Here is a 54990-nt window from a genome sequence, read left to right as displayed (position 1 = left end):
CCAACCGACTCGTCGGCATCCTCCACGGATGCCTCAAAACCGGCACCCTCTACGACGAGACGACCGCCTGGTCGCATCACATCAACTCGGCTGCTGCTTGACATTCAAGCTCCTGGGATGTCTTTCGTGGCTTGGGGTGCGCCGTTTTCGCGCGAAACCGGCGTTTCGCACGCGTGGCGGGCGCCGTTTTCGCGCGAAAACGCCACCTCCACCCGGAAGTGTCAGGTGTCAGGGGCGGGCGGCCAGGACGTGCCAGCAGTCCATGCAGGTGTCCTCGCGGACCCAGTCCACTTCGGAGCGATCGTGCAGCTCTCCCGCGTCCGTCTCCGCTCCGCAGAACGCCACCACCGGCTTCCCGGCAGGGGTTTTCGTTGCTGTGATGGGGAATGCGTGACGGCCTCCCGTGACCGGGCGCCAGACGTAGGTCAAGTAGTCGCTCACCGGGATCTCCCCTCGAAGACGATATGGCAAATTTTGCCAACACATCGGTAAAAAGATCAATTGCACGAAAGAGGGAGATCAAACGGGTGGTAGCAGGTCCGTAAGCTGTGTCCATGGCTGACACCCCAAGGGCACGAGCTCTGGCGAAGGAGCTTCGGGCGGCTCGCAAGACGGCGGGCTTGACCTTGCATCAGCTTGGCGAAGCCCTGGGCTGGTCCGAAGCGAAGATCAGCCGTATTGAAACCGCGAGGCGCGGAGTCAAAGTTCCCGCCGTCGAAGCGATACTCGATGTGCTCAAGGTCCACGGCGAAGACCGCGAACGCCTGCTGAAGTTGGCGCGGGACATCCGCGAACCAGCCTGGTGGGAGCTCGGCAGAGACCTGCCGCAACAACTGACCGCGCTCATCGACGCGGAGCAGCGCGCCAAGCGGATCACCAACGTGTCGCTGAATACGATTCCCGGGCTGTTGCAGACCCGCGCCTATACCAGGCAGATCATGGAAGCCGGTGGCGTTCCCGAAGAAGCCCTCGAAGAGAACGTGGGTATCCGGCAGATGAGGCAAGGCATTCTGAGCAAGCGCCAACCTGTGGAGTTGCGCTCGTTCGTCGACGAGACTGCATTGCTGAGGCCGGTGGGTGGCCCGCAGGTGATGGCGGAACAACTTCGCCAGGTGCTGTCGGCCGGCGATGCGCCGAACGTGACCGTCCGGGTGCTGTCGCTCGATGGCGGTGCGCACGCGGGGTTGAGCGGCACGTTCGTACTGATGGAATTCCCCAGTTCCAAGCCGATCGTCTTCCTCGAGGGGCGCAGCTCAGGTGCGTTCATCGATGGCGAAGAGGACGTGCAGCTGTTCCATGAAGCGATCGAAAGTCTTGAGGCGCAGGCTTCTGATCCGGCTGCTTCTAAAGAGATACTGATGAGGTATCAGAAGCAGTACGAGAGCGAGGCGACATGACGGCTGAGTTAGTTGGCTGGCGGAAGTCTTCCTACAGCGGTGCCCAAGCGGACTGCGTCGAGGTGGGCTGGTCGAAGTCCAGCTACAGCGGCCCGCAAGGCAACTGCGTTGAGGTGGGTTGGCGGAAGTCCAGCTACAGCGGCCAGGCTGGTAGCTGCGTCGAGGTGGGGTCGGCTCCCGGCGTGGTCGGGGTTCGGGATACGAAGGACCGGGATGGGGGGACCTTGGTGTTCTCCCGGGGGCAGTGGGCCGCTTTTGTTGGCGGGCTTCGGGGGCGTCGCCGGTAGCTCGGGTTATGGCTGGGTGGGGCCGAAGCGGTAGCCGACTCCCCAGACCGTGATCAGGATCGTCGGGTTCGCCGGGTCCGTTTCGATCTTCTCGCGCAAGCGGCGGACGTAGACGCTCACCATCGACGAGTCGCCCACCTGCCACTGCCAGACGCGCTGCATCAGCTCGTCCTTGCGGAACGTCGTGCCAGGGTTCGCGAAGAAGAACTCCAGCAGGTCGCGCTCCCGCCCGGTGAAGCGCAGCGGCTTGCCCGCCTTGGCGACCTGGCGGGTCGTCGGGTCGAACGTCACGTCCTCGATCCGCTGGAGGTGGGACGGCGGTTCCGGCGGCGCCTGCTGCGCGGGCGCCGAGCGGCGCAGCAGCGCCTGGGCGCGCAGCACGAGTTCGCGGGGGCTGAAGGGCTTGGTGACGTAGTCGTCCGCGCCGAGTTCGAGGCCGTGGATCCGGTCGTCCTGCTCGCCGAGCGCGGTGACCAGGATGATCGGCACCGAGCTCTGCTCGCGGAGCTTGCGGCACACGTGCGTGCCGTCCAGGCGCGGCAGCATCCGGTCCAGGATCACCAGGTCCGGGTTGAAGGCGGCGAAGCCGTCGAGCGCCATGACGCCGTCGCTGGCCACCGCGACCAGCATCCCGGCGTGGTTGAGGTAGCTGGCGATGACCTCGGCCATCATCGGATCGTCCTCGACCACGAGCACCCGATGCCGGCGCACCGCGCCCTGGCCCGCGCCGGAAGGTCCGCTGTCCACCGCCGCCTCCGCTCAATCCCGACCGAGCCGAAGACTATCCGGTCCGCGGCCCGGCCAGCGCCGCTGCCCGAACGGGCAACCGAATCGCCCCCCGATCTTCGCCATGCCGAGACGTTGGTTCGAGTGGGCCGGAGATTTCCGGTTTTACCCAGGCGCGCGCGGGTCCGGGTGATCTTGCTGGGCGGCGGGTTGCGGATCACTCATGACGGGTCTTGCGGGCACGGCAGGACGACGGTGCGTTGGGTGTGGCTGAAGATGATGGACGTCCGCACGTTGACGATCTCCCGCCGCTCGGTGAGGCGGTCGAGCACGAAGGAGTTGAGGTGGTCGTTGTCCGTGACGGCGATGTGCAGCAGGAAGTCGTCGTCACCGGACATGACGAACACCGACAACACCTCCGGCAAGGTCTCCACGAACTTGGTGAACGACTCGATCACCGAGCGGTTCGGGGGTCGCAGCCGCACCGCGACCATCGCCTGCACCGGGCGACCGATCCGGCGCAGGTCGACCTCCGCGCGCCGGCCGCGCAGGACTCCCTGCCGGGTCAGCCGGCGGACCCGTTCCAGGCAGGTGGACTGCGCGGTGTTCAGCCGCGTGGCCAGTTCCTTGTTCGTCAGGCCCGCATCCTCCTGCAGGAGCGTGAGCAAGGCCGTATCAAGTTCGTCCATGGTCACCGTTCAAAGCCATAGTTCGAGCAAAATTCGGTATATCGTCCCGATCTCTGAATCTAACACATACATGGGACATTTAAGCCGTAGATGCTGCTACCGTCGCCGCCATGACTCTCCGTGACGCCAATGTCGTGGAAGCCGGCGACGTCACTGCCTCCGCGGGCGCGCGCCGGGTTCCGTCGCGCGCCCTCGGCCTGTCCGTGGCGGCGGTGCTCGCGGCGGCGCTGATCTGGAGCAGCTCGTTCGCGGTCACCAAGGTGGCCCTCGCCGAGGTCCCGCCGATGACCATCGGCGCGCTCCGGTTCGTCCTCGCGGCCTTGGTGCTCGGTGTACTGGTGCACGCCAAGCAGGACAAGCGCCTGCCCACCGTGCGCCAGCGGATCACGATCGGGATCGCCGGGCTGTTGGGCATTTCGCTCTACTTCGCCCTGGAGAACGTCGGTGTCGACTTGGCCTCCGCGTCCGACGCCACGCTGATCGTGGCGTCCTACCCGATCATCACGCTGGTGCTGGAACTGCTGCTCGGTCGGGCCGGCTTCTCCGTCGTGCGACTGGTCGGCATGCTGGTCGCCATCGGCGGCGTGTGGCTGGTGGTGCGCGACAGCGCGACCGACCATGGGGCCGATCATCTGCTCGGCGACGTCATCCTGATCCTGGGCGGTGTGGTGTGGGCCGCGTACAACCTGGTCGCCCAGCGGGACAAGTCGGGGGCCTCGCCGATCGTCGTCACCTACTACCAGACGGTGGCGGGCGCGGGCGGCTTCGTCGTGTTGTCGCTGTTCGAGATCGACCGGTGGTCGGTGCCCTCGCCCGGAGGCGCCGTGCGCATCGCGTTCCTGGCGATCGTGTGCTCGGTGGTGGCGTTCCTGCTGTACAACTACGGCCTGCGCGGGCTGGTGCCCAGCGTGGCGGTCAACCTGCTCAACATCGTCCCGGTCGCAGGCCTGGGGTGGGCGGTGCTGCTGGCCGACGAGACCCTGTCCGGCACCCAGGTCGTCGGCGCCGCGGTGGTCATCCTCGGCGTCGTGCTGGGGCTGTACCGCGACTCGCGCGACGGCGCGGAGGCCGGAACGGAACGGGAAGAAGCTCCGGTGGAAGGGCGATAGATGGCTGAGAAAGCCGATTACAAGTGCGCGATCGTGGTCAGCGACCAGCTGCCGACCGGGCTGGGGGGGCCAACGCCGCCGCGGTGCTGTCGCTGACCCTGGGCCACCGCGTGGACGGCCTGGTCGGCCCGGACGTCAAGGACGCCACCGGGGTGATCCACCCCGGCATCGCCTACGTGCCCGTGCCGATCCTGAAGGGCACGCAGGGCCAGGTCGACGCCATCGTGCAGGCCGCCGCGGCGCACGACGACGTGTTCTTCGTCAGCTTCAGCTCGCTAGCCCAGGGGTGCAAGACCTACGAGGAGTACATCGACAAGATGTCTGCCACCCCGACCGCCGACCTCAACAGCGTGGGCGTCGGGCTGCACGGCCCGCGCAAGCCCGTCAACAAGATGGTCGGAGCGCTTCCGCTGTTCCGCTGACCCCGGCGCCCGCAGTGAGCAGGGCGGAGCCATTCTGAAACGACCCCTGAAATCGGGAGCGTCACGAATCACCGCCCTTGCGCCGGGTTCTTCAAGTACGGCGTCTGCAGCTGGACCGTCTTGCGTCGGGTGATGTACTGCGCCCGGCCCACCGGGAGCTTCATCGCCCGGACGTCGTGGAAGACCGCGCCTTCCGACGGCGGGCAGGACAGCAGCACCGCGGGCGTGTTGACCTCCTGCAGCCGCCGCAGCAGCGGGTCGAACGAGGCGCGGGAGACGCCGTTGGCGCTGCGGGCGACGATCACGTGCAGGCCGATCTCGTGGCCGTGGGCCAGGCAGTCCAGCAGCGGCGCGAACGCGTTGTCGGTCGTGTCGGTGCTGACCAGGTCGTAGTCGTCGACGATGAAGAACAGCTCCGGGCCCTGCCACCAGTCGCGCTTGCTCAGCCTGGCCGGGCTGATCTCCGGTCCGGGCAGGCGCTCCCGCATCGCCCGCGAGGAACCCGCCACCGCGTCCCGCACGATCTCCTTCGAAACCGCGTACCCCAGCCGGTATTCCTCCGGGACGGTGTCGAACAGCTCGCGGCGGAAGTCCACGAGGGTGATCCGCGCCTGGTCCGGGCCGTACTGGCGCATGATCGAGCGCGCGACGTACTGCAGCAGGTTCGTCTTCCCGGTCGAGTCGTCCCCCGCGATGATCAGGTGCGGGTACTGGGCGAAGTCGTGCCACATCGGCTCGACGTCCTCGCCGGACAGGCCGAGCGGCAGCTGCAGCTGTCCCCGCGGCGCCGGCAGCTCTTCGGCGTCTAGGACCGCCGGGAGCATCTTCACCGGCGGGGCGGCCGGGCCGTTCCAGGACGAGGCGATCGTGGTGATCAGCTCCTGCATGCCCTCGCTGGTGTCGCCGCCGCCGTTGAGGCGCGGCAGGCCGGCCAGGAAGTGCGCCTTGTCCTCGGCGAGACCGCGGCCCGGGATCTTCGGCACCGTGCCCGCCGCTCGCATGTTGATCACCGATTCGATCGGGTCGCCGAGACGGAGCTCGAACCGGGTGCCGAGCTGGTCGCGCAGCGACGGGGAGACCTCGCCGGAGCGGCTCGCGGTGATCACCAGGTGGATGCCGTAGTTCAGGCCGCGCGTGGCCAGCAGCGCGAACTGGGGCACCAGGTCCATGAAGTCCTGGCGGATGGTGGACCAGCCGTCGACGACGAGGAACACGTCGCCGTAGGGCTCGTCGGCGAACTCGCCCGCCGCGCGCCGCCGCCGGTAGGTCGCCATCGAGTCCACGCCGAGCTGGGCGAACCGCTGCTCGCGCTCCTCCAGCAGCGCGTTGACCTGCTTGATGGTGCGCACCATCCGCTCGGCGTCCATGCGGCCGGTCACGCCGCCGACGTGCGGCAGGCCGGTCAGGGACGACAGCATGCCGCCGCCGAAGTCCAGCCCGTAGAACTGCACCTCGCGCGGGGTGTGGGTGAGGGCGAGGGCGGTGATGAGGGTGGCCAGCATGGTGCTCTTGCCGCTCTGCGGGCCACCCATGATGAGCACGTGCCCACCAGAGCCGGACAGATTCGCCACCAGCGGTTCGTGCCGCTGCTCGAAGGGCCGGTCGATGATGCCGATCTGCACTTCGAGGGTGCGCTGCGCGGCGTCGGTGGTGTTCAGGCCGCGGGCCGGGTCGATGGTCAGCGGCGGCAGCATCTGCTCCAGGGTCGGCGGCACCTCCAGCGGCGGCAGCCAGACCCGGTGCGCCGGCGGACCGGAGTCCTGCAGGCGCTCCACTGCGACCTGCAGCAGCGAGTCGCCGGCCTCGTCCTGCCCCACCTCGGGTTCGACGATCTGTGGCACGTCGCGCCGGGGGATGTAGGAGGTGCTGTAGGGGACGATCTGGCGCGCGACCACGGCCTGCTGGACCTCGCGGCGGGCCTGCCGGTAGATGCCCGACACGTACGCGGCCTTGAACCGGGTCAGAGTGTCCACATCGGTCTTGAGGTAGCCGGCGCCCGGTTGCGACGGGAGCTGGTGCGCGTCCGGAACACCAAGCACGCCACGGCTTTCCATGGCCGAGAAGGTCCGCAGACCGATCCGGTACGACAGGTGCGATTCGAGCTGGTGCATGCGGCCCTCGTCGAGGCGCTGCGAGGCCAGCAGCAGGTGCACCGAGAGGCTTCGGCCGAGGCGGCCGATCATCACGAACAGGTCCATGAACTCGCGGTGCGCGGCGAGCAACTCGCTGAACTCGTCGACCACCACGAACAGCGTCGGCAGCGGATCCAGGTCGGCGCCTTCGGCGCGGGCCTTCTCGTACTCGGTGACGGAGGTGTAGTTGCCCGCCTTGCGCAGCAGCTCCTGGCGGCGGACCAGCTCGCCGTGCAGGGCGTCCTTCATGCGGTCCACCAGCGACGCCTCGTCGGCGAGGTTGGTGATGACCGCCGAGGTGTGCGGCAACTCGTCCAGGCCGAGGAACGTCGCGCCACCCTTGAAGTCGACGAGCACGAAGTTCAGGTTCTCCGAGGAGTGCGTCAGCGCCAGCGCCAGCACCAGCGTCCGCAGCAGCTCAGACTTGCCGGAACCGGTGGCGCCGATGAGCATGCCGTGCGGGCCCTGCCCGCCCTGCGCCGATTCCTTGATGTCCAGCTCGATCGGGGAGCCGTCGCCGGTGACGCCGATGGGCACCCGCAGCCGGGCGCTGCCGGCGACCCGCCGGGCGTGCAGCTTCGCCACGTCGAAGCTGTGCAGGTCGCCGATGTTCAGCAGCGTGGTGAGCTCGAAGTCGCTGGCCAGCGGCTCGCTGCTGTTGCCGGCGAGCGCCAGCCGGAAGGGGGCGAGCAGGCGGGCAAGGGAGTCGGCGCGGACCGGGCTGAGCGAGTCCGGCTTGCCGATCGGGGAGGTGCTCTCCTTGCCCGCCCGCCCGATTTGCACCAGCTCGGCGTTGTCGGGGTCAACGCGCATCAGCAGGGTGCGGGGATCGGTCTTCCAGTCCAGGGCGGTGCCGAGGTCGATGACGGTGACGTTGCGGTAGCCGTTGGTGGCCAGCCGGCTGCCGGGCGACGCCTGCGCGCCGTCCAGGATCACGACGATGTAGGGCTCATCGCTGCTGGGCGCGGCGTCGCGGTCGAAGAACGGGCGGGCGGCGAGTTCCTCGCCGACCAGGCCCTCCAGCTCGCCGCTGGTCTCCGCGACCAGGCGGACCGGGCCCGCGCCGTCGGTGTCGGTCGGGTGCAGGCAGTGCGGCAGCCACTTCGTCCACTGCCAGTGCTGCAGCTCCCGGCCGAGGATCACGATCCGCAGGTCCTGCGGCGAATGCAGGACCGCCAGCTGCGCGATCATCGACCGGACCATGGCGCGAGCGGCGTCGACGTCGCCGCGCAGCAGGATCCGCGCGTAGGCGCGCAGGTAGACCGGGATCGGCTGGTCGGCGACGGTGGAGTAGGCGCGGATGAAGCGGCGCAGCGCGTGCGCGGAAAGCGGTTCGAGGTCCTCGACCGGCTTGGTGTTGAGCTGCCCGATCTTGGTGCCCAGCTGCTGCTCGCCGATCGCGATGCGGACCTCGCCGAAGTCCGGGTGCTCCGGGCGCACCTCCCAGAGCCGGGACGTGCGCACCAGCGACCACACCGCGTTCGGTTCGGGGTGCCGCCACTGCTGGGAGTCGCGCTGCTGCACCACGGTCTTGCGCACCTGGCGGCGGATCTGCCCGAGGTAGCGCAGGTAGTCCCGGCGGGCACCGCTCATCTGGCGCTTGCGCTCCGACGAGGCGCGCAGGAAGTTCGCCGCGAGCATGCCCAGCGCGGCGAGCACCATCATGCCCATCGCGAAGTACATGATGCTTCCGCCGGCGCCGCTCATCCCGGGGCGGAGGAAGATCATCACCATCGCCAGCGAACTCAGCGCCATCGGCAGATAGGTGATCATCCCGGACATGCCGCTTTGGACCTCGGGCAATTCCGGGGGTTCCTGCAGCGTCAGTTCACCGGACGGCATCGGCGGCCCGGCCTGCCGTTGTGGACGGCGGAACAGCGTGACACTCACGCGATTTCCCTTCCCGCTGGGGAAAACTTGTGACCGCTGCAGAATTCCACCGGGCAAGGGGAAAAGCAGGTCATGTAAATCGGCGACAGCACCATTACCGAATTACGCCTTAGTGTTCCGGGCAGGCCGACGGCGCACACGTCGAATGGAACCTGCCCCTCGCGTCGTCGGCCGGCCTTGATCGCGAACTGTCCCCCGAGTGGTCGAGGTGTGCTCGACGGCGTCGGGCGCCGGAACCCCTCTCCGGTGCCCGATGCCGCCGGTTCCGGGGGAATTTCGCGGGAATTGAGGAGTGTGAACCGGCGTGAGCACCAGCACAGTTGCGGGCCTGTGCCGACTGTCCATCCGGGCCCCCGACCGGAATTTCGACCTCGCGGTGCCGACCGACGTGCCGCTGATCGACCTGCTGCCGACCATCGTCAGCTATGCGGGATCCCAGGTCGAGGAAGCGGGCCTGGAGCACGGCGGTTGGGTGCTGCAGGGCGTCGGCGGTGAGCCGCTGGACGAGGAATCGACCCCGGAAGCGCTCGGCCTGCTCGACGGCCAGGTGCTGTACCTGCGTTCGCGGCAGGAGACCATGCCCGCGGTGCACTTCGACGACCTCGTCGACGGCATCGCGACCGGCATGCAGGAGCGCTCCGGCAATTGGAAGGCCACCACCACCAAGCGACTGCTGCACGGGTTGTCCCTGGTCGTGGCAGGAATCATCTGGGTCGGGCTGCTGCTGCCCGGCGACGCGCTGATCCGTTCGGTGGCGGCGGGTGTCGTCGCACTGCTGTTGCTGGCGGCGTCCGGTTCGGCGTCGCGCGCGGTCGGGGACGCCTTCGCGGGCACGGCTTACGGCATCGCGGCGGTCCCGTTCCTGGGGCTGGCGGGCTTCCTCGCCCCCGGGCCGGAAGCTTCCGGGATGGCCCTGCTGCTCGCGGCCTCGGCGACGGCCGCCGGTGGCGCGGTGCTGGCCCTAGCCGCCTCCGGAACGCACGCGCACGCCTTCCTCGGCGTGCTGGTGGCGTGCATCTTCGGCGTGGTGACGGCATTGCTGATGATGCTCACCGGTTCGGTGGCGGAGGCCGTTTCGGCGACCGCCGTCATCGCCGTCCTCTTCGGCGCCTTCATCCCCGGCCTGTCGTTCCGGGTCGCGGGGCTGCGGATGCCGCCGCTGCCGACGAACTCCGAGCAGCTGCAGGAGGGCATCGAGCCGCACCCGAGCCGCGAGGTGCTGGAGCGCACCGCGGTCGCCGACAAGTACATGACCGCCCTCTACCTGGCGGTCTCGCTGGTGTGCACGGCGTCGATCTTCGGGCTGCTCACCGAGCCGAACTGGGCGACCTGCACGATGGCCGGGGTGCTGAGCCTGGTGCTGCTGCTGCACGGCCGCGACGTCGGCGGGCTCTGGCACCGGCTCTCGGTGGTCGTTCCCGGCGCCTTCGGCGCCACGGCGCTGGTGCTGGCGCTGGCCGCGGCGCAGCCGGTCCTGGGCCGGTTGCTGCTGTTCGTGGGCATCGCGCTGATCGGTGTGGCGCTGATGGTCGCGGGCTGGATCGTGCCCGGCCGGCGGATGGTCCCGTACTGGGGACGGATCGCCGACATCCTGCACGTGCTGCTGGCGGTGAGCCTGCTCCCGCTGATGCTCACGGTGCTAGGAGTCTTCGGCCTGATCCGAGCCTTCAACGGCTAATTGCTGTTTTCCAGGCTCGTTTTGGGTGGCGGTGCAAGTGGCGGAACCTGAGAGGCCTTCTCGCTCCGGGATCCCCGACTTAATGTATGTCCAATACACGGCGTCGGGGCTGTCCTCGCGAGAAGACCTCTCAGAACCCGCGGCGGTGCAAGTTGCGAGGGTGGGCTAAGCGGCTTCGCCGCTTGCGGCCGGTCTGGAGAACCTTGCGCCTGTTTCGCGGCGGCGGTTTCGAATTGTTCGGACCGGGCGGCTTTCGCCACTCGAAGGACGAGCCTCTCCCGGGTTCGGGCACTTGTGGTTCGCGGCGTTTCGTTGGTCTCGCCGGACGTTGGGTTGACGGGTTTTTCGTAGTAGAGGGCGTGGGATCGTGCAGTCTCGGCGGGATCAGGTTCAGGCGCACATGTTCGTCATGGGGCGGCTCAGCGCGGGAATGCTGCGGGCCGACCCGGACATATCGGATACGCCGCAGCGGCGGACGACTCGGGGCGTGGTCATCGGCCTGATCGTGGCGCTGCTGATCGGCATCGGGACCTTCCTGTTCGGCCTGATCAAGCCGGGCGGCGCCACCTCGTGGAAGGTGCCCGGCGCGGTCGTCGTGGAGAAGGAGACCGGCGCGCGCTGGTTGTTCCTCGACGGCGCGCTGCACCCCGTGCTGAACCAGGCGTCGGCGCGGCTCATCGCGGGCCCTGAGCTCGTGGTGCACACAGTCTCGGAGAACTCCCTGCTCGGGACCCCGCGCGGGGTGCCGATCGGCATTCCCGGCGCCCCGGACGGCCTGCCGACGGCCGACGCGCTGCTCAGCGATCCGTGGCTGTCCTGCGCCGCGCCCGTCAAGGGCGGCGCGCGGGACTTCACGATGCTGGTCGCCGAGGCCGACGGCACGCCGCTGACCGCCACCGATGGCGCGCTGGTCGCCGGGCCGGACGGCGCCGTGTTCCTGGTGTGGGGCGGGCAGAAGCTGCGGATGAGCACCGAATCCGCCGGGCCCGCGGCGCTCGGGTACGGCACGACCGACCCGATCAAGGTGCCCGCCGGGTTCCTCAACGCGCTGCCGACGGCTCCCGACCTGGTCGCGCCGGAGATCCCGGGGCGCGGCACGCCGGGCCCGCAGCTGGCCGGTGCGCCGAGTGTCGTCGGGCAGGTGTTCGTGGACGCCGCGAACAAGCCGTACCTGCTGGGCCAGGCCGGTCTGGTGCCGCTCACCGACACCGTGTTCAAGCTGATCTCTGGTGACCCGAAGACGCAGGCCGTCGCCTACGGCGGCAAGCCGGTGGAGCCGAAGCGGATCGGCGCGAGCGACCTCACCGCGCATTCGGCGGCGCCGGCCGCGAAGGGCGAGTTGACGGGCGGCGGTGCGTTCCCGGAGAAGCCGCCGGTGCTGGTCGAGGACGACGACGACCAGGCGCTGTGCGCGTCGACCACGCCGGGTCCCTCGGTGACGAGCGTTTCCTTGCTGCCGAAGGAAATCGTGGACGCCGCCAAGCCGGTGCCGCCGCAGCCGGGCGTCGCGCTGTCGTGCCCGCGACCGGACCGGGTGTCGCTCTCGCCGGGGCACGGCGTGCTGGTCGTCCCGCAGACGGCCGGGCGGGCGTCCACGATGTTCCTGGTGGCCGACACCGGCGTGAAGTACCCGATCCCGTCGCCGGAAGCGGCGGCCCAGCTCGGGTACGAGGTGCCGCCGGTGACCATGCCGACGCTGCTGGTGGACCAGCTGCCCACCGGACCAGCGCTGGACCCCGCGATGGCCGGCCGCCCCGTGAGCGAGCTTCCGCCGGTGACCACCCCGCAATGCTGAGTTTCCCCGTCACTGTCCCCTTTCTGGGATGTGTCGCCCGGATGTGGCGGGTTCTAGGTTCTGCGATGGGCGCAGAAATATTTCGAGGAGGACCAGGTGGGCAGTCCGGAACAGCAGCACGGGGTGGGTGAACTCCACGCGGATTCCGCGGCGATCAAGCGCGGAATCGACAGGCTGATGACCCAGATCAACACCATGAACACGACCGAGCAGCAGGTCAACGAGCTCAACAACGTCCTGCGCTCGGCCTACGTGTCCGGCGCCGGTCAGCAGCTCCAGGCCGGGATCAACACCTGGCTGGACAAGTACCGCCAGGTGAAGACGAAGTTCGACTGGGTCATCGACGGCCTGATGCAGTCGGACACCACGTTCCTCGATGTCGACGCCAACAACAGCGATACCGCGACCCAATTCAGCCAGAGCCTGTACAACGAGCTGTCCGCGAAGTCGGCCGGCTGACCCTATTCCGAAGCGAGGAGTGTTTTTTCGATGGGTGCACCGCTCGAGGGTCTGCTGAAGACCCGGACGGACCTGGTCGACGACGTCGCGGATCAAATGCTGGCGCTCGCCGTCAAGATGACCAAGGCGATGGAGGAGCTGGAAGCCGGGCTCCAGGACCTGAGCAACAACGCCGGTGGTGTCTACGCGGACAACTGGCGGAACGCTCAGAAGCAGATCAACGACCTGGAACGGCAGATGGACGAGTCGATCAAGATCTGCGGCCAGCTGACCGGCGACATGAGCGAGAACAACAGGATCGCGGACCTCCGGTCGGCGAGCAACTTCCAGCAGTGATCCGTTCGCGTCGTGGTGGATGGTGAGGCCGAAGCGCGATGCCCAAGCAAGATGAGATCAACTACTCCGAGGCGAAGGTCAAGGAGATCCAGGGAAAGATCGACCAGCTGCGGGAAGATCTGCTCAACAACCCGGATCTGAAAGACCTGGGGATGTACTCCGACCGCCTGTTGCTGCCCGGCTCCTCGCCGGAGGCGCAGAACCTGCGGGGCAGGGTCGGCGCCTTCCTGCAGGCGGTCGACAAGGAGAAGCAGAAGCTGCTGAACCAGACCCTGGTGGACTTCAAGCTCGACCTCGACGACATGGACAAGAAGTTCAAGGAGAACGAGGGCGAGAACCAGAACCTGGCCGATTACTTCTCGAACATCCTCAACCAGAACAAGCAGCCCGAAAGCAAGCAGACGCCGGAAACGGGCAAATACTAGTCGAACCACTCGTGGTCGGTGACCGCGAGGTCGTTGCGGGAAGGTAGATGTCATGGCCGGTGATTGGGAAGAAGCGGTGAACAGCGTTCTGCCGTCGGACAACCCGATCCGCGACCGCAACGACCTCGCCGGGCCGGGTTCGCCGCCGTGGATCTCCGGCTCCGGTCTCCAGATCGGCGGCTCCGTGCAGTCGGGCTGGGACATCGTGCGCACGGGGCAGATGACGTACCCGTCCGGCCGAACTTATCCCGTTTACCTGTGGGTGAAGCTCAACTACGGCGTTCTCGGCACTGAGACGACCGGGAACTACACGCTCGGGGAGTTGTTCAACCTCGGCGCGAAGTGGCTGGACCCACTCGTGTTCGGGCGGGGGAATTCGTTCACGAGCATCCCCAGCTTCGACGATCTGCTGACGAAGCTGGAGAACGCGCACAAGTTCCTCCAGGACAAGCGCAACGAGGTGACCGCCTGGGCGAACGAGATCAAGAACGGCGACGACTTGAAGGGCGCTGCCGCGACGAACGCCCAGGGAACGCTGGAGAACCTGGGCACCGGCCTCGAGCGCTTCGGCGCCAAGTTGGCCGACCCGCTCATCATCGGCCAGCTGAAGCAGGCCAAGACCCACCTCCACAACGAGGCCCTGCAGTTGCAGGCCAAGTTCATCGACTGGCGCAACGGCAGCGGCACCGGCAACTCCGATGCTTGGGGCGGCGGCTGGACCGGCAAGAACGATAAGAATGCTCAAGCCGCGAACAACCTTTCGGAACCCGTGCAGGCGGTCGTGGCGGCGCTGAACAAGTACACCTTCACCGTGAAGTACGAAGAAGGGAAGCTGGACGTCGACTACGCCATCGGCAACCCGCGGGAGGGCGGGCAGTCGGGCTCCGGGGGTTTCCTGGACGGGTTGGACAACGAGGCGAAGCAGGAGTGGCTGAACTACTTCGCCGCCAAGCTCGACCCCGGTACCAAGAACGACTTCCAGCAGGTTCAGACCCAGTACAAGACGACGCAGGACACGTTCCCGGAGAGCATCCAGTTCGACTCGATCAAGACCAACGGCCCCGGGGGCAACCTGCCCACCGGAAGCGGGCCCAAGGGCATCGACCTGGACGGTGACGGCAAGCCGGACGTCGACCAGAACGGCAACCTCATCCCGGAGGGCAAGGACCTCGACGGTGACGGCAAACCGGACGACCCGAACACCGACGACCCGAACTCGGAGGACGGCCCCGGTGACACGGATCTCAACGCCGACGAGCTCGGCGAGGGCGAGTTCAACGGCAACGGGAACGGGACCGAGAACAAGGGCGCGGACACGTCGGGCTTCAGCACGGGGGACAACGAGGGTACCGGCGGGATCGGGAAGGACGGCCTGGGCAGCCTGAACGAGAAGTTCGGGACCGGCAACGACGGCCCCGGGGGCCCGAACGACAAGCCGGGGAACAACCAGCCGAACACCCCGCCGCCTCCCCTGTTCTCCAACTTCAACCCGTCCAAGTGGACCCCGGACGGGCTGAGCCGGTTCAACATGGGCGGCGGGAACGGCAACAGCGTCCTCGGCCCCGACGGCAAGACGCTGACCAATCCGGACGGCAGCCGGCTGACGATCCCGGAAGGCTCCAAGATCAACTCGGACGGAACCGTCACGAAACCCGACGGGTCGCTGCTGCGCGACCGCAACGGCAACCTCGTCAAGGTTCCGCCCGGTTCGTCCCTCGGGCCGGGCACGTCGAACGGGTTCGGCGGCTACCTGCCGAACACCCGGAACTTCACCTTCCCCGACTACAACAGCCCGCTGAGCAACAAGCTCGTCACCGGCCCGGCCGGGGATCTGAACAAGCGGTTCGGCGGCTTCGGCGCGTCCGAGATCAATGATCCGACGAGGCGTTCGACTGTGAACTCGTCCGCATTGGACGATGCGTTGCGCAAGCCGGTCAACCCCGCGACCGAGACCGGGCCACGCGGCATGGGCGGCAAGGGCGGGACTGGAAATCAGCCGCCGATGATGCCGCCGCCCATGGCCGGCGGTGCCGCCGGGGACCAGAACAAGGAGCGGCAGCGCACCACCTGGCTGACCGAGGACGCGGACACCTGGGACACCGACGGTGGGTTCACGACGGCCATCGGCCGCTGAACCCGTAGCCGACACAGGAGGAATTTGTGAACATCAACCTGCAGGCCCAGCTCGACCAGGCGATGCACGAGCTCACCGCGCAGCAGCAGCGGATCCAGGAGCTGGAGGAGGAGCTGCGCAACCGGACGGTCACGGTGCGTTCCAAGGACCGCATGGTGAGCGCGACGGTGGACTCGTCGGGCGGGCTCACCAAGTTGGAGTTCCACGACGAACGCTACCGGTCGATGGCCAAGGCCGAGCTGGCCGACGCCATAGTCAAGGTCACCACCGACGCTCGGACCGAGATGAACACGCAGGTCAACAAGATCGTGGAGCCGAGCGTGGGCGACGTCGAGGAGATGCGCGAGGCGCTGCGGGACGGGTCGAACTGGAGCGACTTCCTAGCTCCGCTGCTGAAGATGCAGCAGGAGGCGTCGTCCTGGACGGGAATGGGGCGCCGCGATGGCTGAGACCAAGACCATCCTGGTCACGGACGAGCTGAAGACGCGGTTCCGGCGGCTGGGCCTGGCCGAGGAGGAGATCCGCGAGGCGCTGCTCATCCTGCGGAATCTGAAGGAGGAGGTCTGGGACGCCGCCGGCGACGACGACGAGACCTCGCCGAAGATCAAGGAGATGTTCGACAAGTCGGACCCGGCCATCCGGGGAGTCGTCGAACGGCTGGCCAAGCTCTTCCAGAAGACCGGCGACGGTGGCGTCCAGACCAGCAACACGTTCAACGACACGGACGACTTCAACAGCGGTCTGGCGAACAAGTTCAACGGCGAGACCGGCTCGTCCGGCGGCGGCAGGCACTGACCGGCCTGTGCCCGGAGCCGCAACAGGGGCCGAAGTGCACGGAAGGAGCTGATCCTGCTGGGCTGATCTTGGAGAGGAGGTGGTGACCCGTGTCGTTGTACATCCCGCCGGAACACGCGACGGCTTTCGCGGCGCTCACCGGCTCCCAATGGCCCGAGGCCGACGAGGACAAGCTCTGGGCGCTGTCGCAGAAGTACCACGACCTGGCCGACTCGCTGACCGCCCTGCAGGACCACTTCCACCACCTCGTCCGGGAGATCAACCAGGACTTCGAGGGTGAGACCGCGGCGGCGTTCGTCGACTACGCCCGCCAGTACATCGTCAAGAACGACGAGGGTTTCGTGCCGCTGGAGTCGGTCCAGCAGGCCGCGCAGGGCATGAGCGAGTTTCTGCGCGAGACCGGCACCAACGTCCAGTACATGAAGCTGCAGGCCATCGGGCAGCTGATCCTGATGTTGGCCGAGATCGCGCTGGCCTACGCGATCGCCTGGGCGACCGGCGGCCTGTCGCTGCTGAAGATCGGGCTGTTCAAGAGCATCACGCAGTGGATCCTGAAACTGCTGCTCCAGCTGCTGATCCAGACGATCGTCTCGCTGGCGTTCGAGACGATCTTCGGCACCATCCTCGACCTGGCGATCCAGCAGAACCAGCTCGACCGCGGCACGCGGGACAACTACGACCCCGAGCTGACCGAGAACGCGCTGAAGGGCGCCGCCATCTCGGGTTCGCTGGGCGGCATCGCAGGGATGTTCGCGCATGGCCTCGGCAAGGGCATCACCACGGTCCTGATGAAGACATTCGGCAGCAAGGTCTTCACGAAGTTCGGTGGCAGCGCGCTCGCCGCGCAGTTGAAGGGCCTCGGTGACAACCTCTTCGACAAGGTCGCGAAGATCTTCCCGTCTTCCGTTGTGGGCAAGCAGTTCGGCGACGACATCGCCAAGGTCTCCAAGGGCTTCACGACGTACCTCAACTCCGGCTTCGGCAGCGCCAAGATGAGCAACTTCGCCGGCATCAAGGGGCTGGGAGCGGGACTGACCGCCGGGCCGGGCTTCAAGTTCGCCCAGCAGTTCTCCGACGTCTTCGCCAAGCACCTCGGCAAGGAGATGGGCGAGGCCGAGGCCCGCGCCCTCGGCAAGGACGTCGCCGACTCCATCACCCGGAACGCCGGGAAGACGACGCCCGAGGCCATGCAGAAGGCCATCGGCGGAGCGTTCGGCAAGCACGTGCTGGGCGCGGAGGGCGAGCAGATCGCCCAGTCGATGACCCAGGGTTACACGAAGGCCATCGGGGAAGCGGCGTCCGAGTTCGGCCAGCACCACAACGCCTACAAGTTCGCCACGACCGTGGGTGGTGCCCCGGTGTGGGGCTTCCACGGGTGGTTGAGCGAGGGGCTCGGCAAGTACGACGCGGAAGGCTACTTCGAGGCGGACTGGACCAGCTTCACCGGCAGCATGGTGTCGGGCACCGCCGAGGAGCTGAACGAGAACTTCATCGGTGAGCCGCTGGGCGAGAAGTTCTCGCACTGGTTCTGGCAGGAGAAGTTCCCGGAATGGTTCGGGACGGCCGACACGCAGCAGGTGTCGATGCCGGAAAACACGCCGCTGATGGACGACGCGGGATCGATCTACGGTCATTCCAGCGATGCGGCTTCCGCCTACTCCTGGAGCGACGCGGATTCCGTCGATTCCTGGATGGAATCGGACTTCTCCAACAAGGGCGACCAGGGCGGGTTCGGCGCCTGGCCGAGTTCGACCGACAGTTCCACCACTGTGGACACTTCGAACCTCGATTCGTCCAATGCGGATTCGCTGGACTTCGACGGCGATCTGATCGACTTCGACTCTGGTCACGACTCCACCAAGCCCGCCAACCTCGACCTGGGCGGCGACCAGCAGGCCGCTGCCATGCAGCAGAGCACCGCGCCGCCCACGCCGGTGCAGACGAGTTCCGGCCCGTCGTCGGTCACCGCCCCGTCGACGCAGACGACCTCGACCTCCCCGAACCCCGGTGCGCAGGGCGGTTCTTCGAACACCGGCTCCCAGAACACGAGCACGCGTCCGACCCAGTCGAGCCCGAGCGCCCCCACCCCGCAGCAGACCGAGTCGGCCCCGAACACCACGGCCTCCACCGAGTCCTCGACGAACCAGTCCGGCCACACCGCCAACCCGAACCTCGGTCAGGACGCGGAAACGCCGACCGTGCAGCAGGTGGAGTCGCCGAGTACCAATCCGTTCTTGCAGACGCAGACGTCGAGCACAAACCCGTTCATGCAGCAGTCGGAGTCGCCGAGCACTCACCCGTTCCGGCACGCGGTCTCTTCGAGCAGCAATCCCTTCTTGCCGACGGAGACGTCGAGCCGAAACCCCTTCTTGCAGCGGTCCGAGGCGCCCAGCACCAACCCGTTCTTGCAACCGCCCGAGCCGTCGATCACCAACCCCTTCTTGCGGGAGAAGGGGCCGATCGAGACGAATCCGTTCGTCCAGCAGCCCGAGTCGCCGAGCACCAACCCGTTCTTGCAGCAGGGGGGCGACGATGGTGCCGGGGGTCAACACTCGGCGCAGTCCAGCACGCCCACGCCGACCGACACCGAGAAGGACGACGGCGGAGCGCCCCCGCTGGAATCCCAGCACTCCGATTCCGGTCTACTTTCTCGCGTCCAGAGCAACGTCGCCAACATCATGGGCGACTCGCCGACGACGAGGTCCGGTTTCCGGGTGCGGCACCTGTTCCAGATCGGCCTGCTGGCCGAGCAGCTCGGTGTCAACCACGCGCTGAGCGACCCCAGGACGCCCGACGGGCACGTCCTCACGTCGGAGGTCGAGGGCGTCGGCCACAGCTACGCCACCGAGGCGTTGGCGCACCTGCTGATCTCCGAGCTTCGATCGAGCACAGTGGACGATCGAGCGGCGTCGAACCCGTTCGGAAGCCGGCAATTTGACGCCACCCCCGAGGCGTCGACGATCGGGCACGAGAACTGGGAAGCGTCGGTCGAACTCACCAAGCAGGTCGTCGAGTCGCTGGTCAGCGGCCTCCGCGACCGGGGCGGCGACCTGAACCTGGCCGGGGTGCGCGAACTGGTCGCCAAGCACCGGCAGCCCGACGCCATCTGGACGGCCGCGCTGGGCTACCTCCACTCGCGGCCCGAGCTGAGCGGGCTGGTGCGGCAGGTCACCGACGTCACCACGACGACCCCGCCGGGCAAGGAGTTCCGGAAGCCGGACGCCCGGCCGAACCCCGAGCACCCGGTCGGCCTGCCCGAGCAGGCGCTGCGCTACCTGAACATCGACCAGAACGCGGCGCCGACGTGGTCGCACGGCGAGATCTCCAGGCCGGCGAGGATGCTCGCGCCGACCCCGCTGCCATCCTGGGGGCAGGCCGCTACCGACCTGGAATCGGCCGCGCCGCCCCGCCGAGTCGCGGAGGACGACGAGTCGACGCCCGAGATCGACCCGACCGCCGAATCGCCGCTCGACCGCTTGATGGGCATCAAGCCGGGCGATGACCTGTACAAGGCCATCAGGAAGATCGAGGAGCAGCCCGGCCTGCCGACCATCCGCGAGGAAGAGGCGCACGAGCTGGAGGCCCTCCAGCACGAATCGGAATCCGATGTCCCGGACTCCGCATCCACGACCACCGACGAGGAGCCGCCGAAGACCGACGAGCTGCCGAAGCACCCCCAGGGCAATGTGCCCCTCAAGCTGTACCTGGACGGGAAGTTCCCGGACACCTACCGGCTGCAGCAGATCAACGGAGTGGTCCCCGGTCCCCGGGAACAGCGCTCGGACGCGGACCCCAGGCCGGTGTCCCGCGAGCAGGCCGCGGAAGATTTCGCCGACCACGTCATCGGTTTGATCCCGCAGCTGCAAGGCGATTCCATGGCGGCGCCGCGGGGCAGGCTGAAGGAAGACCTGGCAGCCCTCACCCTCCACGCCGGCGAATTCGGGGCACTGAAGCTGCTCGCGCAGGGCATGACCTTCGTGCTCCCCACGGGCCGGACGACCCCCGACGGCAAGCCCGGCCACCGCCTGCTGGACCTGAACCTCGACGTGCGGCCCGAGTCCATCCTGGAGACCGCTGGTAAGGGCAAGACCGAGCAGAAGAACGTCTTCGAGCAGTCGGAGCGGACGGAGTCGAGCAGGGAGACCGGCGTCAAGACGCAGGTCTCGGTCAGCATCGGTGCGGTCCCCGCCATGGTCTCGGGCTTCCTGAGCGTGGCGCCCCAGGTCACGTGGATCAACGAGACCTTCAAGAGGATCGGTGAACGGCTGAACCAGTCGTTCGTGAAGACCGTGAAGCTGCCCTCGGCGAACAAGGCGTTCGAGGCCGGGTTCGATCTGACCTGGGCGTTCGACGGCCGCAGCCCGGCTCCGGGCGACAAGGCGGACTTCGGGAAGGTCGACTTCCTCGCCCCTGCCAACGATCTCCGCGACGGCGAGGCAGCGGCGAAGATCAAGGCGGAGATCGAGGCGGCGCGGGGCGACGTCGACCCCGACGGTTCGGCGACCGAGCGGCCGGAGGGCCGGAAACCGGCCTACCTCACCCAGAAGGCGGCGAACCTCATCGCGGCGGTGGGGGACTCCCACCTCGGCCGCGGCTTCCAGCACAAGCTGATGGCCGCGCTGCCGGAGTTCGTCAAGCAGAACAGCGCGCTGCTCAAGCTGATCAACACCACCGCCAATTCGTCGCTGATGAAGGACGCGTCGGTCGAGGCGCTCCTGTACGGCCTGGAGGTCAAGCATGCGAGCGTCAGGGCAGATCAGCTGCCGCCGCGGTTCGCGATCAAGCCCGACCTCCGGCCCGACTCCGTGGCGTGGCACGCGCGGAGCGAGTTGGTCGATTTCACCATCACCGGCAAGACCAGGGCCCAGATCGGGGTCGACCGCCGGCTGTCGCTCGAGCGCATGGCCGAGTACGTCTTCGGCGACGCCGCCGAGGCCGGGCTCAGGTTCCGGTGGCTGCGCGATCTCGCCTCGCTCTTCGGTGGCAGCAGGGGCCCGGCGCAGCTGGGCCTCGACGGGCAGATCACCTTCGGCAAGTCCGGCAAGTTCACCTCCACCGACAAGAAACCGGCGTCGAGCAAGCAGAAGTCTTCGCACGCGGCCGATCTCGTCGAGATCCGGCTCGAACTGAAGAACCACACCAGCCTCGCGACGCACGAGCACGGCGACAAGTCCGACGCGAAGAAGCTCCTCGGAGCCGAGCTGAAGTCCGTCGGCGAGGAGCGGGGCGCGTCCTACGTCTACGTCACCGAGGAGAACTTCCCGGCCCTGGTGGCCGAGCTCGACAAGATCCTCGGCCGCGGCACCGAACCGGTCCCGGAGCAGGCGCCGCCGAAGCCGTCGCGGGAACGCGCGGACCAGCTGCGCACCGTCCTGGACAACGGCGGGCTGGTCTCCGACCTCACCCACATCAAGGGCGTGGAGGACATCCACGACAAGGTCCGGCAGACGATCCTCACCGCGCTGGAGCGGGACTCCAGGAAGCTGACGGCGGTCGAGGTGCAGGCGATCGACCTGCAGCTCAGCGAGCTCTCCCCGAGCCGGCTCGTGGAGGAGTTCGGCGACTACGCCCACGGCACCGACCGTTCGCAGTCGCGCCCCCACCAGGTGACGATCGACGCCGGCGACCGGAAGTTCGTGGTCGACGTCGGCGCCCTGCTCGGCGACGTGGTCTCCGAGCAGAAGGTCGACGAGGCGGTCATCACCGGCACCCGCTCGGCCGGGGCCAGCCAGCGCGTCCGCATGAAGCACGGCTTCGGCTGGGCCGCCGCCCTGAACCTGCTCGGCCGGGTGCGGATGGGCCAGGACGGATTCGCGAAGAACATCTACCTGGGCGCCGCGATCGGCGGGAAGTACCGGCAGGAGACCAGCGCGCACAGCGGCAACCTGCGGGCCGCCGGTCACGAGGACAAGGTCAACCAGACCGGCAAGGCCCTCCGCATCGAGCGGGCGGTCAAGTTCACCGCCGACATCCGCGAGGAGAAGCACCGGGACTGGGGCGAGCGCTGGTCCAGGTACCACGCGAAGCGACCGAGCAGCCTGGCCGAGCTGTTCCGGCCGGTGAAGCCCGGCGACCTCGGCAAGGTGACCGCCGACGGCGCCGCCGGCTACCTGGTGCCCGAGAACCTGGTCGAGCTTTCCGGGAAGCTCGACCCCGGTGCGCGCGAGCCGCTGCTGCAGGAAGCACTGCGCGACCTGCAGAGCCGTGAAGGTCTGCTCGACGAGCAGAACCCCGAGCACCGGCTGGGCAAGCAGATCCCGCCGGGTGCCGGGCTCGTCTACTACATGCGCGACACCCTGGCGATCTTCAACGGCGAGTACGTCAAGCTGCACGAGGAGTCCAACGACAAGAAGACGTCGAACCCGTTCGACGTCCTTTCGAAGGACGTGACCCAGCTCTCGCGCAAGGAGTACGAAACCCTGGTCCAGGGGATGTTCCTGGGACCGCAGCGGATCAGCGACGGGCCGCAGGGCACGCCGATCAAGCGCGAGGGCATCCTCAGCTCGGACCTGCAGGCCCACATCGTCGAGCACGTCGGGACCATCCCGAAGGGATCCTGGAAGCCGGCGACCACCGGCCAGATCGCCGTGCACCACGGCAAGAGCAGCGGCATCTCCTTCGGCGGCACCTTGATGGCCCAGCTCGGCATCGCCGAGCTCAGCTTCGAGCACGGCTACCAGGCCGAGGGCACCGAGCGCGACACCTCGGCCGCCGTCAACAAGCTGACCGCGGCGGCGCTGACGGGCGACGTCCACCTCTACGTGGTGGACGTGCTGATGAACAACCGCCTCGACGACTCGCTGCACATGTTCGGCAAGCCCAACACCGAGCTGGCCGACCTGCGCCGGGGCGTGCGGCAAGGACTGCTGCCCCGCTGGGCGATCATCGCGGTTCCGGAGGATTTCCGGCAGGCGCACGGGCTGCCGCTGCCCGAGGACTTCGAGACGACGCCGCTCACCTTCAAGGACCCGGCCCCCGAGCCGGCTTTCGACGACCTCGGTGAGGGGCTGGGCAAGGACGTCAAGGCCATCAGGTTCACCCCCAAGGGCGGCGTGGACCTGCACCCTGATCGGGCGGCGGTCGATCTCTCCGACCTGGACGGGATCGAACTGTCCGGTCAGGAGAAGGCCGGTCTCTCCGAAGCGGAGCAGGATGCCGCCCTCGCGAAGAAGAAGGCCGACGCCCGCTACGAGAAGCAGGCGGACGCCCTCCTGCAGCGCGAGGCCGAAGCGCTGACCGACCCCTCGGGCGGCGAAAAGGTCCACGCCGGTGCCCGGGGCATCGATCCGCTGCTGCAGCGCAAGGGCGATGACCTGGCCGACTGGGCCTACCGGGTGGTCGCGAAGGCGAATCCGGACCTCGTGCTGGGCTGGGACCCGGAGTCGGGCACTCCGCCGCCGGCGACGAGCGCGGTCCAGAAGCTCGATGCGCTGCGCGACCTGGGGACGGTCCGGCAGATCCTCGACGGCGGCTGGTCCGTGACCATCCCGGACGGCAGGACCCACTACGTCCTGAAGCTCAACGCCAAGCCGGTCGGCGATCCCGTCCAGGTGGTCCACGCAACACCGCCGGTGGGCGGGTCTTCGGAGATCTCCGGCAACACCACCACCGGCGAAGAGCAGATGAACCGGTCGTTGAAGACGACCGCGACCGCGTTCGTCGGCCCGCCGGCCCCGTTCGGCACGCAGGGGACCATGCGTCCGGGCGCGACGTTCGGCGTGGACAAGACCGAGGGCACCGAGGTCTCCGTCGCGAAGCAGATCACCGAGCAGCGGCGCTCGCGCCCCGGCGAGGCGGCGCAGTTCCTCCAGGACGTCGAGCTGACCGCCGAGATCTACGAGGTCAAGCTCCCGATGACCTTGGCGGCCGTGGCCGTCAAGGCGACGCCCACTTCGCAGGAGGTCGACTTCGCCGCGGAGCCGAAGTCGTCGCTGGCGAAGGCCAAGGCCCGGGCCGGGGCCATCGCGGAGCAGATCAAGACCATCCTGGACGATGCCGCCGGGTCCGCCGCGCAGAAGGTCAAGGCCGACGTCGTCGTCGAGAAGATCGCGGTCGTCCTGGCCAAGGCGGGCGGCAGCGCGAAGTCCCTGGTGGATCACGCGAGGTCCATCGTGGACACCTTCTCGTCGCCGGCGAAGCAGGCCGACGCGCTCGACGAGGCGGTCAAGGCCGTGCTGGACAAGCTCGTCGTGCCGGTGGAGCAGAGCGAGCCCGCTGCTCCGAAGGCGGGCCGGCCCGCCCCGGAGAAGATCAAGCTCGCCCTCGGCGACGCCCCGCCCACCTTCCGCGGGCAGGCCCTCCTCGAACTGCCGGACGCCCTGGTGGGCAGCCACTCCGCGGGGAAGAACCCGACGAAGCAGGGCCTGCTGGTGGACGTCGTCGACGAGGGCCAGCTGCTGCGGGAACTGCCCCCGGACGTGCTCCGTGCGGCGTCGTTCGAGCTGGCCAAGATCCTGCCCGGCGACGTGGTCGACAAGCTCGTGGACGTCATCGTCGAGACGTCCGTCCACGCCGACGGGCAGGACGTCAACTCCGGGCTGCAGGATTCCGGCACCGCGCTGCGGGATTGGCTCGCCAAGGGCACGCCCGACCACCGGAACCTGGAGGCCTTGCTGTCGCCGGCGATGGTGGCGCGCCCCAAGGAGAGGCCGGGCGGCTCCACGGCCGAGTCCTTCCTGACCGACGACGGCTACCGCTTCGAGTTCACCGTGCCCGGCCCGCTCAACCAGGAAATCTCGGTGCGGACGAAGGTTCGGCTGTTCGCCCCGGAATTCCTGCTGGCCTGGGACGTGCCGGCCTGGCAGCAGAAGCACGTCGAGGAGACCACCGAAGACGTCACGAACAGCTCGGACACCGGGTACCAGACGGCCGCGGCGGCGCCGGTCGCGTCGCAGCCCATCATGGCCACGGTCGGCGGCGGTACGACCTCGCGGAACACCGAGCGGGGCGGCACGCAGCACCTCACCAAGGTCGAGGGCAACGAGCGCAGCAAGGATCTCGCGGACACGCGCCGCAACCGCTACACCTCGCACGTCGAGTTCGACTTCGAGGTCACGATCAAGCAGAACCTCAACGACACCAAGGCGTACCGCGCCGGGGTGCAGTACTACAACGCGGCCCAGTTCGACCTCCACCCGAAGAAGGCCGAGGCGATCGACCCGCAGGCCGGGAGCCGCAAGACCAAGGCCGAGCTGGCGGCGGAGGAGGCTGCGCTCCAGGCCGAGCTGGACCTGCTGGGCTCGATCGACATCTCGTCCACGCCGGAGAAGACGGCCGAGGAGTCCCCGCAGTCGGAAGCCGCGGCGCGCAGCCGGCAGGCGATCGAGCAGTTCGAGAACCTGCTGCGGGAACAGCACGGGCAGACGCACACGCAGGTCGTCGCGGACCTCGCCGAGCTCCTGAACCCGGCCTCCCGGCCGTTGAGCGAATCGCAGCAGCAGCGCTTCACGGACCTCACCGACCAGCTCCGGCAGTCTGCGGCCGAGAACGAATCCCGAGGCTTGAGCCCCGAGTTGGCGGACCTCGCCGACCGCGTCCGGAACCACCTGACCAGCGAGCCGCCGGAAACGCCTGAGCCGCCGCAGCAGCAGTCGGAGCCAGGCTCTGCCGATGTCATCCAGCAGTTCACAGAACTACTGCTGAGCCTGGACTTCGGTGATCGTTCGGTCGAGGTTCAGCACGTCATCAATGCCCTCTCCGCGCCGGGGACCCGGGAGAGCGCGGCGGAACGGCAACGCCGTGCGCAGCGTTTCGAGCGACTCGTCCACCAGCTCTACCTGCCGAGGAATGCGCCCGTGCCGAGGCAGACCGGCGACACACAGGTGCCGCCCGAGCTGAGCCGCTACCAGGAAAAGTTGCGCGGCTACACGCCGATCAAGGTGCCGGGGGACGGCAACTGCCTCTTCGAGGCGATCAGGGTCAGCAGCGACGGCCGCATCAGCATGTCGGTTCCGGAAATGCGCGGGCTCGTCGCCGAGCGCCTTCGCGAGACCTGGTCCCAGGAAATCGCGGACTACACCGAGCTCTCCCTCGATGAGGCGGTCAGCTCGGTCCTCACGGCCGGGTACTACGGCCCCGGGCTCGGCGATCTCATCCCGCAGTTGGTGTCCGAAACCCAGAACCTGAACATCTGGGTGCTCGACCCCGCGCGGAACGCGATTCATTCGGCTCAAGGCGTCACCACTCCCGACTCGGGGTCCATCGTCCTGGTGCGCACCGGGAACGAGGGCTCTGCGCACTACTACGGGACGCTGACCGAGCCGGACACCCGCGCACAGCTGCGCTCGGACGAGGACGACCAACTGCTCGGGCTCCTCGACGAGGTCAAGAACCAGCTGGTGAACGGGCCGACCTCGGAGCCTCCACAGCAGGGCACGTCGCAGCCGAGTTCTTCGCGGCCGGGCGAGGGGACTCGAGGGGAGGAACTCGACGAGTTCGCGAGCCTTCTTCGGGCGGAGCACCAGGAGTCGCACCCGGATGTCGTCGAGAACATCCTCGCGCTGCTGGATTCGGCCGGGCGTCCGGCCAGTGCGGAAGAACTGGGGCGCTTCGGCGAGCTCGTCGAGCAGCTCAACCGGCCACCGCAGACCGGGGCCGCGCGTGGCCCGCAGGACCTGAGCCCGGAGCTGACGCAGCTCGTCGAACAGGTCGGTGATCACCTGCGGGACGAGTCCGCGCAGGAGGACCAGGCGTCCGGGGACGACCTGAGCGAGACGAAGCCGAACGAGCCGAGTCCGGGGGAGTCCAGTTCGGACGATTCCGGCACAAACCAGATCGGCTCGGGCGTTGCGAACACCAACGAGACGGGTTCGGGAGTCGTCGACCTGAACGATGGCGGGGCCTATCCGATCGGGCTGGTGACCGACGACGGGGCCACCCATCCGATGGAGCAGCTGCTCAAGGTCGGCGACCTCGTCGTCGGCAGCCAGCAGCCCCACTCGGCGGACGGCGACGGGCTCTCGGCGCGGGATCTGCTCATCAAGACGGTCCTCGACTCGGTCACCGGGCACGACCTCGGCGTGCACGAGGCGAACAACGAGCTCGGCCAGGCGTTGAGCCGATCCGACCGCACCAACCTGGAGGTGCACCTGCGCCAGCAGGCCGGCGCCTTCGGCGAGAACGGCCTGCTCCGGATGCTCCGCGCCGGCCTCCCGGTGCGGCTCGGCGTGAACCGCCACATCATGCTGCAGCTGACGCGGACCGGCCCGGTGACCCGGCCGAAGGGCGCGGGCGGCGACGCGGCCGGCGGCCCGAAGCAGGGTTCCCAGTTCGAAAGCGGGCCGGGCAGCGGCAGCACCGCAACGGTGTCGCACAAGTCGAAGATCAACCTGCTCGCCGGCTGGATCGGGACGGTCGCGGACAAGTCAGGCCTGGTCTACGTGCTTCCGTTCCTGGAACAGGGCCGGGACTCGTCCATCAAGACCGGCCGGGCCACCTCGTCGAGCACGCTGTACAAGACCGAGTTCGTGCGCACGGTCGCCGACCAGTTCGAGGTCGGCTTCGAAATGCACGCCAGCATCACGGAGAACGGCGTGAAGCTGGCCGAGATGACCCGGCAGCTGCCGGAGAAGTTCACCCTCGGCTACCCGAAGGAGGCACTGGGCACCAAGGTCGCGGGCGGCGAATACCACCGCCTGGCCCCGGGACGCCGACCGGTGCGGATGCCGGCCTCGACGCAGAACGACATCGAGCACGTCATCACCTGGGTCGGGACCGCGAAGACCCAGGAAGCGGTGCTGCAGGAGCTGTCGAAGTACGACGGTCTCGACCTGATGACCGAGAACTTCATGCGGACCCTTTCGCCGGACGGCCGGTCCGACGGCTACGTCCGGGGCGTGACCAAGAAGACCACGGTGACCTGGGACCAGGCGGTTCCGCGGGACAAGTCCGCACCGGTGTCGGAGAAGCTGCCGGACGCGGTCGACAAGGGGGCCCGGTGGATCCGCAACCACACCGCCACGGCCGCCCACAACTACGCGGCGACGTTCACCTCCGACCCGAGGATGACGGGTTTCGGGCCGTTGATGGAGGTCGACGTGACCGGCGGGACCACCCGCCGCCGCGGTGAGATCAGGATCAGCGCGAGCAACTCCACATCCGCCTCCGCGATCGGTCTCGACGTGCGCTACCTGCACACCGTGGCCAACTTCGACGGCTTGGACGTCCAGACCGGTGGCCAGGCGTCCCTGAAGATCGGGGCCGGCCACGGCACGTCGTTGTTCGGCAAGTTCAAGAACTTCCTGAAGCAGAAGGACCACGCCCCGGCGAGGCACGTCCTCTACCGGGTGGATTTCGCGGAGCACTTCGACCTGTCGATCAGCCGGGACGGCAAGGCGCTGGGCGAGAAGGTGGCCGGGGCCGGAGAAACCGCGGCCTTCGTGCTGATTCCGAAGGAGAAGGTCGCGGCGTTCGAGGGGAAGATGCTGGCCGCGCTGGCCGCCCTGCCGCACGAGACGTCGCTGCCTGCTTCCGGTGCCGGGCTGACCGAGCGGCAGAAGGCGGGGCTTCTCGAGCAAGACCAGGCCGAACTGGCCAACGAGGTCCAGGACTACGCCGCGGTCGCCAAGAACAGCACGCTGAGCGACCTCACCCGCTTCGACGGCGCCGAGGGCATCGGCGAGGAAGTCCGGGCCATCGCCGGCAGCCTGATCCTGCAGGACTACCGCGACGGGAAGCTGACCCCGCAGCGGCGCGACGAGCTGCTGGACCAGCTGGACGACGCCGTCACGGACTTCGACCCGGTGAAGCTGGTCGACAACCTGAACAAGATCGGCACCACCTCGGTCGCCACCGAGGTCCGCTTCCGGGGCCGCACCTACGAGGTGTACCTCTCCGATCAGTCGGTCGACTCGGCGGTCGAGACCTTCCTGGAACAGCTCGGCAGGGAGCCCGACCTCGCGTTCGACGAAAACGCGGCGTACGTCGCGGATCCGGCGTCCGACGACGCGGTGGAGGATCTCCGCGAGAGGCTCGACAAGCGGCCGCGCGTCAAGCTCACCGACGAGGAAGCCGCGGACATCCGGCAACAGCTGGCGAAGAACTTCCAGATCCGCGCGGAGAACGGCCGCAACGCCTTCGACGCCGTCGACGTCCTGGTCGAGGTCGGCGGGGAGAAGCTCCGCGCGAACAGCCGGTATTCCGCGGCGGAGGCGTTGAGCGAGCTCGACTACCGCGTTTCCAAGCAGGCCATCGAGCTCTCCGATGCCGACCGCGCCAGGATCCGCCAGGAGCTGGCGGCGGCCCGGGACGGCGCGGCGAAGCCGGAGAACAAGTTCGCGATTCGCCGCTACCGGATCGACACTGAGGTGGAGGCCGGCGGCCGCAAGTTGCCGGTGCGCAGCGACAAGCCGGTGGACGAGGCGCTCCAGGACTTCGAGAAGAAGCTGGCCAAGGGCGTCCGGCTCACCGCGGAGGAGCGGCAGAAGATCCTCTCGCAGCTGCAGGAGGACGAGCAGCGCCGCAAGGCGGGCAAGAAGCACGCCTACACCGTCGAGTTCAGCCTCGGCGACTACCGGTTCGACGTGGCGGTCACCGGCACGCCGAAGGGCGTGCGGACCGCCAAGCACCTCGACCACGCCGAGCTCTCCGGCAACCGGGGCACGGAGATCGCCCTGGGCAACAAGCTCAAGGACACGATCTACGGCAGTCTCGCGCTGAAGATCCGGAACCGGTTCAAGACCTTCACGGAAGGTCCGCTCAAGGCCACGTGGTTCAACGGCAACGTCGCCGCACAGCTCTCCGCCTCGCGGACCACCACCTCCGGTTCGAGCACCACCGCCACCGACGAGGTCAAGGTCAGCTACAAGGGCCCGGCGATCGAGATCCGGCGGGAATTCGACTTCGACGTCGCGGTGCAGGTGACTCGCGGGGGAAAGCCGCACGAGCTGCGCAACCACACCGTCCACGCCCTCGCGGACTACCGGGTGCCGGACTTCATGGCGAAGAACGCGGCGGAGTTCCGTCCCGGTCCCACCGTGCTCGTGCCCGAAGGCACCAGCATCGAGTCCTTCGCCCCGGACCTCGGCTCGGCGGTGCCGGTCGAGAACATGGTGATCCTGACCCACGGCGGGGATGCGAACTTCGAGCGGGTCAGCGACAACTCGCCCGGCATGCAGCAGCGCTCCGCCGAGCAGACCAAGGCGTGGTGGACGCCGTACCTGCTCAAGCTCCCGTGGACCAGCCGGCCGAAGTTCCACGTCGCGCCCGATCCGGACCTGGTCGGCAACGCGTCGATGGCGAGCCACCTCCGCCCCCAGGTGATCGCCATGGGCACCCGGCGAGGCCACCTGCAGGACCGCGTGCACCAGGAGAACCTGCGCACCACGTTCCACCGGCCGAGGATCGTCGACTACGTCGATCCCCAGAACCTCTCGATCTCCGCCATCTCGAAGCTGGGCCGGAGCGTGTCCTACGGCGAGTCGACGGACCTCGACCGAGGCGGCAGCCTGCAGATCGGCGCGCTGGGGCTCGACGTGGAGGGGGCGCTGAGCTGGCAGTCCAGCGGCGGTTCGAGCGAGGCCACCGCGGGGAGCAGCAAGGTCACCTTCCAGACCGGCAGGGACGTCAAGTACGTGCTGGTCAAGCTCGACAAGCTGGACCAGCACCAGGCTGAGGCCCAGCAGTACCGCTGGGGCAGGCCGTCGCACTGGAAGGCCTTCAACCCCTACAAGATCGGCGGCGGTGCGGAGACCCGGCGCTACCTGGAGCGCGACGGGGCCCTCGCGGTGATGACCGAGGAGGCGGCCAACGCGCTGATCGAGAAGGCCGAGGCGGCGGTCACGACGAAACGTCCGGTGCCAGCGCTGGACGACGTCGGCAACTCCGTGGACGCCAGCGTCGGCCTGTTCGAGATGTCGGCCGGTGATGTGCCGCTTTCCCAGTGGGCGCTGGACATCTTCGCCGAGCACCGCAAGAAGCTGGTGCCGGATGCGTGGCAGGAGGGCGAGCACTGGGTCGCGCTGAACTCGAACACGGTGCAGGAGCTGTCGGCCCTCGACATGCGCGCGACGCAGCTCGAGATCCTCAAGGGCGGGGTGTCGATCTTCCAGGAGTACAAGGACTGGAAGGGCCACACGCACTACGTCGAGCTGCGCTTCGAGGCGAAGCCCCCCGACGGCTGGGACAAGAACGCCACGGTCACGGAGCTGAAGGACGGACGCAGCTTCTTCGAGCACCAGGCCGTCTACGGCAACGAGTCCCAGTACGCATCGGGCAAGGGCCTCGGCGCCGGGGTCCTCTTCAACCCGCTGATCACCACGAACCACACCGCGGCCAGTCCGACAGGCCCCGCGGCCTCGCTGTCGATCGGCTTCCCGAACCAGTCGGTCGAGGTGGCGACCGGCGACTCCTACCAGCACGGCGACCGGAGCGAGAACCGGGGACAGAACGTCCGCGTCGGCGTCGACCTGGTCTTCGAGGCGAAGCTGTTCTCCTACACCGAACACGCGGCGCTGCTCAACACCGTGACCAACGCCGGCATTTCGAGCACCTACCGCAACCCCGAGCACCGGTCCATCCCGCTGGGCGAGAACGCCACCAAGACGGGCTTCGCCACGCTCCAGATGCCCAAGCCCCTGCTGGACATCGAGTCGAGCACCACCGAGCCGCTGCTGACCGGTCGCAGGCTCGACGGCGAGCGGGACGTCACCGGCCAGCTGCACAAGGCGAAGACGGCGCTGGTGACCAACCAGCGGCTCAACGACGTGCTCGAGTTCGTGGAGAAGGTGATCTCGCGCGCGCCGAAGTCCGGCCTGGGCTACGACAGCCAGGCGAAGCGGGCCTTCGGGCCCGCCAGCCCGCGCCGGATGCAGCTGCGGAACTGGCTGTCCTACCAGCTGATGAGCACGAACGCGAAGGCGTTGCTCAACGATGGCCGCGACCTGAAGGGAGCCCTCGACGGCATCCGCAAGGCGGGGAAGGCGCTCGGCGACATCGGGAATGTCGAGACGGCCCTGCGGGACATCCGGTCGGCCGACACGACCAAGCAAGCCGTCCAGGACGTCGAGGCGGCCGTGCAGGGCGTCCGCGACGGAATGCTGGGGCTGGGAGACGGCCGCAGCCTCGCGCAGGTCATCGAGCACGTGCTCACGGCCGAGCAGAGCATCAAGGACGCCGAGAACGCGCTGCGGAACTACCGGGGAGCAAAGAGCCTGACGACGGGCATCCGGGGCGCCGTGCAGGCACTGCGGGGCATGCGTGATGCCGAGACTCCGCTGCAGAACATCCAGAATGTCGCGGCCGTCGTGCAGAGCATCCACAACGCGGCGGAGGGGCTGCGGAACGTCCAGGACGTCGCGGGGCGGGACGAATTCGCGCAGGTCGTCCAGGGCGTCGAGGCGGCCGTGCAGAACATCCGCGAGGCAGCGGCGCGGCTGGGACGCGATGGGGGCGCCGAGGCTTTCGGGCAGTCCGTCCAGGACGCTGGAACGGCCCTGCAGCACGCCTTGAACACCGGGTGGAGCATCCAGGACATCCAGGACGCCGAATCTCACGCGCAGGTCGAGAAGGCGCTGCAGGACATCCAGAACGCCGAGGCGACCCTGCGCGACATCCAGAACACCGTTGACAGGGCACGACAGGCCATCCGGGACGCCGAGCGAGCGTTGAAGGACATCAAGAGCGCCGAGAACGCGCTGCGCACCAGCCGGGAGGTCAAGGGCCTGACGAGGGGCATCCGGAACGCCGGGGACGCCTTGGCGGGCATCGCGAACCTCGAAGAGACCGTGGGGGGCCACCCGCGGGCCACGGAGATCGTCGGCAAGGTCCGCGGCGTCCAAGCGGTCGTTCGAGGATTGCTGGACGGCGAGCGGACGAACGTCCGGGACGTGACGACGCTCGAGCTCGAGATCGACGAGGCCAAGGCCCAGCTGAAGCTCGCCGGCGGTTTGGCGGCGGCCATGGGGCGTGGTCACCGGCACCGGATGCGGCTCGGGGAGAAGACCTTCGCCACCGACGTCGACACCCAGGTGAACCAGCGGGTCTTCAACCCCAGGTACAAGGGCGTCGAGATCCGGACGGCCCGCAACGAGCGGTTCCACGGTCAGATCACGTCGCAGGCCGAGTCCGACGTGAAGTCCCGGCTCGCCTGGCAGACCCCGGGCGCGGGCGCGGCGACCGCGCCGGATCCCGCCTTCTTCTACGCCGATGCGTCGCTGGCCGGGAAGGAGGGGGCCAGCACGGACGAGACGAACGCGAACGAGCTGCAGGGCCGCACCGAGTTCGGTCCGCAGGACCGCCTGGTGTTCGACCTGGACGTCGAGTACACCGTCACCGCCAAGTCGAAGCTGCGCGCCCACGACCCGCGGGCGTTCCAGGACTCCGCCTACCGGCGGGGCGGCATGACGGTGACGATCACCAGGCAGGAAGCCGAAGACCTGGGCTGGTGGAAGCCCGGGGACGTGCCGGTGCACGACGACGACGTGCACGACCTCGACCTGCTGCGCCCGCTGTCGGTGCCCGATCGCCGCATCGCGCTCGCCGAGTTCGGGCTGGTGCTGGCGGACCTCGAAATCTTCCGCGAGCAGGGCCTCCAGCAGCTGCGCCACAAGGAACTGGTCGCGTTCCAGGGCTACCTGACCGAGCACCACCTCTCCGCGCGCGGCGCGCGGCGGTTCGGCGGCCTCGGGCAGCTGGGGCAGGACGGGCTGGGCTTCCGGCAGAAGCTCGCCATCCTGAAGGACCCGGAGCGCTACGGGATGCGTGCGCTCGTCGCCAGCTGGCAGCAGGGCCTGACCCCGGGACGCCACTCGGTGCCGGACCTGCTGGCCGGCATCCATGAGCTCACCGGCGAGGCGGAACACCTGCCCCGCAACACGCCACAGGGGACGGAGGGCCAGAACCGCCCGCAGCACACCCCGACAGACACTTTGCGGTTCACGGAGATCTTCGAACCGGAGTCGCCGGCTTTCCAACCGATACGAAACGTCAAGCCTTCCGAAGAAGAGGAGAGCTTGAAGCGCTGGAAGGAGTTCGCGAAATCCAAGAACGGGCTGCTGGGTGGTGCGCCTGGCCGCGTGGACTCGCAGAATTCCAGCCTCCACCTGGACGGTGATCGGGCCGAGACCTCCCTCGATGGTGCCGCCTGGGAGCAGCGCACCGAGTCGCAGCGGGACACCAAGCGGCCGCCGGAGTGGCGTTTCGCCGATGTGCGTGGGCAGGTAGCCCTTCGGCTGGGGCGCACTGAGGCCGAGCTGGAGCCCTACACCCAGGGTTTGGACGTCCAGGCAGCGGTGAACGAGCTGGTGAAGTCCGGCGTCCACCCGGAGACCGCGTGGGCAGACCAGATCCGGGCCCGGATTTCCGCAGAACTCGCCGGCCTCGATACCGCCACGCAGCCCACCGGTGCGGCGCAGCCGGATCTGCACCAGCACGACGAGAAAACCCTCGATGCCGTCCAGGAATTGCTCGAAGAACCTGGGTTGCAGCAGGTTCCGCGATTGAGCCGGTCTGAACTGGAATCGTTCGTGACCTACCTGAAGAGCCACCATCTGACGGTGGACGGGGTGCGGGCCGCGGAGCGCTACGGCCGCTTCGGTCATCTGGCGAACAGCGACCTGAGCTCGTGGCAAGCGGTCAAGTTCCTCGGGCACTCCCGTGGGAACCGGCTGCGGTCGCTGGTCGCGAGCTGGTGGCTCGGCGTCGAGCCTGGCCGGTTCGGATCCACCAGCCTCGATCTCATGGTGCGCTTCGCGATGAACCCCGAGCTGGACCGGGCGGGGCGCGCGCGGCTGGTGAACGAGATGGCCGGTGTGCTCCGCGCCAACCCGAACGCGCATTACGTCCTGCCGCTGGCGACCAAGTGGGGCATGTGGCCGACCGAGCTGCTCGACTTCACGCAGAAGCTCGAGGTGAGCCCGCACACCCTCGACAGCTACCCGAAGCTGCGGCTGTCCTGGCTCAGCAAGGTGACGGGGGTCGCCAAGCCCGGCGAGCTCGCCGCGCGCACCGTCCGGGAATGGCTGGATCTGACCGGCTTCCGGCCGACTGACCTGCGCTTGTTGAGCCACTTGCCGATGGTCGGGCCCGGTGAGTTGGCGAGCTTCCAGGCGTACTACCAGACCAACCCCAGGCCAACGGGTGGGGCGTCTCGGGCCGCGCGCGACTGGTGGCAGCAGCTGGCCGATGGCGGCTCCCGGCAGCGGAATTGGGCGGAGCAGACGTTCCCGCAGCTAGCCGGGGACACGCGACTCCTCCATGACCGCAACGTCGCCCGCCTGCGCCGGCTTGTCGACTCCGGGCTGGATGCCGGATTGCTCGAGCAGTTGACCGGTGCCATCGGCCGGGTGCCCGACGAGCTTCCGTTGGTGGCGAAGCGGGGTGGATGGGATCCCGCGGCGCTGCTGTGGGCAGCCGCGGAACTCCGTGTCGAGCCGCTTCACCTGGCCGCGTACTTGACCGTCGAAGCGCTGGATCCCGGCTTGGGGCTGGAGAACCGGTCTCAATGGCTCGACCAGGTGCGGAACTGGATGGCCGAAGGCGGATTGACCAGCCCGGCGGCATGGGAGGCGTACGCGGACCGGGCCCGCATCACCCGGCCCCGATCGCAGCAGGATGCGGACTTCCAGGCCCCGGTACCGGCGTATGCCGCGAACAACCCGCCGTACGAGGAACCGACCGATGCGCCGCCCGCCTATAGTCCGCCGGACGAGACCCAGGTCGAGGACGAGGAATCGGACCACAGCCAGGCCGACGACACATCTGAGCAGAGTGAAGACGACTACTCGCAGCTGACCGATGAAGACGACGGGAGCGTCTCGCCCGGCCAGCAGGAGAGCGATCAACTTTCGACGTCCGACGAGGACGACCGGAACACCTCGCCCGGCAATGACAACCAGGGGGCGAATACTCCGCAGAACGCTGACGCCTCCGAGCAGGTCGAAGACATCGGAGACTCCGAAGATCACGGCCAGCCCGTGGGGCGGGCTCCGCAGCACGACGTGCCCGAGCCGCCGCGTGGTTTCGTGGAGGTCCAGGAGCAGGTTTCGCAGCGGCTCGGGTTGCCCGTCGGCATACTGGCGAAACTGGCCGCAGATCCGGAAGGAATCTTGTCCGACAAGGTGGCCGGCCTCCTCCGGGTGGCGAAGAACCTAGGGAGGGATATCGACCCCGTCGAGGTGTGGGCCAAGCAACTTCGTTTCGCCCACGAGGAGTTGTCCGGCGAGCCGGTCAAGCAGCCCTTCGGCGGCGAGAAGATGAAGCTGCTGCATGCCGACGACATCGAGAACGGCTTTGTGCTGACCGATCCGGGCCGGGTGGTGTACCGGTGGCTCAACGATGACGACCTGCAGGCGCACTTCGGTCCCGATGCCACGCCTTTGACCCCGAAGGAGCAGGGCTTCCGCGCGGTGGACCGGAACGCCGGCAGCACGCTCAAAGACCACGTCTTCAGCAAGGGCCGTAAGCAGTTCGTGTCGACGACGACCGACCCGGACTTCGCATACCTGGGGCGCAAGTACCGCTACACCATTAGTTCGAGCCAGCCTGGCATCGATGTCGTGAAGACGTTCCGCGCGCACAACATCCAGGCGATGACCTTCCGCCCCGAGCGTGAGGTCGCGTTCGTCGGCGAGATCCCGGCCGGCGACATCATGGAGATCCTCGACAACACCACGGGTGAGGTCCTGTGGCGGCGCACGGAGCAGCCGCAGACCGAAGAGTCCGCAACGCCGGGCAAGACCGGCGGAGACGAGGACACCCAGCCGGCCGAGCACTCGCACGACGACGCCGGGCTTTCCGTCGACAAGGAAGGCTCCGCTGACAAGGCAGGCAAGAACAAGGGCGACCAGCAGGACGACGCGGAGCAGCCGCATCTTCCGGCTGCCGGGCAACAGTCCCAGCCGGAAGCGCGGCTGGAGCACACCATCGGCGAAGACGGCCTTTACTACCTGCGCAACGCTGACACCGGCGATGTGATCGCCTCCGGCGGCGTCGAGGACAGGGTCGAGGACGCGGCTGACGAGCTGTACCGGGCGGTCCTGGGCGAGGCCAAGAAATCCGGGACGAATTTCCGCCCGCTCATGCTGGACTGGATCCGCGGCGACTTCCTGAACGCTTATAAAAAGGCCTACGGAGACGGAAATCGGGACAAGATGGCGCAGGTCGTGAAGGACCTGCTGCCGGAAATCAAGAAGCATTTGCTCCCAAGCAGCGGTGGGCTGCCGGGTGGCGCGCGTTTCGAGCCGGGCTCGCCGAACTCCGGCCTCGACCTGGGCGGCCACCCCGCGGAGTCCTCCAGCGCCGGCGCGGCCCGGGAACAGCGGCTCGCCGACGCGGACCTCGACCTGCTCGTCTCCGTCAACGACGGGGACGAGCAGGCCGGCGCCCGCGCGAAGGTGCTCGCCGACTTCGGACTCCGGCCCGCAGACCTGGAGATCTTCCGCGACCGACTGAGGCTGCTTGGCCGGGAAGAGCGGCTGGGCTTGAGCGACCTCGAATCCTTCCGGTCGTACCTGGGCGAGCACGGCCTGACCGTGGCCGGGGCGCGTGCCGGTGAGCGCTTGGGCCGCTGGGGACACCTGCTGCGCGGCGGGCCGGGCTTGTTCGACGGGCTCGAAATCCTCCTCCGCCCCCGAGGCCACCGCCTGCGGTCGCTGATCGCGAGCTGGCTGCTGAACACGCCCGGGGTACCGGTCGCGCCGGGCCAGTTCCGGTCGGTCCACCTGGAGCAGATGCTGCGGGACGGTTTCGACGTCAGCCAGCTGGTCAACCGGGATGCGCCGCGCAGTCTCAGCCTCGGCGGGGGCAACTGGATCACACCCACGCCGTCCGGACAGCAGGACTCGCCGGTCCAGAACGCTCCGAAGAACGCGGTTGCGAACCAGAACACCACCGGGGAGGAGCAGGGCACCGGCAACGCGAACCATGGCCTGGTCGGCGCCATGGAGGCGGCCCTCAACCCCGGCGCAGAACCGTCCATAGTGGATCATAGTGCCGTTTCGGCGGCCGACGGTGGCGACCAGCAGGAGCCGACGCCCGCGCCGGAGGAGAACGCGACCGGCACGTACCGGCCAGAGCTGGCCGAGGTCGAGACCGGCGACGTCGACTTCTCGGCGCTGCCCGACTACGGCACCGACGGACCCAAGATCCGGTTGCTGCGGGAGCACGGTCTAGACGCCGAGCACCAGTCCTGGTTCACCGGCCTCGCGCCCCTGGACGGCGCCGCGCTGGCGCGGTTCACCGAGTACCTCGCCGACGCCGGCCGCACACCGCAGGACCTCGCCTCCGCCGGGACGGACTCGGCGCGCGAGCTCGTCGCACGCTGGCTACTGGGCCTCGGCCCCGATGCCGAGATCTCCTCGCAGCAGGCGATCGGTTTCGCGGCGCTGGCCCACTCGCTGGAGCTCGATGCCGAGGACCGGCTGCCCCTGGGCCGCTACGCGACTTCCCACGACCACGCGGACATCGCGCAGGCGGTGTCGGCCGTCGCAGAGCAGCTCGACGCGTCGCAGCAGGCCGTGCTGCAGGTCGCCACCCGCGCCGGCGTCCACCCGAGCCTGCTGGTGACGGCGCGGATCGGCTCGATCCTGTCGCCGGAGACCGGCGCAGGCGACGAGCGGTCGCCGCGACTGCGCCTGGCCGACGCGGTGGACGGGACGCTCATCGCGAAGGGCCTGCACAGCAGCCTGCACGACCAGCTGGCGGCCCCGTGGTTCCGCGCCGAAGACGCGCTGCAGGTGATGCGCGCGGTCGGGGTCGCCCCGGATTCCCGGGGGATGCGCCACCTCCTGCGCTGGTTCAACGATCTCGGCCGCATCCCGACCGGCCTGGCCGAGGCCGCGGCGACCGCGCAGATGGCACCGGCCGCGCTCGCGAGGGCGGCCCAGGACCTGATGATCGGCCCGCACGAGGCCCTGCTCGTCGTGCCTGCGCTGCGGCAGGGGCAGAACATCCAGCAGATCACCCTGGAACTGTTCAACGCCGGGCTGCCGAGGTACGCGATCGAACCGGGCGAGTTCGAAGGGCAGTTCAGGCAGTTCGCCTCGATGCTGGAACGTCACGGCATCGAGTTCCTGGACTACCCGGCCTTCGCGGCCTTCGCCGGGGAGCATGGCGCGCAGGGCACCCTGCTCGCGCTGGCGGACGGCCGGCTGGCCGACCTGGTGCAGCAGTGGCGGCAGGATTCCTCGCCCGACCAGGCACCGGAAACCGAACAGTCCAATGAGGACAACGGAGTCGGCGAGCCGGACCCGGCGGCGACGCCGACCGAGCCGGAGCAGCCCTTGGCGAGCACGTTCCCGGCCTACTCGGAGAACGACCCGCAGCACGGCGCGCTGCCGTCCTACTCGACCGAACACGACACCGGGTCCGACGACCCACCGGCGTACTCGACCGAGTACGGGACGGCCGAGGACGGAACTCCGGAGGCGCTCGCGGCGAGGGACACCGCCGCGCAGGAGCTGGGACTGATCAGCCCCGAACTCCTGCGGCCGTTCTTCCCGGCACTGGACGCGATGGCCGGAGACGCCGACCAGGTCGCGACGTTCGTGGCCCAGCTCCGGGACATCGCGGTGCTGCTGGGCCAGACCTCCAAGGTGGACCGGAACTGGCTGTTCAACATGGTCGACCACATCGCCCAAGGCGAAGCGGACGGCGCACGCCGCGACCCGCTGTCGGTGCTCAACACCATGTGGTTCATCCAGGGCGCGGGCATCAACGGGTTCGCGGACTTCCGGTCCCAGCCGCTCGGCGACGGCCTGCTGGCCTGGGACGAACTCGTCGCCGCCCACGGCTGGCGGCCCTTCGACGGCCAGGCCCACGCGCTCCTGGACCAGATGACCGGCCAGCAGTACGACTCGACGCGCGAGACCCTCGGCAACGACGCGTTCGTGCGGCTGGCGCAGCTCGCGGCAGACCTCGGGCTCCCGGCGGGAGACCCGGTGCTGCGGTCGTACTCGGCGCAGCTGCTCCACCGGGTGCCCACCGAGCTGCGCGACATCGCGGCGCGGAACGGCATCCCGCCGCAGGAGGCCGGATTCCTGCTCGGGGTCGCCCGCGCACTCCGGGTGCAGCCCGCCGTGCTCGACGCGTTCGGCGCCGAACTGCGCGAAATGCACAGCCTGGCGGGCCACCGAAACCCTGCCGCGGCGGCGGACGTCCTGCTGACCCGCGACGCGGACTGGCTGCGGGGCTTCACCGCCAGACTGCGCGACCAGAGCGTCGAACTGCCCGGCCTGGACGGCGTCGGCCGAGTGGGCACCCCGCGCGGCTGGGGCGCCACCCTGCGGAACGGCCTGGCCGCAGTGATCAACGCCGCCCGCTACGGCGTCCGGCCCCAGGAGTTGGCCGACTTCGGCCGGTACCTGGAGGCGCGCGGTCGTTCCCTCGACGGCGCCGATCCGCGTCACGTCGAGGCGTGGCGGGCCCGCCAGCTGAACGTGACTCCCGACCGGCTCACGCTGGTCCAGCGGACCGTCCCGGGCTTCGACGCCGGAGGCCTGGTCGACCTCGCGGACCGGCACGGGCTCGGGCCGGAATCCCGCCGACTGCTGCTGGAATGCCAGGTGGCGAACCGGATTCCGCTGCCCGAGCTGGCCGCCGGACTCCAGGGACGGGAGGACATCCCCGACACCCTGCGCGACTGGTACGAAAGCGGCCTCGACGAGCTCGGCGAGCTCCGCGCGAAGGCGGTCGAGGCGGACGCGAACCCCTACGAGCTGCTGACCCTGGCCGACCACCTCAGGCTGGGCGGCGACGCGCTGCCCGGGCTGCTGGACCTGCACGTCTTCGCCGGTCCGCTGCTGTCCGAGCTCCACTCGCAGTCCAGGCCGGCGGCGACCGAGCAGCTGGCGCGGCTCCAGCAGTGGATGCAGGAGTGGCACCAGCCGACGGCCGCGAACCGCATCCAGGGCGGCACCGGAGACCTGGACCGGGCGTTCTTCCAGGCGCACGCGCACCCGACGCGGTTCGAGGCGTATGCGCGATCCACGAGGGTGGACCACCCCGATGCGACCGACGGGGAGGTCACCGAGCTGGTCGCGGCCGCGATGTACGCCGACGGCCTGATCGAGGACGTCGTCCCGGACTTCTGGGCGCGGCACCGCGGCGGCGACCCGGCGGCCCTGGTCGTGGCGGCGGTGGTCGACGCCGGTATCCGGCGCTCCCCGCAGTACAACGGCCCGGTTCTCGACATGCGGGTCCCGGTGAGGCTGGACGCGTCGCCGGAGCCGGACGACGTGCTGGTGCTGAGCGAGCCGCTGACGCGGTGGGTCGCTCCCGGCATCGCGGACGAGAACCTGATCGAGGCGACGATCCGGCCGCACTCCGCCGGCTGGCTGCACTTCCACGAGACCGGCCTGATCGGGTACCCGGTGGCGCCGACGGGCAGCGCCTTCCGCGTGACGAGCGTCGAGCCGATCGTGCTGGAGGAAGTCGCGGTCTCCGGCGACGACACGTCCAGCGTCTCCTCGGACAGCACCTACCAGCAGGACAGCACTGAGGAGTCGGGCGACGGCGGCCTCCACTCGGCGACCTCTGGCGAGGAACTCGCGGCGCAGCAGGACGAAACCGGCAACGAGGACCCGGCCGACGAGTCCGCGTCGGCCGGCTCGCTGGTCGACCAGTTCATGGCGGCGCTGAACCGGCCGTCGGACGACGGGGAGGCGACCCAGACCCACGTCGATTCGACGCCCGCCACGCAGTCGGAAGCGCTGCAAGACTCCACAGTGGACGACAACGCCGGGGCGACTGAGGAGACCTCGGGCGGCTGGCAGGGCGGGCTGAGCCGCGCCGACAACGGCGAGCCGCTCGACGTCGGGATCCTGCTGTCCGGCAACGGGCACACCCTGCTGATCGACGTCCTGGGCGCCGCGCACCTGGTGACCGCGCAGACGCCCCGCCCCGGCGGCATCACCAGGCTGTCCTTCGCCGCGGACGAGCACGTGGACATCGACGCCACCGGTCGTGTCCACGCGTTCCAGGTGACCGCGATCCACCTGGAACACATTCCGGCGCCGGAGAACATCTCGCCGAGCCAGGTCTCGGAGCGCTGGGGCGCGCCGAGCGTCGCCGACGACGGCACGGTCACGCAGCTGTCCGCGGACGGGCGCTGGCGCCGCACGGCCGGCGGGGAGCAGGGCCGGATCACGATCGACCTGGTCGAAGAGGGGAATCACGGCGAGCAGATGACCGGGCGGCTGCACCGGCCGTCCCAGTTCCGCACCGAGTTCGGGCAGGTCCAGGACTCGGCCCTGCTGGCGGAGTACAAGTTCTACCGGAACGATCTGACCGACTGGTTCGGCGGCACCGAGACGGCCCTCCTGACGACCCACGTCGGCAGCCACCACCCGGTCGCGCCAGCCGCGAGTCCGCAGCCGCCCGGCGACGCCGCGAACCAGGGACACACCGACCGGATCTTCCCGCCGCCGATGTGGCGGACGGACGGCCAAGTCCTGTACCGGGTGGACGGGCGCAGCCCGGAGCAGTACTTCCCGGGCGGCTTCCGCTCGCAGAACCCGGAGAACTGGTTGCCCGCCGACGGTCTCGACAGCGGACCCGACAACCTGGTGGAGGGGCGGAACCAGGACCTCGCCCAGTACGTGAACAACAACTACAAGTCGATGTACGTCTCGACCTCGCGCGCGGCGGACTTCTCCCAGTACACCACGCACTGGCAGACCGAGATCGTGACGCCGCACGGCGGGATCGACGTCAACGCCACGCTGGGCCTGGCGACGAACAAGGCGCACGAGCTGGAGATCGCGTTCTTGGAGGTCGGCGGCGAACACCTGCGTTCCGCCCGGTTCCAGGGCCTGCCGGACCTGCACGTGGTGAACCCCAACTACCGGGGCGCGGCTGGCGACTCGATGCCGGACCAAAGCCTGACCAGCATGATCACGCTGACCAACCTCCTGGGGCGGCGCGGCGCCTGGTCGGGGGAGATGCTGGCGGAGGGCACCACGCCGGACCCGGCCACCGAGGACGCGTTGGTCGAGGCCATCCGCGACGCCGTTCAGGACCTGGACGAGCAGGTCGCGTTCGAGCTCGGCATCTCGCCGGAGCGCCTCCGGGAACTGCGCGCCGGTGGCGGTTTCGACGAGGGGCTGTTGCTCGACCTGGTCCGGGCGTTCGCGGCGGACGACTCGATCAACGCCGCCGACCTCATCGCGCTGAACCAGCTCGCCGGCGCCCTGCACCAGTACCTGGAGATCGGTGGCTTCAACGACCGCGTCGCCCTCTACACCCGGCTGAGCGGTGACCTGGCCGCGCTGCGGGAGCAGCTGGTGGAGGACATCGCCTGGGCGAACGAGTGGCACGACACCGCGCTTGCCGAAGCGCGCGTCACGGACGCCTTCGAGCCGCAGAATCTGGATGCCGCCAACTACCAGCGGATGTGGACGGGCTCCGAAGAGCTCGAAGACGCCTTCTACAACGCTTATGACGCGGTTGCCGACTTCGGCAGCGGCGGCCCGCTGGACGCCGCGCTGGTCGCGGCGAACCACGCCGCCTCGGGCCAGATCCACGAGGCATACCCGGCTTTCACCGGCGATCTCCAGCGGCAGCGGACGCGGGCGATGCTCGTCGAGGCGTTGGTGAACCAGGGCGTGCGCGAGTTCCCGCCGTTCCACGGCAATGAGGTGCACGGTGAAATCCGCTGGGAGGGCTGGCTGGGCGACCTGCGGCCCGGCGGCGAGCTCCGGCTGCCGACCGCCGCCTTCGGCTCGGCCACCCCCGGCGAGGGCACCGCGAAGGTCGTGTTCCGGTCCCCGGACGGGACGAACCTGCAGTCGGCTCATTCGTTGCTGGACGGACGAGTCGGGATCCCGGCGGGCACCACCTTCCAGGTGGTGTCGGTCAGCGACGAGCAGGTGGTCCTGCAGGGAGTCGGCGTGGAACCGACGACCCCGGACGACGCCGCGAACACGTCGGCGGAAGAGGGAGCCGCGCGGCAGGCGGAGCAGTCCCAGGCTGATGCTTCCCAGCAATGGCTGGAGCAGCAGGGCCTGCAGATCCTGGCAGATCAGGAGTGGTTCGACGCTTCCCGCGATGTGCGGCCGCTGCAGGACCTGCTCGAGTTGGGGCTCCACCCGGGCATGCTCGTCGATTTCGCCCTGCGATTCGGCTGGATCCCCACCGAGGTTCCGCAGGTCGCGAATGATTTCCACCTCGATCCGGGTGCTCTGCTCCATGCCTCCCTGGTCCTCAACGCGCGGCCGGGCGACCTGGCGATGCTGTTCTCGGCGGAGCTGCGCCGCCGCATGGACGACGACTGGGTGAATCGGATGCTCGGCGGGCTCGACAGGCTCGGCCTGCGCGAGCCGAGGGCGTTCGAGGGTGCGGTGAACTACACCCGGGGCCTGGGGCTGCGGCTGGACAGCATGGGCCAGCACCTCCTGCTCAGCGACCTCTCGCGCGGCCTGGGCAATGCCTTCGGCGGCCTCACCGGCGAGTTGACCCGGATCTTCTTCCACGAGTTCCAGGCGGTCCAGGCCGGCCAGGGAGCCGTCGAAAGCGCGCTGCGGAATTTCGCGGCGTTCGCGACCACCGGCCACTTCGAGGGCCACGTGACCGGCGAACTGCAAGAACTGGTCGATGGGCTCGGAACCCGGAGCGAACAGGACGGCTGGCAGCCGATTCCGCCGGAGGACCTGCTGCGCGCAGCACGGTTGTGGCCTGGGAACTTTTCCTCCGCATCGCCCGAGAACACCACGTCGCAGGATGCCGCGACCGCCACGCAAACCGGGGAGCAAGGCGGACCGCCGCAGGGATCCACAGTGGATTCTGTTGCCGTTCTCGACGAATCGTCCCCGATGAGCGATGACGCGTCGTCGGCCGGCACGCGGCAGCCGGAACCCACCGGTACCCAGGAGGTGGCCGAGTCCTCGGCCGCCGCAGCGGCGCGCGCCGGGGAGGACCTGGCGTCCGCGGTGGCGCACACCCCCGTGTGGGGGGAGCGCACCGAGTTCCGGCACGAGAACTCGACGGACCCGGTCGGCCACTTCCGGCTCGACCCCACCGGCGACCGCGTGCTGCTGGTCGACCGCCTCGGCGCGGCCCACCTCGGGACGTGGAGCCGAGATGAGGGCGGCCGCCTACAGCTCGAATTCCGCCACCAGCGCGATGCCGGTTCCGGGTACGGCAAGATCATCCGTTTCGACGAGGCCACCGGGAACGTCGTGCAGGAAGACGTCCTCGCGGAACCGGACGACCTCCCCGGCGAGGACGCCATCCAGCTGACGCAGAAGAAGGCCCGCTACGTCAAGCTGACCCAGATCCCCGAGCACGCCGAGGTCGAGCGGTGGGGAGCCCCGGAGACACGCGGTGACCAGGTCGTCCAGGTCAGTTCGGACGGGCTGTGGCGGCGAACCGCCGACCTCGGCGGTCATGTCGAACTCACCCCGATCGGCGGCGAAGACCGGCTGGCGGTCCATGCGAAGCTGCTCGACGGGAGTTACCACTGGTACCTGTCGAAGGAGCCCGGGGCGAACGCCTTCGCCACGACCCGGATCGGTGAATGGCACGCGGTCGTGCCGAACCGGCTCAGCCGGTACGCCCCAGCCGGTGACCCCCTCGCGGCCGCCCTCGACCGGTCGGTGCCGTTGCGGGACGCGGTTCCCGCGCAGCTGGTCTACCTGCAGGGGCCGCTCTACGTGTACCGCGCGGACATGCGGCCGCCGAGCGAGATCCGGTCGGCCGGCGGATTCTGGCCGAAGAGCGGGGAGAACGCGAACCTCCTGTCCTACGTCGCCGACAACAAGGCGTCGATCTACGTCAGCACGTCGTTGCGGTCCAACATCAGCATGTCCGGCAAGGGCTGGCGGTACCGCATCTTCGTGCCCGGCGGGATCTGGGTGAACGGCACGCTCGGGCCGAGCGCGGCGAAGCCGCACGAACTCGAGGTCGCGCTCCCCGGTGGGGTCGGCTACGAGAACGTCCACGGCTTCGAGTACCTGGGCAAGAACGCGGCGGAGTTCGAGGCGGGCGTTCGGGACGTCGTGCCGGCACCGCTGCCGGCATTCGTCGAGGGCGCCAAGCAGCAGGCGTTCCTGCACAGCCCGGGGTTCGCGCCGCTGAGCGCCGCGGCTTTGTGGGAGCGGCGGTTCCAGGAGCAGCTGGCGTGGCTGGCTAAGGGCAAGTGGAACCCCTATGCGGTTCCGTCCGGTGAGGTGCTGGCGATCGCCCTGGCGACGGGCGTTCAGCCTGCGCTGAACATCAGCACCGAGGGCGAGGCGGGCCGGCGGCACCGGCAGGAGGAGCAGCGGTTCCGCGAACACCTGGCGATGATCCAGCACGTGCTGCAGCAGGAAGGCGAGCATGGCGCGAAGGCGTTCGCCCGCGGCTTGGCGGAGTTCTCCGGTTTCTATTCGCGGCGCGGCCGCCTGTTCGGCGGGCTCCCGAACCGGGCGCAGGATTCGCAGCGATTGGACAACGCCGGGACGTCGAACCAGACGGGCAGATCGCTGGGCGCTTCGATCCTCGACGGGATGCGGTACTGGCGACGCTTCCGGGGCTTGTCCCCGGAGGGCCGGCAAAGCGTGCTGGACAACCCCGATGAGCGGGCAGATCTGGCTCGCCGACTTCACCGGCGGAAGGTGAAGGGGAAGGACACCTACCAGGAGATCGTGACGTCGACCGGTCTTTCCGAGGACCAGATCAGGACGTTGATCAAAGAGGCTTCGAGTCCGCAGGAAAGGGCCAAGCGAGACAGCCATGGGAACCTGGTCGGCGGTGCGTCGTGGTACTGGGGGTTGATGCGGGATCTGTCGCCGGTGCAGCGGCGGGAATTGCTGGCCGACCCGGATCGGAGGGCCGAGCTGGTCCGGCGATGCCAGAGACGGCACATCTCGTACGCGGAGATCTCGAGGCTCAGCGGGTTCTCCGAGGCCGACATCAGACAGGTGGTGGCCGAGGAGCGGACACGCGATGCGCAGCGTGCCGGAGGGCAGTCGCCGACGAGCCAGAACACCGGTCAGCAAGGACAGGCCAGCGCTGGTGCCGCCAAGCGGAGCGCCACCGATCACGAATCCGGCGAGTCCGCGAAGCGGTTCCGGGAGCTCGGTGCCGGGGCGTTCTCGCCGCTGACGGATCGCGTGGACGATCTCGGCGGGGACGGCTCCGGCGACTGGATCGCGCAGCTGGACCTGGTGGACGTCGATCTGCCCGGTGCCGAGTCGTCGGCCGCCGCGGCGAGCGGCGATGCGTCCGAGGATCGACCTGCCGATGACCACCAGATCGAGGAGATCGATCCCGAAGAGTTCTTCGCCGCCTGGGCGGATCAGGCCGATGCTGGTGGGTTGGACGGCGACGGCATCGGTGACCTGGTCGCCGGGCCGGTGCAGCAGCACGTCGTCGCGTCGGAGAACGTTCCGGCCAACGACAACGCGATCTACATCCCGGCGGATCCCGACGACAACGCCCGCCTGCTCGGCGGGGCCAGGCCGGAGTCGAACGTGCACGGCCCGGGCGAGTCCTCGTCGGCGCAGGACTCCGGGAAGAAGCGGCCGACGCCCTCCGGCCGGGATGCCGATCCGGAATCGCGCCAGGACGGCGGGCCTTCGGTGGAGAAGCGGCCGTCGCAGCGGGAGAAGGATGCTGCGGCCGTGGTGAAGTCGCTGGTGCGACTGGAGGTCCGGGCGTTGATCGCCGAAGTCAAGGCCGATGGTGGGAGTCCTTCCGTGGACGAGTCCCGGCTGCAGGCGTTCCGCGAGCGCCTCGCGGGCGCTCTGGTCGACTCCGACACCAAGGGATTCGCGCGAATCATCAAGGAGCTGCGCCTGGATCTGCGCGGGCTCGACACGAGGGCCGCGGTCGACCAGCGGTCCGGCTGGGAAGCGCGGTTCGACGCGCTGGAGGAATGGGCGACCAACGGCAAGTGGAATCCCGATGCGCTGCCGTCCGACGAGGTGCGGGGGATCGCCGGCCGGGCAGGCGTGCACCGGCTCAGCCTCGACGTGACCGAGGCGGACCGGCTCCTGGAACGGCGGCACCTGGCGATGATCGCCAAGGTGCTGCGCGAGGACGGCCCGACGGCGGCCCTGGCGTTCGCCCGCGGCTTGGCGGAGCACTTCGCCGACTTCTACCCGCCGCGCGGCCGCCTGCTCGGCCGGGGACGGGACTCGTCCGACGTGCCGCAGCCGTCCCAGGCAGACCAGGCATCGACCAGCGCCAGGCCCTTCGGCGAGGGCGGAACCAAGCGACCGGCGTCCGACGAGCAGGACGCCCCGCCCGCGAAGCAGGCGCGGACGACTCACGATGCGGCGTTCTCGCCGTTGAACGAGTCGGCGAGCGAGATCGATGGCAGTCCTGTCGATCTGCTGGCGGATCTGGACTTCGTGGACGTTGACCTGTCCGGTTCCCACCAGGAGACGGCCGGAACTCCGGCAGGCCGGAAACCCCTGCCGGGGCGGGGCACGCCGGAGCGCCTCGCGGAGCTGCAGCGGTGGCGGCAGTTGTTCCAGCAGGGTCATACCTATGTGGCCATCGCAAGGGCATCCGCGTACGAAGTCTCGAAAGACACGGTGGCCCGAGACGTTCAGTTCTACATGGATTCCGGATCCGGGACGATGGCCAGGCCGGACGGCTCGTCGGGCACCGAGCAGCCTGGCCCGCCGCCGCGCGAGAACGGCGGCACCGCGTCGGTGGCTCGGATGATCGCGGTCCAGGCCGGGCTCCACATCTTGACCGGCGGGGCGTTCGAGGACTACGTCCAGATGGTCGGCCGGGTCTACGAGAGCGACGGCGATCAGGCCGCCCGGGACTTCGCCGCCGGCCTGCGGGAATTCGCCGACGGTTCCGGATTCCCGGTGGACCTCATCTTCGAAGGTGTCGAACCGGGGACCCGTCAGCTCGCGGACAACCCGGACGCCCGTGGTGGAGGCGGGGACCGTTCGTCGTCGGCGGTGGACAAGCAGGCCCGGGGCGAGCGGTTGTCGAAGTGGCGGATGTTCTTCGGCAAGCGGGGCGAGAACGACATCACGGGCACGTACCTGGGCAAGCAGGTGTCGTTCTCCTCGGCCCACGTCGAGTTCACCCCGCTGACGCGGACCGGCGCGGACGGCACGGAGACGATCGGCGTCACCTTCAAGACCAAGCCCGGTGAGGTGGCGGAAAGCCTCGGGTGGGCCGAGAACGGCGGTGTCGGCAAGCTGATCGGCCGCCCCCTGCCGGACGGCGTCAGGCCCTTCGTGGTCGAGATGCGCGGCAAGGGGAAGAAGTTCCAGGTCAAGCTGGCCAACGGCATGACGGTGCAGGTCGACCGCGTGAACTTCGGGAAGCTCGTGGAGCAGTCGGAGCTGTTCCGCAAGGCCCGCGAGGGGAAGGCCCCGGGCTCGATGCTGCTGCTGGGCAGGAGCGCGGAGAAGTCGGGCGAGCGCGGCGGCTCGATGTTCCACAAGACCTGGTTGTTCGGCAAGGAACTCGACGGCGGCTTGCACCCGTTCGACGTGGGCGAGGTCCGGATCAGCAGGCTGACCGGTGCCGACGGGAACACCATCGGCGTCTCGCTCATGACCGACCGCCAGGGCGACGAGTACTTCCCCGACAAGGAGAACACGTTCTACCAGCAGTGGGCCAAGGAGCAGAACCACGGCCTGACCCGGCTGCTGCCGGACCTGACGCCGAAGCCCACACCGTGGGTGCAGGACGGGATGAAGGCCTTCTTCATCGTCACGCACGGCAAGCCGGAAGCGTTCGCGGTCCACCTGCCGTCCCCGGACGGGAAGTGGAACGACCAGAGGCTCCGGGTCGACGGAACGACGCTCGCCGTCGTGCTCGAGAAGTACGGCGTGTTCCAGGATGCCTTGTCCGAAGGGGCGGAAGCGTTCGGGCTCTTCAGCTGTTCGGCCGGGAATCTCGACGGGCCGGACGGTGCCGCGTGGCAGCTCCAGCGGGCCGGCGCGAGCTTCACCGGCCGCGACGTCCCGATGTACGCCCCGACCGAGAAGATCGTTACCAGCGCGCAGAGCAGCGGCGCTTCCAGCAGCGTCGTCGACGGTGGCAAGTGGCGCCGGTTCGACGGCCACGGTGATGTCGTGCAGCGCGATGGGAATGGCCAGGCCACGGGCCGCGAGCAGGAGGAACAAGACCCGCCGCGCGAGCCGCTGGCCAGCGTGAGCCGGAGCCTGTCCGATGACATCTGGGGCGCCCTGTCCGGCCAGGAACCGCCGCAGTCCAGTGCCACGGTGGAGCGTCAGGCGCAGGACGATTCCGACGACGAGGGCGAAGATCTCGATCAGGCTCCCGCTGGCGCCAGCGGAGCTCAGGCGATGGGTGACGTGGACTCGATCCTGGGTGACCCGAACTCGATCCTGCGTGACGTCGCGGACGCCCAGGCGGACGGCACGTTCTGGCAGGATGCAGGGATACTGCCGGATGGCCGGCTGCACCGCTTCACCTTCGACGGGTCGCTGGCGGAGCTGATCCACCGCGACGGCACGTACCAGACGCTCAACGCGGCCACCGGCGAGATCCTTTCGAGTGGCCGGCACGACGCGCAGCTGACCGACCATTCGTTCTCGCACGCGCACGGCATCTTCACCGCGGACGGCAGGCCATTGGTTCCCGCGCAGGTCCGGGTGACGCGGCTCGTCGGGGCGAACGGCGAGGACATCGGGGTCACGTTCATGAGCGGTGAGCAGGCGATCGCCGGCGACCTGGACTGGGCACGCGCGGGATCGGCCCGGGACATCGCGGTCGTGCTGAACGAGGATCTGCCGCACATCGAAACCGCTGTGCAGACGACCAACTTCGCCCAGTACGAGGCGCCCTGGGTTCACGACGGTCTTCAGCGGGAGTCCTACCAGATCACCGTTCACGCCAACGCGAATGAGTTCGAGGTCAACGTGATGGTGGCTGGTCAGGACGACCGGGGCGAGGACATCGACGGGCGCAATTTCGCGCTGCTCGTCGCGAGCCTCCGCCCGTTCCGGGAAGCGGCGTCGACGGCGACTTCGTTCCAGCTGATGGCGTGCTTGGCCGGCGAGCTCAACGAGCCGGGCGGTAGTGCGTACGACTTCCAGCAGGCGCTGGCAGCCATGTCCCTCCACCAGCCCGTGTTCGCCACCAATGAGAGCGTGCAGCTCGACACCAATCAGGGCGAGCTGATCGGCTACCGCCCGGACGGAACCGAGGTGCGCGGACCGGCCCTCGCGCTCAACATGCTGGATCCCGGGGGCGTGTGGCGGAGGTTCCCGGGCGGCGAAACGGTCGCCGGCGACGCGGACGAGCATGGCCGGGACGGCGACGATGAAATGGACGAGCGGTAGCGTGGCCGCAGGTAGGAGGCTTTGACCATGAGTGATTCGGTCCTGCCGGAGGAGGACCGGTGGGTGTTCCTGATCGACCCGGCTTGGCAGGAGCAGGGCGGCGATCCGCAGCAGCCGCCGCTGGATGCGGTGGTCGGCGGCTGGTACGTGGAGGCCGACGGCACGACCGGGCGGTTCGAGGCAAACCCCGACTACGTGCCGTCCGGCCCCGGCTCGCCGACCGACCCCGTCGACGCCACCCTGCGGCTGGTGAACAAGGGCGAGGCGGACGCGGAAGCGCTGCTGGCGACGCTGCGCGAAGCCGTGCTGGGGGTCGCGATCGACGAGGAGGGCAACCCCGTGATCGCGCCGTCCCCGGACGACGTGGCGTCGGTGTTGGTGACGACCGCCCCGGCTCACCGCCGTAGGGTTCAGGTCGCGGGTTGGCAGGAGGTGACCGCCGCGGAGCTCGCGGAGGTGCTGCCCGACGAAGGCGTCGACGTCTTCGTCAACCCGGGCTCGGACGCCTCGATGCGGCTGCTCGCCGGCGCGTTCAAGCGCGCGGTGGCGTGAGGACCGTCCCGGTATCGGTTACTTGAACCGGTGCCGGTGCCCGGGGAAGCTTGCGGTGCGCAGTGCGGCAACTGGAGTTTGGGGTTCGGAGATGACGCAGGACGAGCAGGACGCGGCGCGGCACGAGCTGCTGTTGCGCTTCGCGCCGATGCTGCCCGACGAGGTGGTGTGGCAGGCGCGGCGCTGGCTGGTGGCCGGCCAGTGGTCCCACGCGGTGCGGCTGATCGCGCAGGTCTTCCGGGAGTGGAACGAACCTCTGCCCGCGGACACCCGAGAGGTCCTGCTCGACGGCGTCGACGCGGCCGTCGCCGAAGCGGTCGGCGCGCTCGACGAAGCCTTCGACGTGTCGGTGGTGGCGTGGGACTTCCACGGCGAGGACGACCCGCTCTCCGAGACCTACGCCGCCGTGGTCCGCGAGTACCTGGAGTCGCAGCCGGGCACGCACACCGCGTGGCAGGCGTGGCGGACCCCCGAGGGCGGCCCGGCGGAAGTGGCCCGCGCAATGCACCTGGTGGAGACCGAGGGCGGGATGAAGCCGCAGGTCATCGCCGCGGAGCTGGCGGAGCGGCTGTGGGAAGCGGGGCTGGCCAGCCCGCAGGTCGAGGTGTTCCGCTCGGACAGCCCGCTGGACCCCTACTACCACGCGCCGGCGCTGGTGGCGGGCCGGGAGATCTTCGGAGTCAGCCCGGAGCCGACCATCGAACTCGCCCGCTTCGACGAGGAGAACGAGGAGCGCGAGCCGGCCGGGCCGGAGCGTGAGTCGCAGGTGGCCTACCTGAACTCGGGCGAGCCGCTGACCGAGGAGGACGACCTGGTCCCCGACCTGCTGACCGACAGCGAGGAGCCGGTGGTCCCGGTGACGCTGCGCACCGACGGCAGTTGGATCTGGTCGGATCTGACCACCTACTACCTGGAGAAGCACGGCATCGCCCTGCCGCCGGGGCTGCGGGCGCACATCGCCGAATCCGGTCCGGAGGCGCGGACCCCGACCCGTCGCGAGTGGGTGGCGATGGTCCGCATGGAGAACGCGGAGCAGCCGACCGACGCCTGAGCTAGCCGGTCGCTTCCGGGGCTGCGCCGGTGCGGTTGTACTCGAGGACCGCGTCGAGGTATTCCCTTACCGCGTCCCGGTTTCTGGTCAGGCACCTGATCCGGTCCGTCATGCGGTCCCGCTCGTGCTCCAGGGTTGCGATCATCTCCGGCGTCGCGTCGGGGAAGTAGATGACCCGGGGTTTGTCCAGGCACGGCAGGATCTGCTTGATGATCCGGGTCGGCAGCCCCGCGTCGAGCAGCCCGCGGATCTGCATCACCCGGTCCACGTTGTACTCCGCGAATTCCCGGTAGCCGTTGGGGGACCGGTCGGCGACGATCAGCCCCTGCTCCTCGTAGTACCGGATCAACCGCCGCGAAGTGCCGGTCCGCTCCGAAAGTTCCCCGATGCGCACGCCCAACTCCCGAACATTGACACGCATGTGACGGCTGGATCCTAATCGCGGCCCTCCCGCTGCGGGGCGGCGTACTGGAAGCCGTTGCGGTATTCGCTCGGCGTGGTCGCCAGTTGGCGGCGGAAGGCGCGGATGAGGGTGTCGACGGTGCCGAACCCGCAGGTGGTGGCGATGCGGTCCAGGGTCGCGTCGGTCGTCTCCAGCTGGTTGCGGGCGAGTTCGACGCGGGCGGATTCGATGTAGGCGGTCGGTGTCATGCCGAGTTCCGCCTTGAAGATGCGGGCGAGCTGGCGTTCGGAGACCCGGGCGTGTTCGGCGAGGTCGGCGAGGCCGATGGGCCGGGTCAGGTGGCCGGCGATGTAGTGCCGCAGGTCCTCGATCCGGCGCGTGGTGGAGACCGGTTCGAGGGGCACGGAGAACTGGCTCTGCCCGCTGGGGCGCTTCAGGTACATCACGAGATGGCGGGCCACGCGAAGCGCGACGGGCTCGCCGAAATCCTCGGCGACCAGCGCCAGGGACAGATCCAGGCAGGAGCTGATGCCCGCGCCGGTCCACACGGCGCCGTCGCGGATGAAGATCGGGTCGGCGTCCACTGTGACGGCGGGGTGGTCGGCGGCCAGCTGGTGGGCGGTCGACCAGTGCGTGGTGGCGCGCTTCCCGTCGAGCAGGCCCGCGGCGGCCAGGATGTGGGCGCCGACGCACACGGAGGCGATGCGGCGCGATGTGCCGGCGAGCTGCGCGACGCGGGCGGTGACATCCGGGTCCGTCAGGGCGGTCACGCGCTGGTCGGCGTCGATGCGCACCGAGCCGGGAACCAGGAGGGTGTCGATGCGCTGGCCGCTGACCTCGTCGAACGTGGCGTCCGGCAGGACGCGCACGCCCGCCGCGGTGGTGACCGGATCCGTGGTTTCGGCGGCCAGGAGCACGCGGTAGCCGGTGTCGGTGTCGACTTCCCGCTGCAGCAGGGAGAACACCTCCGGCGGGCCGGTGATGTCCAGCAGGTCGACGCCGTCGAAGACGACGATGACGATCAGCCGCTTCAGCGCGGGCACGGGCTCTCCCTCCAACGCGATGTCCAGATCTGCAAGTCGGGCGTCATTGCAGACACCACGGAGCGATCGTAGCGTCGATCACGTCGGCGCCGACAGGGCGCCGAGCGATCCCGAAACCCCACCTGAGGAGGGCTTTTGCCCATGGCTGCCACGACGCTGCGCCAGCTCAACGGCTTCGGCGAAACACCGGCGACCCTCTACGACGCCACGCTGATCCTGGTCGACTACCAGAGTGCGAGCTGATAAGCCGCTCGCACCAGCGGGGAGCGTCGTGAGGATGGTGCTCCCTCCAGCCAAGTGACCAACATGGCTGGTCCCCTAGGGCACATGCTCGCCGGGTAACTGGCGGGTGTGAAGCTGCCTGACAAGAAGCCCCAAGGTGTCGACGGGTCGTCGTCGGCGACAGGGTAAGGGGAAGACCTGAAGGGCGAACGCAAGTGAACTCCTGATGAGGCTTCGTCATCGAAAACCG

The 54990-nt window shown here is 68.9% G+C and carries 21 protein-coding genes; 15 read left to right on the top strand and 6 right to left on the bottom strand.

What is annotated here, in order from left to right; genetic code table 11:
- Positions 1–228 precede the first annotated feature (228 nt).
- A complete protein-coding gene (locus tag E1288_RS33955; protein WP_132492596.1) occupies positions 229–441 on the bottom strand; it encodes a zinc finger protein in 213 nt (70 codons plus the stop codon).
- A gap of 113 nt (positions 442–554) precedes the next feature.
- Here E1288_RS33955 and E1288_RS33950 point away from each other — a divergent pair, with 113 nt between their 5' ends.
- Positions 555–1397 carry a helix-turn-helix domain-containing protein gene (locus tag E1288_RS33950; RefSeq protein WP_132492594.1) on the top strand — a complete coding sequence of 281 codons (843 nt, stop codon included), beginning with the start codon at positions 555–557 and terminating at the stop codon, positions 1395–1397.
- A complete protein-coding gene (locus E1288_RS33945) occupies positions 1394–1684 on the top strand; it encodes a DUF397 domain-containing protein (RefSeq protein WP_132492592.1) in 291 nt (96 codons plus the stop codon). The genes E1288_RS33950 and E1288_RS33945 overlap by 4 nt, the downstream gene beginning before the upstream one ends.
- Before the next feature lie 6 nt (positions 1685–1690).
- Here the strand turns inward: E1288_RS33945 and E1288_RS33940 are convergent, their stop codons facing one another.
- Both E1288_RS33940 and E1288_RS33935 read right to left on the bottom strand, forming a co-directional pair.
- Positions 1691–2431, bottom strand: coding sequence for a response regulator transcription factor (locus E1288_RS33940; RefSeq protein ID WP_165968398.1), 741 nt, complete (start codon positions 2429–2431; stop codon positions 1691–1693).
- Between the two features lie 200 nt (positions 2432–2631).
- A complete protein-coding gene (locus E1288_RS33935; RefSeq protein ID WP_132492590.1) occupies positions 2632–3099 on the bottom strand; it encodes an Lrp/AsnC family transcriptional regulator in 468 nt (155 codons plus the stop codon).
- 110 nt (positions 3100–3209) lie between these two features.
- On the opposite strand from E1288_RS33935, the gene E1288_RS33930 reads away from it, so the two are divergent.
- Entirely contained in the window at positions 3210–4208 is a 999-nt protein-coding gene (locus E1288_RS33930; RefSeq protein ID WP_132492588.1) for a DMT family transporter, read from the top strand.
- A gap of 23 nt (positions 4209–4231) precedes the next feature.
- Positions 4232–4630 carry a DUF2000 domain-containing protein gene (locus E1288_RS33925; protein ID WP_132492586.1) on the top strand — a complete coding sequence of 133 codons (399 nt, stop codon included), beginning with the start codon at positions 4232–4234 and terminating at the stop codon, positions 4628–4630.
- A 68-nt stretch (positions 4631–4698) separates the two neighbouring features.
- Here the strand turns inward: E1288_RS33925 and eccCa are convergent, their stop codons facing one another.
- Positions 4699–8652: a type VII secretion protein EccCa gene (gene eccCa, locus E1288_RS33920; protein ID WP_235883992.1), complete on the bottom strand. Its 3954-nt coding sequence runs from the start codon at positions 8650–8652 to the stop codon at positions 4699–4701.
- A 304-nt stretch (positions 8653–8956) separates the two neighbouring features.
- Between eccCa and eccD the strand changes: the two genes are divergently transcribed.
- The 11 genes from eccD to E1288_RS33865 all read left to right on the top strand — a co-directional run bounded on the left by eccD (position 8957) and on the right by E1288_RS33865 (position 53072).
- Positions 8957–10330, top strand: a complete 1374-nt coding sequence (gene eccD, locus E1288_RS33915) for a type VII secretion integral membrane protein EccD (RefSeq protein ID WP_132492584.1) — start codon at positions 8957–8959, stop codon at positions 10328–10330.
- Between the two features lie 367 nt (positions 10331–10697).
- Positions 10698–12125 carry a type VII secretion protein EccB gene (eccB, locus tag E1288_RS33910; protein ID WP_132492582.1) on the top strand — a complete coding sequence of 476 codons (1428 nt, stop codon included), beginning with the start codon at positions 10698–10700 and terminating at the stop codon, positions 12123–12125.
- A 96-nt stretch (positions 12126–12221) separates the two neighbouring features.
- Complete coding sequence (locus tag E1288_RS33905; RefSeq protein WP_132492580.1) at positions 12222–12584, top strand: hypothetical protein; 363 nt, start codon at positions 12222–12224, stop codon at positions 12582–12584.
- A gap of 30 nt (positions 12585–12614) precedes the next feature.
- Positions 12615–12920, top strand: coding sequence for a hypothetical protein (locus tag E1288_RS33900; protein WP_132492578.1), 306 nt, complete (start codon positions 12615–12617; stop codon positions 12918–12920).
- 38 nt (positions 12921–12958) lie between these two features.
- Positions 12959–13345 carry a hypothetical protein gene (locus E1288_RS33895; protein ID WP_132492576.1) on the top strand — a complete coding sequence of 129 codons (387 nt, stop codon included), beginning with the start codon at positions 12959–12961 and terminating at the stop codon, positions 13343–13345.
- 52 nt (positions 13346–13397) lie between these two features.
- On the top strand, positions 13398–15479 hold the full coding sequence (locus E1288_RS33890) for a hypothetical protein (RefSeq protein ID WP_132492574.1): 2082 nt from the start codon (positions 13398–13400) through the stop codon (positions 15477–15479).
- A gap of 26 nt (positions 15480–15505) precedes the next feature.
- Complete coding sequence (locus E1288_RS33885; RefSeq protein WP_132492572.1) at positions 15506–15928, top strand: YbaB/EbfC family nucleoid-associated protein; 423 nt, start codon at positions 15506–15508, stop codon at positions 15926–15928.
- Complete coding sequence (locus tag E1288_RS33880; RefSeq protein WP_132492571.1) at positions 15921–16274, top strand: hypothetical protein; 354 nt, start codon at positions 15921–15923, stop codon at positions 16272–16274. Before E1288_RS33885 ends, E1288_RS33880 begins: the two co-directional genes overlap by 8 nt.
- An 89-nt stretch (positions 16275–16363) precedes the next feature.
- Positions 16364–51469, top strand: a complete 35106-nt coding sequence (locus E1288_RS33875; protein ID WP_132492570.1) for a scabin-related ADP-ribosyltransferase — start codon at positions 16364–16366, stop codon at positions 51467–51469.
- Positions 51470–51496: 27 nt separating this feature from the next.
- Positions 51497–52021, top strand: coding sequence for a type VII secretion system-associated protein (locus E1288_RS33870; protein ID WP_132492569.1), 525 nt, complete (start codon positions 51497–51499; stop codon positions 52019–52021).
- A 91-nt stretch (positions 52022–52112) separates the two neighbouring features.
- Positions 52113–53072 (top strand): hypothetical protein, encoded by a 960-nt coding sequence (locus tag E1288_RS33865; RefSeq protein ID WP_132492567.1) that lies wholly within the window; start codon positions 52113–52115, stop codon positions 53070–53072.
- Between the two features lies 1 nt (position 53073).
- Here the strand turns inward: E1288_RS33865 and E1288_RS33860 are convergent, their stop codons facing one another.
- Entirely contained in the window at positions 53074–53466 is a 393-nt protein-coding gene (locus E1288_RS33860) for a MerR family transcriptional regulator (RefSeq protein ID WP_132492598.1), read from the bottom strand.
- Positions 53467–53507: 41 nt separating this feature from the next.
- On the bottom strand, positions 53508–54518 hold the full coding sequence (locus E1288_RS33855) for a GlxA family transcriptional regulator (protein ID WP_132492565.1): 1011 nt from the start codon (positions 54516–54518) through the stop codon (positions 53508–53510).
- Between the last annotated feature and the right edge of the window lie 472 nt (positions 54519–54990).

It is taken from the genome of Saccharopolyspora elongata (assembly GCF_004348985.1).
Lineage (GTDB): Bacteria > Actinomycetota > Actinomycetes > Mycobacteriales > Pseudonocardiaceae > Saccharopolyspora > Saccharopolyspora elongata.
This window is presented reverse-complemented; position numbering and strand designations above follow the sequence as displayed.

Bases quoted from the DNA above. Each gene is read 5' to 3' on its own strand.
- E1288_RS33880 (WP_132492571.1), top strand. From the start codon at position 15,921: ATGGCTGAGACCAAGACCATCCTGGTCACGGACGAGCTGAAGACGCGG.
- E1288_RS33895 (WP_132492576.1), top strand. From the start codon at position 12,959: ATGCCCAAGCAAGATGAGATCAACTACTCCGAGGCGAAGGTCAAGGAG.
- E1288_RS33945 (WP_132492592.1), top strand. From the start codon at position 1,394: ATGACGGCTGAGTTAGTTGGCTGGCGGAAGTCTTCCTACAGCGGTGCC.
- E1288_RS33870 (WP_132492569.1), top strand. From the start codon at position 51,497: ATGAGTGATTCGGTCCTGCCGGAGGAGGACCGGTGGGTGTTCCTGATC.
- E1288_RS33950 (WP_132492594.1), top strand. From the start codon at position 555: ATGGCTGACACCCCAAGGGCACGAGCTCTGGCGAAGGAGCTTCGGGCG.
- E1288_RS33900 (WP_132492578.1), top strand. From the start codon at position 12,615: ATGGGTGCACCGCTCGAGGGTCTGCTGAAGACCCGGACGGACCTGGTC.
- E1288_RS33930 (WP_132492588.1), top strand. From the start codon at position 3,210: ATGACTCTCCGTGACGCCAATGTCGTGGAAGCCGGCGACGTCACTGCC.
- E1288_RS33890 (WP_132492574.1), top strand. From the start codon at position 13,398: ATGGCCGGTGATTGGGAAGAAGCGGTGAACAGCGTTCTGCCGTCGGAC.
- E1288_RS33865 (WP_132492567.1), top strand. From the start codon at position 52,113: ATGACGCAGGACGAGCAGGACGCGGCGCGGCACGAGCTGCTGTTGCGC.
- E1288_RS33935 (WP_132492590.1), bottom strand. From the start codon at position 3,099: ATGGACGAACTTGATACGGCCTTGCTCACGCTCCTGCAGGAGGATGCG.